Consider the following 49,235-nt stretch of genomic DNA (forward strand, 5'->3'; position numbering starts at 1 on the left):
GCGACGCGGAAATCGCGCGCCGTTGCCGCGCCCCGCAGTGCCCGCTTCCCCCGAGAACAATTATCAGTGCAGGTAGATGCCTTGCACTTTTTGCGAAAAGCCGGCGTGGTTGGAATTTCTCATTTCATCGTAGTAAACCGGCATAGTTTCGTATTTCCAGCAGTTCCAAATTCGTCAATACGTCGGCGTTTGCAAAAAGCCCGACCTCCGTGGGAGATCGGGCTTTCAAGGCTTAGTTAAACCAAGTCTGTACGGTCAAATGACTCGCAGATTACATCTGCTCGGGCGCGGAAACGCCAACAAGGGTGAGCACCAGGGCGAGCGTCACGCGGACGGCGTCGCAAGCGGCCAGACGGGCACGCGAAAGCTCGGGGTCGACGGGACGGCCCTCGCTCGGCAGAACCTGGCAGGCAGCGTAGAAGCTGTGGAAGTCGCCGGCGAGTTCCTCAGCAAAGTGCGTCAGACGGAACGGGGCGCGGTCGCGAGCGCAGCTGGCGATGAGGTCGGTGAGCTCGTTGAGCTTACGCGAAAGGGCGAGCTCGGTCGGGTCGGTCAGCAGCGAGTAATCGACGTTCTCACCGATGGCCTTGGCGGCGACGGCCTTCATGCCCATCTCGTCAGCCTGCTCGGGCGTAACGTCAGCGGCACGGCGCAGGATGGAGCACACACGGGCGTGAGCGTACTGCACGTAGTACACCGGGTTGGAGTTGTCGCGTTTCTTAACGGCCTCAATATCGAAGTCGACCATCTGGTTGGAGCTCTTGGAGATGAGCGTGTAGCGAGCGGCATCGGAGCCGACCTCGTCGACGAGCTCCTGCAGGGTCACCATGGTGCCCTTGCGCTTGGACATACGGACGGGCTTGCCGTTGCGCAGCAGGTTGACGAGCTGGCCCAGCAGAACCTCGAACTTGCCGGGATAGCCAAGAGCGTCGCAGACGCAGCGGACGCGCTCGATGTAGCCGTGGTGGTCGGCGCCCCAGATGTCGATGACGTGGTCGACGCGCTGGAACTTATCCCAGTGATAGGCAACGTCGGAGGCGAAGTAGGTGTACTCGCCGTCGGACTTGATCAGGACGCGGTCCTTGTCATCGCCCAGGTCGGTGGAGCGGAACCACAGGGCGCCGTCCTTGGTGTAGAGGTAGCCCATCTTGTCGAGCTTCTCAAAAGCGCGGTCGACGGCGGAGGTGCCGGCGGTCTCGCCCTCGGTGTCCTTCACATACAGCGAGCGCTCGGAGAACCAACGATCGAAGTCGCAGTTAACGGCATGGCAAAGGTCGCGCATGTTGTCGACCATCTTTACATAGCCGCGCTCGCGGAAGCCCTCCATGCGCTCCTGCGGATCGGCGTTGACCCACTTATCGCCGTCGGTGCGCCAGAACTCGGCGGCCTCGTCGATGATGTAGTCGCCGCCGTAGGAGTCCTTGCCCAGGGTCTCGGCAAAGTTATCCTGGTACGGATGGGTCTCGGGATGCTCGTCGTTCTCGTCGGCAACGAAAGCGTCGCGGTCGGCGATCAGCAGCTTGTGAGCCTCGTCGATATCCACGCCCTGCTTGGCGATGATGTCGGCAAGCTGCATATAGCGCGTGCTGATGGAGTTGCCGAAGGTGTTCATCTGAGAGCCGTGGTCGTTGATGTAGAACTCACGCTGGATGTCGTAACCGGCGTGGTCCATAACACGGCAGAGCGAGTCGCCCAGCGCGGCCCAGCGGCCGTGGCCGATGTGCATGGGGCCGACGGGGTTGGCGGAAACGAACTCGACCTGGGTCTTCAGGCCACCACCGACGTTGGACTTAGCGAAGTCCATACCCTTCTCGCGAGCCTCGCCAAAGATGGCATTCTTGACGGCAACGGAGAGGTAGAAGTTGATGAAGCCGGGGCCTGCGATCTCGACCTTCTCGATCGCGGGGTCCTCGGGCATATGGGCAACGATGGCCTCGGCGATCTTGCGCGGGGCGCAGTGGGCCAGCTTGGCGGACTTCAGGGCCATGGTAGAGGTCCACTCGCCATGAGAAGTGTCAGCCGGTCGCTCGATAGCGCAATCGTCAAGTTCAAATGCGGAAAGGTCGCCGGTCTCCTGGGCCGCAGCAAGCGCAGCGCGTACCAGCTCTTCAATCTTCTCGGGCATAGATCCTCCTTGTGTTAAAGCCCCCGAGCTCTTGGTCACTCGTAGGGCAAAAGCCAGAGTTTGTAGCACTCTATCACAAGCGACGGGCACTGTCGCAGGGTAAAGCCAATCGATATTGCATATGCACAAAATTGACTACAGCTTGTATGGAGTCACTCAAAGATGCCGGTCTGCCTGCAGATTATGCAGGCGTTGAAAATGCATAAAGGTGTGAATGAGCTGCGTCTGTTATCGAATACTCTTACCTATCAGAGTTGTGTGCTTTTCCTGCATAAAGTAAGGGTTTGCGCACGTCAGCGTGTTATTCTAGACATACGTAAATTCGTATAAGTTGGAGGTAGCATGTTCTCAATCGGTCAACACGTCATTCATCCGGGCCAGGGAGTCTGCACCGTCGTCGGTTTTAGGGACGACACACCGCAGCCCATGCTGCTGCTCGAGACCAAGCAGGGACATGCGCAGACGATCCTCATGTACCCCGTGGCGCAGGCCGACCGTTTGCACGCCGCCATCTCGCAGCAAGATGCCGAGCACCTGCTGAGCCACTATGACGAGCTGGAGTGCGACACCTTTACCGAGCGCAACAGCTCGCTTGAGGAGACGCACTTTAAGCAGCAGCTCAAGCTGGGCGCGCCCGAGACGGTCCGCGTGGCAAAGACCATGATGTACCGCATTCGCCAGGCCGAGGAAGCTGATAAAAAGCCCAGCTCCTACTACATGCGCGTACTCAAGGAAGCCAAGCGCCGCTCCATCGAGGAGTTCGCCGTGGCCTTGGGCGTCACCGAGGAGGCCGCCGAAGCCCGCCTAGCCCAAGCCGCCCTCAACTAACCCAACCGCGCCAAAACCACCACAAAGGGGACAGACACCTTTGTGGTGGTTTTCTTGTTCTAGTAGTATTCATTCTTATCGATACCCACGAGCACAAGGAGTCTCCTATGGCAGAGCCGCTTACCGCCGGAATCACCCGCGACCGCGCGTTCGAACTGCTCAACGAGCACAACAAGGACCCGTTCCATATCACCCATGGCGAGACGGTCGAGGGCACTATGCGCTACTTTGCGCGCGAGTTCGACCCCGAGAACGAGGAGTTTTGGGGCATCGTCGGTCTGCTGCACGACCTGGATTGGGAGGAGCATGAGGACGACCCCATGAACCACACCATCTATGCTGCCGAGATTCTTAAGGGCGAAGGTGCGTCTCCAGAGCTCATTCGCGCCATCCAGACGCACACGTCCGACTTCAACACCTCGCTGCCCAAGCCCGAGCTGCAGATGGAAAAGATCCTGTTTGCCTGCGATGAGCTCACCGGCCTGATCGGCGCTGCAGTCATCATGCGCCCGAGCAAGAGCGTTATGGACTTTACGACCAAGTCGCTCAAGAAGAAGTTCAAGGACAAGTGCTTTGCCGCCGGCTGCTCGCGCGACGTGATTTCGCAGGGCGCCGAGATGTTGGGCTGGGAGCTCCCCGAGCTCTTTGACCGCACCATCGCGGCCATGCAGTCCTTCGCCCCCGACCGCGATACCTTCCAGGCCTAACCGCCCACGCCACCTAAAACCACCACGAAGGGGACAGGCACCTTTGTGGTGGTTTTCGTTTACGAGGGGTTTAGGGGCGGACCTGGCCGGTGCCGCGGAGCTTGTATTTGTAGGTGGTGAGGGCCTCGGCGGCAAAGGGGCCACGGGCGTGGAGTTTTTGGGTCGAGATGCCGATCTCGGCGCCCAGGCCAAACTCGCCGCCGTCGGTGAAGCGCGTGCTGGCGTTGGCGTACACGGCCGAGGCATCGACCGCATCCAGGAAGCGCTCGCAAGCATCCGTGTCCTCGGCAACGATGGCCTCGGAGTGCATCGTGCCGTAGCGGTTGATGTGTGCGATGGCCTCGTCCTCGCTCGCCACGACCTTCACGCTCATCTCGAGCGCCAGATACTCGCGACCCCAGTCCTCCTCAGTCGCGGCAACGTAGTCATCACCCTCGGCAAGCCCGGCATCGGCGCATGCGGCGCAGGTTGCCTCGTCGCCGTGAATGAGCACGCTGTGGTCATGCAGCACGGTCACGACCGCGGGCAAAAACGCATCGGCCACAGCACGGTCGACCAGCAGCGACTCGGCGGCATTGCACACGCCTACGCGCTGGGTCTTGGCATTAACGATAATGTTGAGCGCCTTATCAAAGTCGGCGGATTCATGCACGTAGATGTGGCAGTTGCCCGTGCCCGTCTCGATCACCGGCACAAGCGACTCGCGCACGCAGCGCTGGATCAGGCCTGCACCTCCGCGCGGAATGAGTACGTCGACAATACCGCGGAGCTTCATGAGCTCGCCGGTGGCCTCGCGGTCGGTGGACTCGATCATCGACACGGCCTCGCGCGGGAAGCCCTTGGCCTCGAGCGCATCGGCCAGCAGCTCGGCGATCATGGCACACGAGTGATAGGCCAGCGAGCCGCCGCGTAGAATGCAGGCGTTGCCGGTACGGATGCAGATGCCTGCGGCGTCGGCCGTCACGTTGGGGCGCGCCTCGTAGACCATGGCGACCAGGCCCAACGGCACGCTCACGCGGGTCAGGTCCACACCGCTCGCAAGCACGCGGTGGTCGAGCACGCGGCCGACGGGATCGGGCAGCTCGGCGAGCTTTTCCAGGCCGGCGGCCATGCCCTCGACGCGCTCAGGCGTCAGCAGCAGACGGTCGAGCAGACCGGCCGAAGTGCCCGCATCGCGTGCGGCGGACATATCGAGCTCGTTAGCGGCGACGATGGAGTCAACACCGTTGCGCAGTGCTGCGGCCATGGCGCGCACGGCCTCCTGACGCTGCTCATCGCTCGCCGTGGCAAGCGAGGCCGACGCTGCCTTGGCGGCAACGGCAAGATCGTGGACATACGTGGCTATATCGACCGACATGGGCGGCCCTTTCTCCTAGAAGTTTGCAACCATGGTAGCCGATTTGCGCATGGCCTCGCCCGCGGCGGTAGAATTGGTCAACCCGAAACACCGCAACGAACGGAAGACTCACATGGCCCTCATCACTTCGTACCACGTCCCCGGCCTTTATGTCGAGGACCACAGCATCGACGTCCCCCTTGACTGGCGCGGCCTGGAGCCGATGCTCCTGGCCGTCGGCAGCACCATGCGCCGCGGCGCTATGCCGGCACCAATCGCCGGCGCGCCCGAGAGCATCAAGCTCTTCTACCGCGTGGTTTGCGCGCCTGACCGCATCAACGACGATCTGCCGCTGCTCCTGTTTTTGCAGGGCGGCCCCGGCGGCGAGAGCCCGCGTCCGCTGTCGCCTACAAGCGACGGCTGGATCGAGGAGGCCGTCAAGCACTTCCGCGTGGTCCTTCCCGACCAGCGCGGCACCGGACGCAGTAGCTGCGTGGACGGACGCACGATCAAGGCACTGGGCGATCGCGCAACGGCCGCCGGCGCCGATACAGCACGCTCGCAGGCCGACTTCCTCAAGCGCCACCTCGCCAGCTCCATCGTGCGCGATTTTGAGTACCTGCGTCTGGTGGGCTTTGGCGGCAAGCCCTGGGTCACGCTCGGCCAGAGCTACGGCGGCTTTTTGACGTTGAGTTATCTGTCGCTCTTCCCCGAGGGCGTGGCGGCGAGCTTTACCTGCGGCGGCATCCCCCACGTGCCGGCGAGCGCCAGCGAGGTCTACGCGCACACCTTCCCGCGCATGGCCGCCAAGACGCAGCAGTATTACGACCGCTACCCCGCCGACGTCGAGCGCGTGGCAGCCCTGGCCGATGCGCTCGAGGCACAGAAGCCCGTGCTGCCCGACGGCTCGCCGATGACGGTCGAGCGCCTACAGCTCATGGGCAGCGACTTTGGCATGAAGCCGAGCTTTGAGCGCATGCATTGGACTATCGATCACGCTTTTGTTACTGACGACGGTACGCTGAGCTGCGGCTCCTCGGTATCCGACAGCTTTTTGATGCGCGCCTTCGAGCGCACCAACACACGCACGAACCCGCTGTACTGGACACTGCAGGAGTTTATCTACGCCGACGGCGACACCATGCCCATTCGCTGGGCCGCAGCAGAGGAGAAGGCCCATCGTGCCGAGTTCGACACACTCGCGCGCCCGCTCATGTTTACCGGCGAGGCCATGTTCCCGTGGATGTTCGAGCAGATGCCCGAGCTCAAGCCCTTCAAGCCCGCCATGGACCTGCTGATGGAAGACACCAGCTGGGACAAGATCTACGACCCGCAGCGACTGGCGTGCAACGAGGTGCCCCTGCAGGCCGCGGTGTATTTCGACGACATGTACGTGGATTCGGGCCTGCAGCTTGATACGCTCAGCCGCGTGGGCAACTCGCATGCCTGGGTGACCAACGAGTTCGAGCACGACGGCCTGCACGGCAGCGTGGTATTCAAGCACCTCTTCGACGAGGCCCTCAACCGCGGAGACCTGCGCCGAATCTTCTAGCAAAGGAGTGTCCCCACCTGCCGGCACAAAAGAAACGTCCCCAGGTGCCGGCACGAGAAAGACAGCGCTGCGGGAAACGATCCGCAGCGCTGTCTTTCTTTATGCAAATACGATCAAGTTATCCCTGTGTATCGCCGGCTTCTCGGCCAGGTTAGCGAGCAGGCGGTTGCTGGCGATCTGGTCCTGGCGGCGACCGGCAGCAAGTTCCAGCACGTCCGAATCGGCCTCGGCGATACCGCGGGCGACAACCATACCGCTCGGGTCGCACACGTCGAGCACATCGCCCTCGGCAAACTGGCCATCGACCTCGCGAATACCCACCGCAAGCAGGGAAGAGCCACGGCTGACCAGCGCCTTCGCAGCACCATCATCGACCGTCACCGAGCCATGCGCCTTGTCGCCCAGTGCGATCCACAGCTTGCGGGGTGCGATGTCCAGACGCTCCGCCGGCGGATCGAACAGCGTGCCCACGCTCTCGCCGCGGGCGAGGCGCACGAGCGCATCGGGCTCCTCGCCCGAGCAAATCACGCTCTGAATGCCCGCCGTCATCAGGATGCGGCTCGCGCGAATCTTGGTAATCATGCCGCCCGTGCCCACCGATGTGGAAGAATCGCCCGCCGAGGCAATAATCTTGGCATCGATCTTATGCACGACAGGAACAAACTCGGCCGTGGGGTCCTCATGCGGATTGGCAGTATAGAGGCCATCGATGTCCGAGAGCGTCACGCACAGATCGGCAGAAACCAGGCAGCTCACAAGCGCCGCCAGTGTGTCGTTGTCGCCGAACTTGATCTCATCGACGGTAACGGTATCGTTCTCGTTGACGACCGGCACCACGCCAAGCTTCACCAGGCGCAGCAGGGCGTCGCGCGCGTGCAGGTAGGACGTACGGCGCGCCGTGTCGTGACGCGTGAGCAGCACGAGCGAGGTGAGCAGGTCGCGCGCATGAAACTCCTCGTCGTAGGCCGACGAGATAATGCACTGGCCGGCCGAAGCGCAGGCCTGCAGGCTCGGCAGGTCGCCGACCGGCTTACGGTCGAAGCCCAGCACGGGATAGCCACAGGCGATAGCGCCCGAGCTCACCACGACCAGACGCCAGCCGAGCTTGCGCAGCGCTGCGGCCTGATCGGCAAGCCCGCCGATAAAGGCGCGGTTGACCTTGCCGTCGGCGCCCACCACCGTGGACGAACCGATCTTTACCACCATCGTTTTATAAGAAGTCGTCATACGTCAAACCAATCGACTGTTCAGCGAACGGGCGAACGGGCGAGCGAGAAAATGATACGTTTTCCTCCGTCGCATGCGGATCATTTTGCCCAGGGGAAAGCCGAGGCCGCGGCCATGTTCTTGCGCACGAGCTCGTCGCGCACCTGAGCCAGGCCCTGCTCCATGCCCACCACATAGGTCTGCGGGTACAGAAAGCGCTTGAAAGCTGCGTCCAGATGATCGAGCGCCCAAGCACAGCGCTCGCGCGCGTCCTGGATGCTCTCACGCGGAGCCACCGCACTGCCATCGCGCACGATCGGCACCAGCAGCTCGCGATACTCAAGTTCGGACACGTCGGTCACCAGGGCGGCATCATTCACGGCCACGAGGGTATTGCCGCGCGCGGCGCCCTCCCCCGCCAGATGGCCCTCGTCGTAAATCATGTCGCAAACCGGGCCGCCAAAACCGTCGTAATAACGACGCACGCGTTGCACGCCCGGGATCGTGCGCTTGTAGGGCTGCTCGGAGAGCTTGACCACCGGCGTCCATGGATCTGCCTCGCTCGCACGGCGGGCGGAAAGCTTGTACACGCCGCCCAGCGCCGGCTGGTCATAGCAGGTCGCAAGCTTGGTACCCACGCCAAAGCTGTCGATGGGCGCGCCCTGGTCGAGCAGCGACTGAATCGTGTACTCATCCAGATCGTTGGAAACCGAGATCCCCACATAGGGCAGGCCCTCGGCATCAAAACGGCCGCGAACATACTTGGAGAGCTTGGCGAGGTCGCCGGAGTCGATGCGAATGGCCGACAGGCGCTCGCCCACCGCTTCCATCTCCTTGGCAACCGTAATGGCATGTTCGCAGCCCTCGCGCACGTCATAGGTGTCGATGAGCAGCGTGCAGTTCTTGGGGCTCGATTTGGCAAAGGCACGGAAGGCCTCGAGCTCGGAATCGAAGCTCATCACCCAGCTGTGCGCATGCGTGCCAAAGACGGGAATACCGTAGCGGCGGCCGGCGAGCACATTGGACGTAGAGGAGCAGCCGGCAACGTAGCTCGCGCGCGCAACGGCCAGGCCGCCATCGGGACCCTGGGCTCGGCGCAGGCCAAACTCCGCCACAGGGCGACCGTCGGCGGCGAGCACCACGCGCGCCGTCTTGGTGGCGACAAGCGTTTGGAACCCGACGATGTTGAGCAGCGCCGTCTCGAGCAGCTGGCACTCGAGCGCAGGACCGGTGACGCGCACCATGGGCTCGCGCGGAAAGACGAGCTCGCCCTCGGGCACGGCGTCGATATTTACATGCGCACGAAAATCGCGCAGGTAGTCGAGGAATGCGGACTTGAACATCGCGCCGCCGGCCGGGGCCTCAAGCGATGCGAGGTAGTCGATATCCTCGGGCGTAAAGCGCAGGTTCTCGACCAGCTCGGGCAACTCGGCGGTGCCGCACATGACGGCATAAGCGCTGCCAAAGGGATGGTCGCGGTAAAACGCGGTAAAACAACCCTGCTCATTGGCCTTGCCGCTCTCCCACAGGCCCTGGGCCATAGTGAGCTCGTACAGATCGGTGAGCATTGCAATGTCGGTGGGATGCGAGATGTCGGTCAAAGCCATGGGGCGACCTTTCGGATGTGTGGTGCAGAATTTGAGGGCTGGACGAGAGCAGAGCATGCGGACATGACGCCCGATGCAAATCGGTTAGAGCAGGCCCATGCTGGTCAGGATCGTGTAGCCCATAAAGATGACAAACGCGATGAGGGCAAGGACAATGATGATTTTTTGAGCCGGCGCCATGCCAGGGATCTCGTTCTCGCCCGTAGGTTCCTTGGAGGTAACCATGCACTGGGCAAAGGTCATCTCGTCACGGCTCGGCTTGGGCTCGACGGACTTAAGACGAGCGGCCTTTTTAGGCTGAGGTTTGGGCGCGGCAGGTGCAGGCTTCGCAGCAGCGGGCTTGGGTGCGGGCGCGGGCTTGCGCTCGGATGCGGCGTTCGAGGCGGCCTCCTCGGCCTTCGCACGCTCGGCACGCAGGGCAGTCAGCTCCTCACGCTCGCGACGGGCCTCTTCCCGAGCCTCGCGGCGGGCCTTCTCAGCGCGGAGCTCTTCCAACTCGGCGCGCTCCTCGTCGGACAATGGTTGGGACTCAAGCTCGGCCATGGTATAGCCCTTTCTTTTAAAAAAAGCCGCCGACACAATGTCAGCGGCTTATCAAATCCAAGGGTGGAGACGAAGGGAGTCGAACCCTCGGCCTCTGCCATGCGACGGCAGCGCTCTCCCAACTGAGCTACGTCCCCAGGACAAGTCGATATTTTACCTACGGCTCGCCAACTGTCAACGCCCAATAACCAGTCTTTTTGGGGCGCGGCTATTTTGACAACTTTTCGAACAGGCGATCCTCTCGATGATTTTTTAATCCCCGTCCCAGAAAAATCATCGGCGAACGTGCTACTTTGCGCTGGTAAGGACGCCGGTGGTGTCGAAGGCCGGGGTGAAGCTCTCATCTACAGCGCCGCCCTCTTGCCAGAACATCGTCGTAAAGCCCAAGTCATCGGCATGGTCGAGCACCTGCTCGTACTCCTCGCGCGTCACGGCACGCGCCAGATCGCCGCCCTGCTCGCGCATGAGGGCATTGGGCGTGTACTGGTTCATGACCGAGATCGGCACGTCGCCCACCGTCTGCCACACCAGGTCCAGAACGCGGCACGAATCGTCCGCATGCCCCGGCAGCACCAGGTGGCGCACGATGATGCCGCGCTTCATGAGCCCGTCCTCGTCCACCAGCTCTCCCCCGCGGCGCTCGATCTCGCACGCCATCTGTGCCAGGCCCGACACGGCCACGCGCGGGTAATCCTTAATATGAGAAAGCGACTGCGCAAGCCCAGCATCGGCATATTTAAAGTCGGTGAGCCACACATCGACCAGGTCGCCCAGCGCCGCCACGGCACTCGCGCGCTCGTAACCACTCGTGTTGTAGACAATCGGGATGTCCAGCCCGCGCTCCCGCGCTGCGACAATCGCGGCAGGCAATAGGTGCGCATAGTGCGTCGCCGTCACCAAATTGATGTTGTTGGCACCCTGGTCCTGCAGTTCCAGCATAATCTCGACCAGGCGCTCAGGCGAAATCTCAAGCCCAAAATTGCCGGTCGAGATCTCGTGATTCTGGCAGTAGATACATTTAAGCGAGCAGCCGCTAAAGAAGATCGTGCCCGAACCGGCTTCGCCCGAGATAGGCGGCTCCTCCCACATATGAAGCGCCGCGCGAGCGACCTTAAGCGTGTCGTCGGCACCGCATACGCCACGCGCACCCTCATCACGCGCCGCACCGCAACGGCGCGGACACAAATGGCAGGCGGGCGAAAAAAGTTCGGTCAACGACGTCGGCATAAAAACATGCTCCAAAACAACGATTCAGCAGCTCAAACATTAAGGCCCGGACCGCGCAGACGGCTCCAAGCCTAAGGCGCCGTAATCGTCCGACACGATTTTTGTAATGTCAAGACTGGAATCGATAAAGTGCCGCTTTATGATGTAGGTATTCCGCCCCCCGCGGAGCAACTGGGTGAACCGTCGCGTTTATTTAGGGAGCCCACACAGTCGTACCTAGTACAGGTATCCTTCGTTGTTAAGGACGCTGGAACAGTCGATGAGGGCACCCACCTGTTTTAGGTGGGTTCATTTTCGTAACGTGGGGGGTGGTTTTCTTTTGCCGAAAATCACCATTACAGTCCATATGAATCCCCGCCGGCATCCCGACAAGCTATCGACAACATCCCAATATCTGGTAAGCGCGTGATTATCGCTGCGTGCAATTCCATGCACCCCCCTTGGTCGAGTATTATGGTTCGGCTATGCCCTTTGCGCATGGCGTTCTTCTGACCTTTTCCTTCGACGCTTGGCGGTTTTTAGATTCATGGCTTCATCCCCGAGCTACATACCGTACCTATGCGTGGCAGCGGCGGCCTTTATCACGACCTTCCTCGCGGTGCCCCTGGTCAAGCGCTTGGCAATTAAGCTCGATGCCGTCGACTATCCTTCTAAGCGCCGCATCAACACCAAGCCCATCCCACGTTTGGGCGGAGCGGCGGTGTTTTTGGGCCTGGTCGTTGCCTGCATTGTGCAAATCCTAGGCACCTGGTACCTAGGCTGGCCACCCGTCCTGGTGCCGCACCCGCGCCTTCACATTAGCTATCCCATGCTGGCGCTCTCCTTTACCGTCATCTTTGCGACCGGCGCTATCGACGACGTCTTCCAGCTCACGCCCAAGCAAAAGCTGGCCGGACAAGTCCTCGCCGCGCTTATCGCCTGTATCGGCGGCCTAAAAATCGGCGTCATCGTCAACCCGTTTGCCCCCGGCGAGATCATGCTCGGATGGCTCGCCTACCCCATCACCGTGATCTATCTGGTGGCATTCACCAACATCATTAACCTCATCGACGGCCTCGACGGCTTGGCCACGGGCATCTGCGGCATCGCGTCATTCACCATGTTCTCAATGGCCGTGCTCTCGGGCCGCATCGACGCCGCCGCGCTCTCTATTGCGCTCTTTGGCGCCTGTCTAGCCTTTTTGCACTACAACTTCAACCCCGCAAGCATCTTCTTGGGCGACTCGGGGTCGCTGCTGCTGGGCTTTGCGCTGGGCTCCATCTCGCTGCTCAACGTGAGCCGCACCGCCGCACTCACCTCGCTTATCATCCCGCTCATCGTTGCCGGCGTGCCTATCATCGACACGTTTAGCGCCATCGTGCGCCGCAAGCGCGCCCACATTAGCATCGGGCAGGCCGACAAGGGCCACATCCACCACCGCCTGATCCAAGAAGGCTACAACCAAAAACAGGCTGTGCTGCTCATCTATGCCTGGTGCATTATGCTTTCGGCCGGCGCCGCCGCCATCAATCAGGTCGAGGTGCCCATGCGCGTGCTCATCTTTACCGTGCTTGCCATTGGCTCGGCGGCCTTTGCCAAGCACCTGCACCTGTTTGAACCCGTGCTGCGCCACCATTACAACAAGCGCACGCACGAGGACGAACTGGTCACCCCCGACGACCCCGCCTTTAAGCAGGAGGAGCAGGCAGCTGAGGAACGTAAGGAAGAGCGCCACCACAAGCTCTAGGGCAAGCTGCCGAGGATGTGCCAAGGCACCGTTGGCCAAGCGCGGCCGCGCCGTGCCCATCGCACAAGCCACCCCTCTCCCGCCCCTCGCCTACTTACGCCCCGCCCCTCCAATAAACGCGTTATCATCTTGACCCATGAACATACGTTAGGAGCAATCATGCCAAACGAGAACAGCTACGAAGTCGCGCTGCAAAAGAGCAACGCCATTCGCGAGGGCCTGGCCAAGACGCCCGAGAAGTTCACCATGCTTACCGGCGACCGCCCCACCGGCCGTCTGCACCTGGGTCACTACTTTGGCACCCTCAAGGGCCGCGTGGAGCTGCAGAACATGGGCGCCAGGACCAACGTACTCATCGCCGACTACCAGGTCATCACCGACCGCGACACCACCGAGCACATCCAGGACAACGTGTACAACATGGTCATGGACTACCTTGCCTGCGGTATCGACCCCGACAAGACCATGATCTACGCGCACTCCGCCGTGCCCGCCGCCAACCAGCTCATGCTGCCGTTCCTGTCGCTGGTGTCCGAGGCCGAGCTGGCGCGCAACCCCACGGTCAAGGCCGAGATGGAGGCCTCGGGCCACGAGCTCACCGGCCTTCTGCTCACCTACCCGGTGCACCAGGCCTGCGACATCCTGTTCTGCAAGGGCAATGTGGTGCCCGTCGGCCGCGACCAGCTGCCGCACATCGAGCTCACCCGTACCATCGCCCGCCGCTTTAACAACCGCTACGGCAAGGTATTTCCCGAGGTCGAGGCGCTGCTGTCCGAGACCCCGCTGCTGCCCGGCCTTGACGGTCGCAAGATGAGCAAGAGCTACGGCAACGCCATCAATATTTCGATGACCGCCGAGGAAACGGCCAAGCGCATCAAGAAGAGCCAGACCGACTCCGAGCGCATGATCACGTTCGACCCCGAGAACCGCCCCGGTGTGTCCGGCCTGCTTTCGACGGCTGCAATCTGCACCGGTCGCTCCGAGGTCGAGATTGCCGAGGAGATTGGCATGGGCGGCTCCGGCCAGCTCAAGAAGTACGTGACCGAGGCCGTCAACGAGTACTTCGCACCTATCCGCGAGCGTCGCCAGCGCTACGAGAACGATCTGGACTATGTGAAGGACGTCCTGCATGAGGGCAACCGTCGCGCCAACGAGATCGCCGAGCAGACCCTGGCCGAGGTTCAGGACGCCATGGGTATGGTGTACTAGGCCGATCTGCTGACTTGAGCTTTCGATTGCTATAGGGCGGGCGCTACGGCGTCCGCCTTTTTTGGAGCGGACCGCTTCGGCTCCGTCCATCGCACTCCCCCGACAAACAGGAACAGGCCCGCTGGCAGTTAGTTGCCAGCGGGCCTGTTCCCGAAGTACACCGTTGAATCGCACAGAGGGGAGGAATGCGAATCAAACTCAACAGGGCAGGCTTTTTCATCGCCTATTGCCTGCTCCGTTGCTGAAACCAATATAGTTCACCGTGGTTTACTTTGCAGCATCAATATCCGCCGCCATAGCTTCTCCATAAGTTAGCCCAAGTAAACTAAACCACCACAAAGGGGGCAGGCACCTTTGTGGTGGTTTTGGCCACGGCAGAGCGCTAGAGCCCTGCTGGCCAGCGACAGGCGGGCAAGTCGACGTGCATGTCGTCCTTAAACGCCACACCCTCCCCTAGCAAAAGCTCACGTTGAGCATCGGGACCGCCAAAAGCGAAGCCCTCGCATATGTGCCCGTCGGCAAACACCACGCGGTGACAGGGAATCTCGCCGGGACGCGGATTACTATGCAGGGCATACCCCACGTACCGCGCACTTCGTGGACGACCGGCAAGCAGCGCCACCTGACCATACGTGGCGACCATCCCCTCGGGGATCTGCTCGACCACCTCGTACACCCGTTCAAAAAAGCCCTCAGACGCCATTGCTCGCTCCCTTCCACCCGGAAAAGCATAAACCACCACAAAGGTGCCTGTCCCCTTTGTGGTGGTTTATGGCAGATCGGTTAGTTGGCGGGCTGGAAGAAGGCTACGGCGACGGCGCCGGGGCCTACGTGGGTGCCGATGGTGGCGCCGATGGTGTGAACGGGCAACTCGCCTTCGGTGTGGCCAGCCCAAAGTGCCGCGCTGTCCTCGATATACTTCTTGAGCACCGCATCCGAAAGGCCCGTATAGCCGAGCGCCAGCGGCATGGAAAAGTCGATGCCGCCCGCTTTTTCGACCTTCTGATTGAGCAGATTGCGGCCGTTCTTGGAACCGCGCGCCTTACCCAGCTGCACGATCAGACCGTCCTCGACAGCCACCACGGGCTTTACGTTGAGCAGCGTGCCCACGGCGCCGGCCGCAGCAGACAGACGACCGCCGCGCACCAGGTACTCCAGCGTCTCGAGCAGGCCGATAACCACCACACGGTCGCGCACGGCCTCGACGGCCGCCGCGATCTGAGCTGCACTACGACCCTCATCCACCAGGCGCAGGGCATACTCGACCATGACACGCTCGCCCAGAGTGACGTTATTGCTATCCACCACGTAAACGTCGCCGCCTGGCGCCTCGGCAAGTGCGGTACGGGCACTCTGATTGGTGCCTGATAGCTTAGCGCCCACGGTAATAATCACGGCCTCATCGCCGGCTTCACGAACCTTGGCAATCGCCTGCGAAAACGCGTACGGGTTGACCTGGCCGGTCTTGGGCAGCTCATCGCGCTCCACGAGCATCTCGTAAAAGCGCTGGTGATCGATGTCGATGCCATCCATGTACACATCGGTGCCAAAGGTGACGGACAGCGGCAAAACGGCCAGTGCTGGGTGCTCGACCGGCGACATATCGCTTGCGGAATCGGTAATAATGCGGACGGACATAGCGAATCCTTTCTTGCGCAGGTCCCGCGCAGGGAATTTTGACAGCAAGGCCCCGGCACGGTATACGCGCTCAAACAGGACTATGCAGTTGTTAATTGGAAGCAAAAGCCTTGGCGGCCCTACAGCTCGCGCAGGGTGTTGAGAATCGTGCGCAGCGACGCATACATCTGCTCGCGCTGCTCCACACCCATAGCCTTACCGGTGGTATCGAGCACGTCGCGAATGATGCGGTCCGCTTCGCTCATGCTCTCGCCGCCCAGAGCGGTCAGGCGCACCGGAGCACGATACTTAACGGCGGCATCGCCCGAATCGTCGACCTCGACGTAGCCGCCCTCCTCCAGATGCGCGAGCGTACGCGAGACGGCGGCGCGGGTCACGCCTGCCATGCGAGCCAGGTCAGCGCCAGTCAGGCCGTCCTTGCTGCGCTCAAGATAGTAAAGGCACATAACGTCGGAGCCCTTGAGGCCCAGCCTTGCGCCCTCGGATGTCTTAATGCGCTGAATCTCCTTGTAGAGCCCGCTGATCAGTCCGACAAAGTCCTCGAAACGTGTCTCGTCGTTCTGCTGCATGGGAGACGACCGCCTTTCGCTTGCATAATGCTTACGGGTAAACATCTTAGTCGCATAAGGCGACACCCGTACCCAAATACCCCATTTGTTAACCCATCAACATAAAAACCACCACAAAGGGGACAGGCACCTTTGTGGTGGTTTTGACCGGCGAACATGATCCGCAGGCGTCGCTACAGCTCCACGCAGGGATTGTCGCGGGTCACAAGCGTCTTAACGACAACCGTCGCTCCCAGATAGCGCTCGAGCAGCTCGGCTAAGCGATCAATCGCGGCCTGGCAATCCCCCATCCGCTCGGGCTCCACGCACTCAATCGCCAGGAACGCATCGGCCGAATCATCGGACAGCGCCGTGCGAACGCCGTCGCGCCAGTTCCAGCAGCGGCACACAGCGCCCGCATCGTCGATGTAGGCGAGCTCGCCGGGCAGCGTCGGATCGTCCGCCTCCTCGCCAAGCGGCAAGAACGTATCGCCACCGTCGGTCACCTTCAAGCGAAGGTCTCCCTCGATCGCATGCAGATCCTCGCCTCCCACGGGCAGCGCGTAGGTCAGCGACACCGTGTTGTAAATATCCACCGCGGGCGTAATGTGGCCCACCGGCTTGCCTTTGAGCACGCGTTTGAGCAAGTTCTCGATCGAGCAGCGCGCGCCTTTCTTGGTCTTGAACAGACGATAGGCCTCGCGCCATGCCTTGACCGGTGCGTTCTCGCTGATGGTATCGCTTGTCAGGTGACGCTCCGCATCGATATTGGCGCGATTGAGCAACGTGGCGATCGCATCCACGTCCTCCTGGGGAATCTGGGCCGCGGGCTTCATGCCCTTTACGACCACGACGCCGACCGCCGCCTGCGGAAACAGCTCCCAAAACGAATCCTCGGCAACGAAACTCTTCATATGCTCTCCCTTCATAGCGTACGCCCGAGCGAGGGCGCCTAAACAAAAAGCGCCCTCACGACGGCCACCTTCAAAGTCCTACGGTGCCGTCACAAGAACGCTTGCGCTGTCCCCATCCGGAGAAGGGGACGATATGTCAGGCGTATTGTAACCCGAGTCATCCACGCGAGCAAAACCACCATAAAGGTGCCCCCTTTATGGTGGTTTTGAGTCTGAGGCGACGCTAGTGGCGGAGCCCCAGCAGGCCGCGGCCGCGATGACGGGCCTCGGCGGACACCTGGGCGTGCGGGCCGGCGGCTTTGACGGACTCGGGCAGGTGCGAGTACTTCTTCTCGAAGTTCTCCTCGAACATCACCGCCAGGTTGTGCGCGGCCTCGTCGTAGCGCGCGGTGCTCTGCCAGTATTGGCGCGGCACCAGGATGCCATCGGGCACGCCGTGGCACGTCGTGGGAATGTCAACGTTAAAGATGTCGTCGTGCACGAACTCGCTGTCCTCGATGGTGCCGTCGAGGGCGCGCGCGACCAGCGAGCGCGTGTAGGCCAGCTCGATGCGATGACCCACGCCGTAGCCGCCGCCAATCCAGCCGGTGTTGACCAGGTACACGCGCGTGCGGCCGTCGGCAATGCGCTCGCCAAGCATCTTGGCGTAAACCATGGGGTCGAGCGGCATAAACGGCTCGCCGAACAGCGAAGAGAACGTGGGCGTGGGCTCGGTGACGCCGACCTCGGTGCCGGGAATCTTAGCCGTAAAGCCCGTCACAAAGTGGTACATAGCGGCATCGGCCGTCAGGCGTGAGATGGGCGGCAGCACGCCAAAAGCGTCGCAAGTCAGGAACAGCACGACACTCGGAGTGGTGCCCATGCCCTTAGTCCACGCGTTAGGAATGTGCTCCACGGGATAGGCCACGCGCGTGTTGTGCGTGATCGAGATGTCATCGTAGTTGGGCTTGCGGTTCTCGTCGAGCACCACGTTTTCGCAGATCGCGCCAAAGCGGACAGCGTTGAAGATCTCGGGCTCGTGGAAGGCGTCCAGGCCCTCGCATTTGGCGTAGCAGCCGCCCTCGATGTTGAAGATGCCCATGTCGGACCAACCGTGCTCGTCGTCGCCGATCAGCAGGCGCGTGGGATTGGCCGAAAGCGTGGTCTTGCCGGTGCCGGACAGGCCAAAGAACACGGCGGTCTCGTGCGTGACGGGATCCATGCTGGCCGAGCAGTGCATGGGCAGCACGTCGTCCTCGACGGGCAGCAGATAGTTCATGACGCTAAAGATCGACTTTTTAATCTCGCCGGAGTAGCCGGTGCCGGCGACCAGAATCACGCGTTCCTGGAAGTTGATGACCACCGCAGCGCTGGAGTTGAGGCCCTTGATGGCGGGGTCGCACTGGTAACCGGGCGCTGCGAGCACGCAGAAGTCGGGCTCGCCGGTGCGCGCGATTTCGCGGGCAAGCGGTCGGGCGAGCATCTGCTTGATAAAGAGTGCCTGGCTGGCACGCTCGCAGGCAACGAGCAGTCGACGTGTGTGGTTGCGGTCGGCGCCTGCCATGCCGCGGGTGACGAACACGTCGCGCTCGTTGAGATAGTCGACGATGCCGGCCTTGATGGCCTCATAGCTCTCGACGGACAGCGGGCAGTTGACCGCGCCCCAGGCAATCTTGTCGTGAACATCGGGGGTGTCAACGATAAAGCGATCGTTGGGTGAACGGCCGGTGCGCTCCCCCGTCTCAATCACCAGCGCGCCGTTGGATGCCATGCGGCCTTCTTCGCGGCGGATAGCGTGCTCGACGAGCTCCGCGGCGGGTAGATCGACCAGCAGACGGGGTTGATTCTCGGCGGGATCTTCGACCAGCGTAATACCAAAGTTGGACAAAACTTCTGCAGGGGTAACACCAGGCATGGGGCCTCCTTTAAAAACGCGACACATGGACGCGGCGCGCACTTTACTCACGTAAAGCACGTTGTACCCGATATGCAAAAACGTTTTTGCGGCAAGGGTGGCAAGCCCGCCCAACGGTCAAAAATCGCAGGCAAGCGGCCTAGTCATTGGGGACGTTTTTAAACGCCTAGTCATTGGGGACACTCTTGAACAGGCAACATTCAAGGAATGTCCCCGGATGCCGGCACTTAGGGACGTTCCCAAAGTGCCGGCACATAAGGAACGTCCCTAAGTGCCGACTACCGAATGGCGCCGCCGAAATTATCGAACAACCTGTTCAAAAACACGAGCGAGCACCGTCGCGTCTATACTAAAGCGCAGCAAAAGAAAGGACTCCGCTTTGAGCATCACGCCCCTCGATAGCATTCGCCGCGCCATCGCCCGCCGCAATGGCGTCGCCGACCCCGCCGTAGCGGGCAGCGGCACCGCAAGGGCCCAGGGCGGACGCATCGAGAACGGCCTGTTCCCCGCCTCCCACACGGCCGAAGAGCTCGCGCGCATCCAAGAGCTGAGCCAGCGCAACGCCGGCGGCCCCAACAGCAGCCAGGCCACGCGCCGTCGCCGGCGCGAACGCGATCGCGAGCCCGACCCCATCCACCGCATGGTCAACGCCTGGTGGAACCGCCTGCTCGGCGTTGTCTACGGCGGCGGCTTCTCCACGCAGGAAGCCGAATACGAGGAACACGCCACCCGTCGCGACTATCTCTGGAATACCCTGGGCACCGCCGTGTGGGGCTTCGCGTTTCCCCTGCTCACCATTGTGTCCACGCAGCTTGTGGGCGCCGAGGAAGCCGGTAAGTTCTCCATCGCCTTCGTCACCGGCACGCTCATCATGATCGCATGCAACTACGGCGTGCGCAATTTCCAGGTCTCAGACATCGACGAAAAGACGTCCTTTGCCTCCTACCAGCTCAACCGCTGGCTTTGTGGAGCGCTCGCCCTAGGCTGCGGCCTCATGTACAGCAGCGCCCGCGGCTATGACGCGCAGATGGCGACGATCGGCCTGGGCGTCTACCTCTACAAGGTGATCGACGGCGTCGCCGACGTGTACGAAGGCCGCCTGCAGCAGGCCGACAAGCTCTACCTGGCCGGCATGAGCCAAACGCTACGCTCCGTCGGCGTCATCGCGGTCTTTAGCGCGGCGCTGTTCCTCACGCGCAGCATGCCCATCGCGGCCATGGCCATGGGCATCGCCGCGATCGCCTCGCTCGTGCTGGTCACCGCGCCGCTTGCCCTGCTCGAGACCGAAAAATCGCGCCGCGTGAGCCTGCGCGAGGTCGGCCACCTGTTTGTCCAGTGCGCCCCGCTCTTTGGTGCACTGTTCCTGTTCAACCTTATTGAGAGCATGCCCAAGTTTGTGATGGAAGGCACGCTGGCATACAAATATCAGCTGTACTTTAATGCCCTGTTCTTTCCGGCGCAGGCTATTTTGTTGAGCGTCGGATTTGTCTACAAACCGCAGCTCCTGCGCTTGTCGAGCATTTGGGCTAATCCTCGCAAGCGTCGTCGCTTTGACCTGATTATTGTTGCCGTTATGGCGCTGATCGTGGCCATCACCGGCGTGTGCGCCGCATTTATGGCAGGTCCCGGTATTCCCCTCATGAGCTTTATGTACGGCCTCAGCTTTGAGCGCTACCGTACGCTGGCGTTGCTGATGGTCGTCGCCGGCGGCGTCACCGCGGCCATCGACTTTATCTACGCCATCATCACGGTGCTACGCCACGCTGGAGACGTCACCAAGATCTACCTGATCTGCTTCGCCGTAAGCGTGGTGCTGCCGGTGATCTTGATTAAGCTGCTGGGTCTGATGGGCGCTGTGGTGAGCTACCTAGCCATCATGGCCCTACTCCTGGTGCTACTGATTATCGAGTACGCCCACATCCGCCAACGCATAGAACGCGACCGCAACCCATACGGCGCCTAATTAGCTGCCCGGTCACCGGAATTTGCGATGGAATCACCCCGGCTGGGGTCTCGTTGCGGACAATATTCATCACGCAAAACTAAGTGAGTAGACTTTTACCGAATCCCCGACCACACCAACAGAGCACAAGTCTGTGACCTGCGGTTTTATTGAGGCAAATATGTTGGGTGCTCGGCATTTCCAAAAAAGTCTACTCACTTAGCCGGCGGGCAGCCAAATGATTATTTAATCCCCGTCCCAGAGAAATCAATTAGCGGGCAGAAGGGCAAAAGTAGTCAAATAAGCCCCGTCCCAAATTAGCTACCCCTTGCACCGATTATTCGCCCGGGTTGATGTTCGCGTAGAACTCCGCCCCGTCGTCCAGGCGCAGGATGCCCACGCGACCGAACTCGGAGCCGGTGGCGGCAGCGCAGTCGATGTCGATGCGATCGGGCACACCGGCGGCATCCTCGCCGCCCAGGCGCACAATCTGCCCGCGGCCCGACTCCTCATCGAGCCCCGCAAGACCACCGACCTCGCAATAACGCCCGAGCGACACCGTTGGCGTGTGACCGCTCACCACGACCGGACCCTTGCCCTCGGCAGAAAGCAGCCCAGTCGGCACATCCCAATAGCCGTGACGAATCCACAGCAGGTCATCGGACGACTGCACCGCGAGCATCTGCTGCAGCAGCTCGCGATCGGCACCCACCGCTCCGACGCCATCGGCACAATCGACACCATGCTCAAGCAAAAACGCGCGCGCCGCCTTCATCTCGATTCCAGCATGTACCAGCAGATACGGGCGCTCCTCGGTCTCGACCACCGCGTAGAGCGGCAGCGCGGCCATCCATCGCACGAGCTCCTCGTATGCCTCAAATTCCATGTCGTTGAGCTGCTCACGCGTCATCCAGCCACCGTTGATATCCCAGGTCTCGGCATCGAGCGGATCCTGGCCAATGATGGCATCGAGCATGATCTGCTCGTGATTACCCTTGAGCACGTGGGCGTTGGGCAGCGAGCGCACGAGCTTAATAACGCCGACCGGATCGGGCCCGCGATCGATCATGTCGCCCAGCACGTACAGCGTGTCGTCGGACGTCAAAGAGATCTTAGACAGGGCCTCGTCAAGCGCACGCACGTGCCCGTGAGCATCAGATGTCACATAGATCGCCATGGTACGCCTCTCCTTGCATTGCGGCCGAAGCCCGGTGCCGCAACTAAAACTTCAAGTTGAACTTAAACGTTACCCATTGTACTCCGTTGCAATAAAGCTGGAAAGGGTTTCCGAGCAGAGGCAAAGACGGCAGCCATCTATGACGATATCGCGCACGCCCGCAATCCAACCCCATAAACCCACCATCTTTGGGTACAAATAACCGCAGACAACTGACCGTGCCACGCCAACCACCCAGGAGCGGACACTATCCATGAACCAGATCCTTCTCTTTATCGGCCTCGTCATCATTTTGTGCCTGACCATCAAACCCGTCGGCAAAAAACTCCCCTTCCCCACCCTGCTCATCTTTATCGCGCTGGGCATGCTGTTGGGCGTCAACGGCCCGACGCATATCGACTTTAGCGACTACGCACTCACCGAAACCGTCTGCAGCACGGCGCTGCTGTTCATCATGTTCTACGGCGGCTTTAACACCAATATCGACCGCGCCAAGCCCGTCGCTGCGCCGGCGGTGCTGCTGAGCACGCTCGGCGTCGTCATCACTGCCGGCATCACCGGCGTGTTCGCCCACTTCGCGCTGGGGTTCGACTGGATCGGTGGCCTGCTGCTGGGATCGGTCGTGGCATCCACCGATGCGGCAAGCGTCTTTAGCGTACTGCGTGAGCACAGCCTGTCGCTGAGAGGTGGCACCGACTCGCTGCTCGAGGTCGAATCGGGCTCCAACGACCCCGTCGCCTACATGCTCACCGCCGTGCTCGCCACACTAGCGGCCGGCGGCGACATCAACATTCCCGCACTGCTGGCCAAGCAGATTATCCTGGGCGTGGGCCTGGGCCTTGCCATCGGCTGGGCGGCGGGCCGCCTGATTGAACGCGCGCACGCAACGGCCAAGGACGCGCAGACCATCTTTTTGTTCGCCGTGGCCATCGTCGCCTACGCGCTGCCGAGCTACCTGGGCGGCAACGGCTTTTTGGCTGTATACCTGGCCGGCATTGTGCTGGGTGCCAGCGACATCACCGGCAAAGTCGAGATGGCGCACTTCTTTGACACCCTCACCGAGATGGCAGAGATGACCATCTTCTTCTTGCTGGGCCTGCTCGTTACACCCGCACGCCTGCCGCAAATGCTGCTACCGGGCCTGGCACTCATGGCGTTTATGCTCTTTGCGAGCCGCCCCATCGCCGTAGGCATGCTGCTAGCGCCGTTTAGGACGAACCCTCGCCAGGTCGCGCTCGTAAGCTGGGCGGGCCTGCGCGGAGCAGCTTCGGTCGTCTTTAGTCTCTTTGCCGTGGTGGCCGGCGTTCCCAGCGGACACGACCTATTTGACCTGGTGTTTGTGATTGCCGTGTCGAGCATTGTGGTGCAGGGCTCGCTGCTGCCGGCGGTGGCGAAGAAGCTCGATATGATCGATGCGACCGGCGACGTGCGTCGCACCTTTAACGACTACCGCGACGAAGACGGCATGTCGTTCGTCAAGCTCAAGGTAGGCGCTGGACATCCGTTTGCCGGTCGCTCGCTCGCCGACATTGGCAGCGCCACAGACATGCTCGTGGTCCTGGTGCTGCGCGACGGGGCGCACCCGGTACTGCCCAATGGCGACACCGTGATCCAGGAAGGCGATCTGTTGGTGATGGCCGCCCCAACGTTCGAAGAGCGTGCCGAGGTTACGCTGCGCGAGGTCACCGTGACGCCCCACGGTCGCCTGGCCGGCCAGCGTCTGCGCGACGTGCCGCAGGGCAAGCACCCGTTTATTGTGGTGATGCTTAAGCGCGACGGCCAGACGATCATCCCCGACGGCAACACCCTCATATACGCCGGCGACGAAGCCGTCATCGCCACACTGGCGTCGTAGTGACCAGGAAGTGGCTAATTTGCGACGAAGAGATCAAGCGCCTAGGAACCTCATGCCTTCGCTCGCAGATTCGGATTTGCCTGAGGAGTAAAGCACCCCTCCCCCATGTAACCATCCTGTAAATCATAGCGACGCACTCGAGTTTTACCGTGATGCGGTCGCGCCTGGCGCTGCACTGTGCTAAAGTATCCCGAACGTTCAAACGACTACGAGGGGGAACTAGAAGATGGCACGTGTGCACAACTTCTCAGCTGGCCCGGCCGCACTGCCCACAAGCGTGCTCGCCGAGATCGCCGACGAGATGATGGACTACCGCGGTTGCGGCATGTCCGTGCTCGAGATGAGCCATCGATCTAGCATGTACCAGCAGATCATCGATGACGCTGAGGCAACTCTGCGCCGCCTGCTGAGCATCCCCGACAACTACCGCGTCCTGTTTTTGCAGGGCGGCGCCACGCTGCAGTTTGCGGGCATCCCCATGAACCTCATGCGCCGTGGCCGCGCCGGCTACGTCGTGACCGGCAACTTTGCCAACAAGGCATACAAAGAAGCCGCCAAGTACGGCGAGGCCGTGCTGCTCGCGAGCTCCGAGGACACCAACTTCGACCGCATCCCCGACATGGCCGACATCAACGCGCGCATTGCCGCCGAGGCCGCGAGCGACGGGCTCGACTACGTTTACATCTGCCAGAACAACACCATCTTTGGCACCATGTACCACGAGCTGCCCGCTTGCGGCGACGTACCGCTGGTCGCAGATGTCTCGAGCTGCTTTCTGTCGCAGCCGCTCGATGTTGAGCGCTACGGGCTCATCTACGCCGGCGCGCAGAAAAACGCCGGCGCCGCGGGCGTGACCGTGGTTATCGTGCGCGACGACCTCATCGCCGACGGCCCCGCCTTTGCGCGGGCGCCGCAGTACATGGACCTTAAGACCCAGGCCGCCAAGGGCTCCATGCTCAACACGCCCAACACCTTTGGCATCTACGTGTGCGGCAAGGTATTCCGCTGGGTGGAGCAAACCGGCGGACTTGGCGCCATGGCCGAGCGCAACTGGGCCAAGGCCAACCTGCTCTACAACCTGCTCGAGCAAAGCGAGCTGTTCCATGGCACCACGCAGACAGACAGCCGCTCCATCGCCAACGTCACCTTCCGTACCGGCGACGCCGAGCTCGATGCGGCCTTTGTCGCAGGCGCGGCCGAGCACCAGATTCAAAACGTCAAGGGCCATCGCCTGGTGGGCGGCATGCGCGCGAGCGTCTACAACGCCGTAACCATGGAAGATGTGCAGGCACTGGCCTCGTACATGAAGGACTTCGAAGCGCAGCTTAGTTTGAGCCCGCGATCTAACTAGCCCGCAACGCGCGGGCCGATCAGCCATCTCAGACCACCCTGTATAGATCAAAACCTGCTAAGGAGTTTTCCATGCGCAAGATTAAAACCATCGATGACATTACCAAGGACGGCAAGGTCGAGTTTGGTGAGGGCTACGAGTTTGTGAGCACCGCCGAAGAGGCCGACGCCATTCTGATGCGCTCGACCGACCTGCACGGCTACGAGCTGCCCGAGGGCATCCGCGCTATCGCCCGCTGCGGCGCCGGCGTCAACAACATCCCCGTCGAGGAGTACGCCAAGAAGGGCGTCGTCGTCTTTAACTCCCCCGGCGCTAACAGCAACGCCGTTAAGGAGCTCGTCCTAGGCATGCTGGTGCTCTCGAGCCGCGGCGTGGTGCAATCGATGAACTGGGTGCGCGACAACGCCGACGACCCCGAGATTCAGGCCGATGCCGAAAAGGCCAAGAAGGCCTTTGTGGGCCGCGAGCTCAAGGGCAAGCGCATCGGCGTCATCGGCCTGGGCAACGTGGGCTCCAAGGTCGCCAACGCCTGCGTCGACCTGGGCATGGACGTTTACGGCTACGACCCGTTCATTTCCGTTGAGCACGCGTGGGTGCTGAGCCGCGAGGTGCAGCGTGTGGGCACGCTCGAGGATCTCTGCCGCGGCTGCGACTACCTCACCGTACACGTGCCCAGCAAGGCCGACACCATCGGCATGATCAGCACCGAGCAGATTAACCTGTTGGCACCCGACGCCGTGCTCATCAACTACGCACGCGAAACCATCATTGACGAGGACGCCGTCGACGCTGCCCTGCGCGAGGGCAAGCTGAGCTGGTTTAGCTGCGACTTTGCCACGCCCAAAACCGTCAAGATGCCCAACACGTTTATCACCACGCACTCGGGCGCCGGCACCGGCGAGGCCGAGGCCAACTGCGCCGATATGGCCATCAGCGAGCTCAAGGATTACCTGGAGAACGGCAACATCGCGCACAGCGTCAACTACCCCGCCTGCAGCATGGGCAAGGCGCGCGCCGCGAGCCGCATCGCCTGCCTGCACGCCAACGTGCCCAACATGATCGGCCAGATCACAGCCATCTTGGCCAAGGACAACGCCAACGTGCAGCGTATGACCAACGAGTCCGCCGGCGAGAACGCCTACACCATGTTCGACACCGACGAGCACCTGGACAGCAGCACCATCGAGGCGCTCAAGCAGATTCCGTCGATGTATCGCGTGCGCGTGATCAAATAGCGCCGGCTGATCTGACGGGCAGTTCCCCATGTGGCCTGCCCGTCACTGACATTGAATGCCCGCGGGGGCGCCTTTCGCATGAGAGGCGCCCCCGTTTCTGTGAGCACTCCATTAAATGCACCGAGCCGCTTCTTGGCATACAATCTGTATGTTGACCTAACTATCTGTGAGGTGCCTATGGTTGATACAGATTTTGCTTGGCGGCTTACGCAAGGACTCGTGCGGATCGACAGTTCCGACCCAGGTGCGTATGAGGGCGAGATTGAACGCTATATCAAAGCGTTGGTTGAGGAACAGTTGGCGCAGCTGAGCCATCCGGTACTCGATGCCGTGCAGATTGCAGAGCTCGAAGTACTCCCCGGGCGCCGCAACCTTATGGTCACCGTGCCGGGCCAAAGCGACGAGCCGCGACTCGTCTATATCTGCCATATGGATACCGTTACGCTGGGCGATGGCTGGGACGCGGACATTCCGCCGCTCGGGACGGTTGTGCGTAACGACAAACTCTATGGCCGTGGCGCCTGCGACATGAAGGGTGGCCTGGCCTGCGCCATTGCCGCACTGGTCCATACGCTCGAGCGCGTGGCGGCGGATGGCGCGCTACCCCGCCGCGGCTTTTCGCTCATCTGCTCGGTCGACGAAGAGGACTTTATGCGAGGCTCCGAGGCAGCCATCGATGCCGGCTGGGTCGGTTCGCGCGAATGGGTGCTGGACACCGAGCCCACCGACGGACAGATCCAGGTGGCGCACAAGGGGCGTACGTGGTTCGAGATTGAAATGGCTGGCGTGACGGCACACGCGAGCCAGCCTTGGAAGGGCGCCGATGCCGTCGCCGCCATGGCCGAGGCCGTCTGCGCGCTGCGCCATGCGTTCGCAGCGCTGCCCGAGCATGATGAGCTGGGGTCTTCGACCATCACGTTTGGCCAAATTGAGGGCGGATATCGCCCCTATGTCGTGCCCGACCGCGCCAAGGTCTGGGTCGATATGCGCCTGACTCCGCCGACCGATACGGCAGCCGCGAAGCGCATGGTAGAGCAGGCCATCGCCGTCGCCAAAGCCGCCATTCCCGGTTGCCATGGCAGCTACACCGTGACGGGCGACCGCCCCGCCATCGAGCGCGACCCGAACTCTCCCCTTCTAGCAGCGCTCAAGCGTGCCGCCGATGACGTGACGGACGCGGACACAACCGTCGGCTTCTTTACCGGCTACACCGACACCGCCGTCATTGCCGGCAAGACAGGTAACCGCAATTGCATGAGCTACGGTCCCGGGTCGCTCGCGCTCGCGCACAAGCCCAACGAATATGTGCCCCACGCCGATATCGTTCGCTGTCAGAACGTGCTCATCGCGCTCGCCGATAACGTGCTCTGGGACGCGAATGGGCAAGTTGGGGCATAATAAGCCGCGAACAAACCAACTCGTGCGTTAGGACCGCCCATGAAAGCACTTCCGTTTCCCTGCATCCGCCCGGCTCAGGACCGCGTGCTCGAGGCGTTGCCCGCAATGGGCAGCATCCTGAGCGGCAACGATGCTCTGCGCGGAGCCATTGCCGATGGCCTGATGCTCAAGGACCCGGGTGCGGCGTATTACGTGTACGAATGCTCGGGGGAGCCGGGGCGCGTGACGGGCGTTGTGGCGATCTGCCCGGTTGGTGCGCTGGCGGGCGGCGACGCGGTTGCCGCCGATACGGCCGCCGCTGCGCGCGCATTCGCCGACCTCAAGGTACAGCCCCGTCCCGTAACGCTCGCCTACGAGGCCTCGCCCGTCATGGATATCATCCTGGGCGCCGCCAAAGAGGGCGCCTCGCTCTACGCCGTCACCGATCCTGCGGGCATTACACACCGCGTGTGGGAGGTTAAGCGCGAGGACGCCGTCGGCGCCATCCGTGCCATGCTCGACCAGGCGCCGGAGCCGGTACTGGCCGACGACCCTGCCTACGCTGGCGCACTAGTCGGGGTATCACAGCTCCTGGCCGATGAGGCCCGTTCCGCCGGAACGTACACCGGCAAGGAGCCGTTCAACTTTACCGTTGCCGCGCTCTTCCCCGCTGCGCAGGTCAGCGGCGGCGCACCGCAGGTTCCGACGGGTCTGCTCACGCACCAAGTCGCGCGGTTCTAGCAAGACCAGACCGCGCAGCACAAAAATCGGCAGCTCAACAAACAGGGGGCGGAGATGCAGCAGGTACATGCATCTCCGCCCCTTTTGCGTCGAGAAGTTATGCCGGCGACCCGAGCCGCCACGCTCGCGTTATCCGCGCTGCGGACCTGCAGTAGCCACAAGCGGTTCAAGGCCCAGCTCGCGTGCGTAATCCTCCTGCGTAAAAATCTCAATCAGCTCAAACGTGTCGGATTCGTCGTCAAACGCAAAGTGCAGCACCGAGCAGTTGCCCGGCACGCGTTCGCGCTCGTCTGCCGCCGCGCCCCGCACGTGGTCCAAAAACTCCTTGATAGCCGAGCCGTGGCTCACCGCGAGCACGCACTCGTGGTCCGGACGTCGCATAAGCTCGGTCAGCGTCGCCACCATGCGCTCACGCACCTGCATCTGGCCCTCGCCGCCAAACTGACGATAGAAATCGCGCCACGGGCGCTCGGGCATAAGCATCACGCGCTCGGCCTCAAAGTCGCCAAAGAACCACTCGCGCAGACCGTCCAGGCGCTCGTACGCCAAGCCCGGCCACAGGTTGGCGATAGTCTGCTCGGTGCGATGAAGCGTGGAGGTGTAGGCATGATCGGGCTCAATGCCGCGCGCACGTAAAAACATGCCGGCGCGCGCCGCCTGGTCGCAACCCAACTGCGTAAGCGGCGAGTCACTCCACCCCTGAATGATACGCTTAAGGTTGAATATCGTCTGTCCATGACGGACCAGATACAGATCTTTATTCATAGGGGTCCTTTCGTTCGTTACCAATCAAGGAGCGAAAACGCACCGTCGCAATAGCCAAAATGAAGCACGGCACCATTGTCGGGTAGCTCTCCCCTGCCAGTCACATACTCAAGAAACTCCTGGCAGGAAGAGCCGTGGGAGACTGCCAGCACACAGTCGTGCTGCGGCCTGGCCATGATGTGGGACAGCGCCGCGACCATGCGCGACTGGAGCTCGCCTTCAGACTCGCCACCAAAGGCCACCGGATAATCACCCCAGGGCTGCGGCGGCATCTCGCGATTTGATGTACCCTCCAGCGAGCCCAAATGCCACTCGCGCAGGTCATCGACCAGCTCTATCGAGCAGCCCTCACCAGCAATTAGCTCAGCCGTATGCCGCGCCCGGCCCAACGGCGAGGAATACACACGGTCAAAGGTCACGCCACGCGCCTCAAACGCCGCGCGCGTCGCCAGCGCCTGCTCGCGCCCGCGCGCCGTAAGCGGCGAATCGTGCCCACCCTGCAAAATGTTCTGCACATTGAGCTCAGTCTGCCCATGCCGCACCAAATACAAATCTGCCACACGTCCTCCCCTCGCACCACCGCAAAGGGGACAGGTACCTTTGTGGTGGTTTACCGCCGGATTGCGCCGCAACGACGCACAACTACAGCAGCACGTCGGCAAGCGGACGCTTGGGTACGTGGTGCACCCGCGCCTCGTCGCGCCAATAATTGATGGAGCCGTCGGGGTTGGAATCGATCGCATCGATCACCTGTGTCTCGGCCGGAACGCCAAACGCCATGATCAGCTTGAGCTCATATTTGTCGTTATCGAGCCCCATGGCATCGATCGCGTGGGGCGTAAAGGCCTTGAAAATGCAGGCTGCCACCTCGGGCGTGGCGCTGCGGGCGGCGAGCATCATCGTCTGCGCGGCAATGCCCGTGTCGACATCGGTAATGGGAGCGGCGGGCTTGCCCGGAACGGCGCGCTCAGCAAGAATCGCGATGTAGCCGGTCGGGCGCTCACCCTCGGCAGGACCCGGCCAGTCCTTAAGTGCGCCGGCCCATGCGAGCTCGTCAAATACACGCGCGCAGTCCTCTGCACCGCTTACCACATGAAAACGCAGACGCTGAGCATTGGCACCACAGGGAGCCAGGTGCGCAAGTTCCGCCAGCTCGAGCAAAAACTCGCGCGGCACGCGCATGGACTCGTCAAAGCGGCGGCACGTGCGGGCGCGGCGAACCAACGCATCAAACGCGTCCAAGCCGAGCTTTTCGCAACCCTGCTTTGCCATCGACTCAGCGCTTACCGGCGCCGCGGGAACTGTTTCGTTCATAGGGACCCCCAATTTCGGGCAATTGTTCTTAGGAAAATCTAACCTAAAACGTAGGCAATAACGAACAGGGCTGCAATGTTCTACACCTGTTGAATAGAAAATCGCGACGTGGGGAACAACGGAAACAATTCGGGGCCTTTGGGTTACGTTTCACCCTCCCCGACCCATACGTCAGCGCCTTTAGGCGATACTGGTCGTAACGATCAAGGCTTACGCCGCACGGAAAGGAGACATTATGGGCATCTTTAAGAACGATGACCAAAAATCGAGCCAGTTTGGATTTGACGAGAAAAGCATGGCGGGCAAAGCCGTCAAGGCCGTACGCTGGATCTACGCCATCACGGGCGTCTTAGCGCTCATTGCTGGTATCGCGCTGCTTTTTGCACCCGCCAAGTCCCTCGTCTTTTTGATGACTGTCCTGGGTTTTTACTTTGTAATCACTGCTGCCATCAGGCTGTTCACTGCCATTTTTGAGCCGCTGCTGCCCACCGGCTGGCGCGTGACGAGCATCATCTCCAACCTACTCATTATCTTGGGCGGCGTCATAATCCTGCGCAACCAGGCCTTCTCGACCGCGACGCTCACCACGATGGTGGTTATCGTGGCCGGCTTTGGCTGGATTGTCGAAGGTGTCATGTCCATTCTGGAGTCCGAGCTTTCGTCCAACCGCGCCCTCGCTATCCTGAGCGGTGCACTCTCCATCATCGCCGGCATGTTCGTGTTTATCTATCCGCTATGGTCGGCCAAGATGCTCGTCATCTTTAGCGGCGCCGCGCTGCTGGTGTTTGGCGTTACGCTGATTGTTCGCGCTATTCAATTTGGCAAACTGGTGCACTAGATGCCGCGAACGCTCTTTATTGATGCCGACGCCTGCCCGGTCACGCGCGAGTCGATTGACTGCGCGCGGCGGGCGGGCGTCGCCGTTGTTATCGCCGGCAACAGCACGCAAAACCTGGAACGGCACATTCGCCGCGACGACCCGCGCGATGCCGAGCACGCGCGACGCGGCTTTTGGGTCACGACGCTCGACGTGAGTGTGGGCGCCGACAGCGCCGACTTTGCCATTGTCGAACGCCTGCAGGCGGGCGACGTGGTCGTGACGCAGGACATTGGCTTGGCGAGCATGGTGCTCGGGCGCGATGCCGCCGCCATCGGTGTGCGCGGGCGCGTCTACGACAAAGCGACCATCGACATGCAGTTGTTTATTCGCCACGAGGAAAAGAAGGTGCGTCGCGCTGGCGGTCGCACCCGCGGGCCGGCAGCCTTCACCAGCGAAGATCGCGCTCGCTTTAAACGCAACCTCACCGAGCTGCTGCGCTAACCAAGGTAGATTTTTGGGACATGTCCGGAAATCTGCTTTTTGCTTTGGGCGGTGTGAGCGCTCAAAATCCATGGCTCAACAAAAAACGGGTTTCAAAATGCCATGCGTCGCCGCATTGTGCAGGCGCCGAGCATGGCTATTTTGAAACCCGTTTTGTTAGGCCCACTTAGAGGCCGAAGGCGGATAGGATGAGGCCCCAGCCGGCACCGATGACGTACATCATGATCAGGAACAGGACGTTTTCGCGGGCACTGCGGTTGGTGCGGAACAGCACCAGGTAGCCCACACCGGCGGAAATGAGCGTGCCGGCGAGCATCGGCGCCAGCTGTAGCGCGCCCTCCAGGTACAGCTGCGTGATAACGACGCTAGCCGAGCAGTTGGGGATCAGGCCGACGAGTGCCGAGCCCAGGACCGCAAGCGTCTCGTTACCGCGCAGGAACTGCTCGATTGCGGACTCGCCGAACGTCTCGAGTACGGCGACCAGAATCAGCGTCACCAGAAAAATGAATACCGAGACCTGCACGGTGTGCGAGATCGCGCTGCGGATGATCGACAGGACAGGCGTCCCTTCGTGGGAATGAGAGTGACCGTGACCATCATGGTGTTCATGTTCGCCCTCATGACCGTGATCGTGGCCATGTCCGTGTTCGTGCTCGTCCTCGTCTTCATCGCAACCGCAATGGTCGCGCTCGCACAACTCGTGGATGTGGTCGGCGCTCACGCCCGCCTCGGCCACTTCATCAATGATGTCGCCCCCGGTATGGTCGTCGTGCGCGCAGTTCACATGAGCCGGATTGGCAGCGGTCCCCAGCACGGTACGGCGAATCGCCGCATGCGCGCGGGCATTACGACGCAGGCCGCGAATGGCGGCGTCCACGATAAAGCCCGTGATCAGCGCGATCAGTGCCTTCGAAGCCAAAAGCATCGCCATGGTCTGCACGGGCACCTGCTCGGCGAGCAACAGCGGCAGCATCTCATCGGAGGTCGAAAGGAACACCGCCACCAACGTGCCCAAGGTCACGACACGACCGGCATACAGCGTGGCCGCCATTGCCGAAAAGCCGCACTGCGGCACCATGCCCAGCAACGAGCCAACCACGGGGCCCGCGGCACCGGCGCGCTTGATGGCCCCGTTAACGCGGTCGCCCGCAACGTGCTCAAGTGTCTCGAGAGCAAGATACGTCACCAACAAAAACGGCGCCAGCGAGAGCGTGTCCTTGCCGGCGTCGAGCAGAATATCAATCAGCAAATCCATGACGGATGGAACCTTTCATGTCTTTCGGCAGCATTGTAAAAGTCCTAGCGGTCAACTAGGGTATTGTAGTTGTCCTAGGCGCGATGCCAATAGTTGCCCATGGTAAACTATCATCTCGCCATAACTCAATGCCACCGAGCCGCGCGACACGGCCCGTCCAAGGAGCAGTTATATGAACGTTTCACAAGCACTCGAATACGAGCGCCAGCCGTTTATTCCCATGTTTATCTATGGCGATCACGGCGCCATGGAGTCCGAGCGCCAGAAGGGCGAGGAGGCCCTTAAGGTGCTCGAAACCGAGTACTTTACCGCCGAGGGCGACCCCAGCTTCGACTTTGCCACCGTGCGCGACCTGGCTGACCGCAACCGCGACCTGTGCGACCAGATTGGCGAGGCGCGCCTGCGCAACGTGACGCCCGCGACGCTTTCGCGCGGCCTGTCCGATGCCGACACCTGCGCCGCCATCGGCAAGATGCAAAAGCGCACCGCCGCGTCCGTTATGCGCGAAATCCGCGGCGACCGCGACGCGCTCGGCGTGGCCTACGCCCGCAAGCCCATCCAGGGCACCGTGCTCGGTATCGACATCGAGACCACCGGCCGTGCACCCGAGCGCGGCTATATCATCAACGTGGGCTGGGAGATCATGGAGCTCACCAGCGACGCCGTCCCGCATGACGCCGAGGCACACTACTGCGGCCTGCCCGACATCTACCGCGGCGAGGATGTGCCGCTATCGAACATCCATCACATTACCTGGGACGACATCGACGGCAAAAAACCATTCCGCGAGAACAAGGAACTGCAGAAGCAGCTGCTCAAACTTATGAAGAAGTACCCGTACATGGCGCATAACGCCGCGTTCGAAGACAGTTGGTTCAAGATCCACCTGGACGGTTACGCCGAGGCACGCCGCGCCGGCAAGGTTATCGTCATCGACTCGCGCCAGATCTGCCGCAGCCTGGATGCCGACGTCCGCTCGCTCCCCCGCGAGTCCGCGCCCGCCGCGCTCGAGAACTGGGCCCGCCGCCGCGGCACCCTCGCCGCCGACGCCAACGAGCAGCACCTGGGCCTCGACGACACCGACCTCATGCTCCGCACGGTTCAGGCCGAGTTCAACCTCAAGAACCTATTCGCCAAGTAGAAACGCCTGCGACAAACCCCGGCGTAGATCACGAGCGGTCTCGCAGCGGGAAACCCCGCAGCGGGGCCGCCCTACGTTCCACAGATAGATTTGCCATCACAAATTCTGAACACTCATTGCGAACGATTTCGGCCAATTCCCGACACGTAATTCGTTGTCGGATGGTGATGCATCACTATCAAATGTGCGGCAATTGAGTATTTATATGCTATAGCTAAGCTGCGAAAACTTTTATTTAGGGCATACCAACTCATAATTGCGTCAAGCTTTTGGACAGCATTTGGTTAGACCTCTAAAACGGCTTTTCCACTCAGCGCCGTCAACACGGCATTAGCTGACACGATATATATCATGAGTATCGTATTGTCACATACCACTGCAAAAGCGGTCTACCAGGCCGCGCATTCGGTGTCTGCGAAAGGCATCGAGTCCTGTAGTCCTGCCGCGATTTACGGATCATGTCCCACCGGAACGCTCCTTGACGCAGCCACAGAATGGCTCACCAAAAATGATGTTTCCCTCGACGCAAATGATTCCCTCGAGGTGATGGTGTTTGATCGCAGGAATGCGCGCTATACAATGAACTGTCAGTGCCACGTTTCTTCAAAACGATTCTCAAACTCACGCTTTATAGAGATCAAAGATGGCATCTTCATTGTTGGCGTTGAGCTTTGCGCACTTCAGGCCGCCACCTATCTTTCTTTTCGCGAACTAGTGGAGTACTACTTTGAACTGTGCGGCGCTTATTCCCTTGGAACCGACTCTTCCACCTCCTATACCGAGCGTTTCGCGCTCACCTCGACCGAGAGGTTAAAGCAGTTCTTTAATTCCATTACCAGATGCGACGGTTTGGCCCTTGCCCGAAAGGCGATCCAATGGGGGGGTGCGGACAGAAAGTTGGACCGCGGGGCGGTCCGGACTGGAGGTTCGCATGTACAGCAGGGAGAAGGTCGAGCTCTTCCTCCTGGCGACGGAGGACGGCATGGGGCCCACCGCCGCCGCGGAGTTCGCGGGGGTCACGGTGGGCGCGGCCAAGAAGTGGGCGACGGGGCACCTCCCGCGCAGCTACACCGGCGGGGGCTGTAGAATCGTGGCGAGGAAACCGCCACGGAAGGAGGCCAGCTTGGGCCCCGACAAGTCGACCTACGCCCCGCCCGCGACCGGCCCGCTCGCCGGGCTCAACGAGGACCAGATAGAGAACCTGCTGCTCAGGGCGGTGTTGGCCGACCTAAAAGCGGAAGGGTGGGACCCGGCTTCGATCTCGAACAGGAGCAAGTGCGAGCTCGGCGAGAGATTGAGGCGGGCGACCGCCCTGCCCCTCCGCTCGATCACAGGTTTCTTGAGGATATCGAAGAGCTCCTATGAGTACTGGAGGCCCCGCGTCGCCGTGCCGCGCGACCGCGACGCCGACATACGCGGCCGCGTGGTGCGCATCTTCCGCGAGGGCTCGGGGTGCTGGGGGTACCGCACCGTCTGGGCGCGCCTGCGCCGCGAGGGCGTCCGGGCCAGCGAGAAGCGCGTGGCCCGCGTGATGCGCGAGGAGGGCCTCGAGGTCGTCTACAACAAGAGGCGCGCCCGGGGCTACAGCTCCTACGTCGGCGAGGTCTCCAAGGCGCCGGAGAACCTCGTGAACAGGAATTTCCACGCCGACGAGCCCAACCGGCTGTGGCTCACCGACATCACCGAGTTCAGGCTCCCGGGCGGCGAGAAGGTCTACCTGAGCCCGGTCGTCGACTGCTTCGACGGGATGCCCGTCGCCTGGTCGATCGGGCTGCACCCCGACAAGCGCCTCGCGAACTCGAGCCTGCTCAAGGCCTGCGCGGCGAGGCCGGCGGGGGCGCGCACGACGATCCACTCGGACCGGGGCGGTCACTACCGCTGGCCGGAGTGGATCGGGATCTGCGAGGAGAACGGCCTGGTCAGGAGCATGTCCGCGAAGGGCTGCAGCCCGGACAACTCGGCCTGCGAGGGCTTCTTCGGGCGCCTCAAGAACGAGTTCTTCCGCTACAGGGACTGGGAGGGCGTGACGGCCGAGGAGTTCATGGGGAGGCTCGAGGCCTACCTCGTGTACTATCGGGATGGGCGCATCAAGAAGTCCCTCGGGTGGCTGAGCCCGATGGAATACCGCAGGAAGCTTGGATACGCCTAGGCGCGGTCCAAGAAATCGTCCGCACCCCCATGTGTACGCGACGGATGCCGGTCTCCTATGGAAACAGCCTTTGTCATGATTCTAACGCTGCCCAAAAGCGAAGGAGGGCTTGGTATTAAGGGAATTGAGACCGATTACGAGGTACAGGTCACCGCTGCCGCAAAGAATCTCACGAGACGCAAAAAGTTCTTTATGGATGCGTATCTAAAGAAATCTCGCACAGACATTGAATACAACGGTTTTTATCATGACGCGGAAGAAGACCGCGCCATCGATGAGGAGCGCAAGAATGCACTTGCGTCCATGGGGTACGGAATCATCACCGTCAGTCGTTATTCCTTTATGCATGCCAGCTCTTTCGTTAGGGTCATGGAAGCAATCCAGCGGAAAGAGGGCGTACGCCCCTCGCGTCTGCCAAAAGACTTTCAAATCATGCAAGAGGACCTGAGACAGTTTGTGCTCAGAAGGTTTATAGAAGAGAAAAAGCGAATTCAGAAGCAGCTTCGCCAGGATTCCGAAGATCGTCAACGAATCGACCTCGAAAAAGCAATGCTCGAAGGCACTACGTTGGATGATCCAACGATTAACGAAGCGCCGGCAATCGATGACATGCAAACAGTCAAAATCGACAGCCCATCATTTGCTCAAACAAGCAGCCTCGCGCCCGAGGGCAGGATCTTCGGGGCCGGAAGCTAGACCGGCTAACAAGGTGGGTACCCTAGCGATGTGCAAAATTGCGAGTATTCAGCAGGGTCGGGTGTCTATCACCCTCGAGTGGATCCAAATGTGAAGCGAAATCACTCTTGCGTGAGAGCGTTAGGCAACATTTGAGGAAGAACTCATCGGATTAACACCCTAAGATAACTCTTGAACTGCATTATATGACCTGCAATAAATTAACAGACCCCCTATAGTTGCAGAATACTCCATTTTTTGCACGGCTCAGGGGCACCCACCCCGGCATCGGCTATCAAAACCGCTCAGTCCGGGATCTCGTCCACTATTCCCCATCATTTTGTGCAACGAATTACCTGAACGTCATTGACACATGAACATACACTCATATAATCGAAAGTAAATTATATGAGCGCATGTTCATATGAAAGGATATTGCAATGAGCATCCGCGTTGATGAAACGAAACCCGACATCGAGGCCACCGAACCCGCGATCCCCACCACCTGCTCGCCCGAGGACCTTCCCGACGAGGAGCTGCTGTACGACCTTGCCGACCTGTTCAAGGTCTTCAGCGACACCACGCGCATCAAGATCCTCTACGCCCTCATGGGCCGCGAGCTCTGCGTGGCCGACATCGCCGAGGCGACCGCGACCTCGCAGTCCGCGGTGTCGCACCAGCTGCGCACACTCAAGCAGTCGCACCTGGTTAAATTCCGGCGCGACGGGCGCAATATCCTCTACTCGCTCGCCGACGACCACGTCTACACCATGCTCAACCAGGGCATGAGCCACATCTGCGAATAGCAGCCAACCACGGTACCAGCGCGGCCTGCACCCAAGCCGCAAATACAGGGAAAGGAACCCACCATGAAAAAGCAGTTTAAGCTCGATGAGATCGACTGCGCCAACTGTGCGCGCGAGCTTCAGGACGAGCTGGCCAAGCTCGAGGGCGTCAAATCCGTGTCCGTCAACTTTATGACCCAGAAGTTGACGCTCGAGGCCGATGACGCCGAGTTCGACGAGGTCCTCGACCGCGTTGTGGAGTTCACCGCCGACGCCGAGCCGGACTGCGAGATTATTCTCTAGCCCAGGTTTACGCCAACCTGCAAGGCCGCGCTTGCTGCGGCCTTTGCTCGCGAAATTATATGAGCGAATGTTCATACATTCAAATGGGAGGATACGAGTCATGGCCACCGCCGACCCCAAAAAGAAAAAGAAGAAGCGCAAGAAAAAAGAATCACTCGAGCATAAGCGCAACCGCATCCTGGTAGCGCTGGGCATTTTTGCCGTGGTGTACGCCCTCGATGAGTTCGGCACCCTTACCGCCGCATTCGGCACCCCGGGCGACATCTACGCCAGCTTTGTGCTGTTCCTCGTGCCGTTTTTGATTGCCGGCTACGACGTACTGCAAAAGGCATTCAATAACATCCGCCGCGGCAAGGCCTTCGACGAGAGCTTCCTCATGGCCGTCGCGACCATCGGCGCGTTTGCCATGGTGCTCTTCCCCGATACCGACCCGCACATGGCCGAAGGCGCCGCCGTCATGCTGTTCTACCAGGTCGGCGAGCTGTTTCAGGCGTACGCCGTGGGCAAGAGCCGCAAGTCGATCAGTGCCATGATGGACATCGCGCCCGACTACGCTAACGTCGAGCAGCCCGACGGCACACTCGAGCAGGTCTTCCCCGATGACATCGCCGTCGGCACCGTGATCGTGGTCAAGCCCGGTGAACGCGTGCCTATCGACGGCGTCATCGTCGAGGGCGAGACACAGCTCGATACCGCCGCCCTTACCGGAGAGTCGGTCCCCCGCCCGGCCAAAACTGGAGACGATATCATCAGCGGCTGCATCAACATGACGGGTCTCCTCCACGTGCGCACCACCAAGCCCTTTGGCGAGTCCACCGTCGCGCGCGTCCTGGAGCTCGTAGAAAACGCTAGTGAGAAGAAGGCACGCACCGAGAACTTCATCACGCGCTTCGCCCGCGTCTACACGCCCGCTGTCACCGGCGCGGCCGCGGTACTCGCGCTCGGCGGTGGCTTGGTCACCGGCGCCTGGTCCGACTGGATCCTGCGCGGCCTGACCTTCCTCGTCGTCAGTTGCCCATGCGCGCTCGTGATCAGCGTGCCGCTCAGCTTTTTTGGCGGCATCGGTGGCGCATCCAAGCTGGGCGTCCTCATCAAGGGCTCTAACTACCTCGAGACGCTCGCGGATGTGGACACCGTCGTCTTTGACAAGACCGGCACGCTCACCAACGGCACGTTTTCGGTCGTGGCGGTACACCCCGAGGCAGGCTATACCGAGCAGTCGCTGCTCGAAGTCGCGGCCCTTGCCGAGTCATTCTCCGACCATCCCATCGCGCAGTCGGTACGCACCGCCTTCCAGGGCGAGCTCGATCCCAAACGCGTAAGCGACTCCACCAATGACGCGGGCCATGGCGTGACGGCGATTATCGACGGCAAGCGCGTCATCGTCGGCAACGCAAAGATGCTTGCTGTGGCCGGTATCGAAGCGCCCAATTGCGAGATCGTCGGCACCATCCTCCACGTGCTGGTCGATGATACGTACGCCGGCCACATCGTAATTGCCGACACCATAAAGACCGATGCCGAGCAAACGATTCGCGACCTGCACGCCGCCGGCGTCAAGCGCACCGTCATGCTCACGGGCGACCGTGAGGAGGTTGCGGCGTCTGTAGCCAAGCAACTCGGTCTCGACGAGTTCCACGCGCAGCTGTTACCGGGTGATAAGGTCGAGCGTGTCGAGGCGCTGCTTGCAGCAGAATCGGGCAAGGGCAAGCTCGCCTTTGTAGGCGACGGTATCAACGACGCACCCGTGCTTACCCGCGCAGACGTTGGCATCGCCATGGGCGCTATGGGCTCGGACGCCGCAATTGAGGCGGCGGACGTCGTGCTCATGGATGACAAGCCGTCCAACATCTCCCGCGCGATCCGCGTGGCGCGCAAGACCATGTCGATTGTTTGGCAGAACATCATCTTTGCGCTGGGCATTAAGTTGCTGATTCTGGTGCTTGCGGCACTGGGCATCGCCAACATGTGGCTTGCTGTGTTCGGCGACGTGGGCGTGGCGATTATCGCCATCCTGAATGCCATGCGCGCGATGGGTGTCAAGAACCTGTAGCGTTCGTGGGCTGTCCGGCCGGGACCGGGCTTGGTTTTGAAAACGTCCTCGCGCATGAGGCCCGTCTTTCCTGCTCCTGCGGAGCAACGGAAAGGCGGGCCTCGCGCTGTGGAGTGTTTTCAAAACCAAACCCGGCCCCGGCCTGCGGTGACGTAGGTGGCAGTTCTTGGGCATCGCTTGCTGGCGGGGTTCCTTTGCTGAAATGGACTTGGCCGAAAGGACCGCTGGTCCCGGTCGCTGGTTCGCGCTTTGCGCGAACTCCGCGCTACTGGGGGTTCGTTAGGATTCCGCCGCTTGGCCCGTCGCCTCGCCCCGGTTCAGCATCGCCCTCAGTTTCTCGAAGCTTTCCTCGCTCAGGCAGTGCTCCATGTGGCAGCCCTCTTGCGACGCGACCTCAGCCGAAACACCCGCATCCTCCAGCAGCCCCACGAAAAAGCAGTGACGCTCCCACATTTGGCGAGCGACCTCCAGACCACGCTCCGTCAGATGAACGTCGCGCTTGCCCATTTCGACATAGCCGTTGCTTTCCAGCGTCGCCATGGCCTTGGAAACGCTCGCCTTGGTTACGCCGAGGTACTCCGCAACGTCGATCGAGCGCACGATGCCCTGGCGTTCCGACAGAACGTAGATCGATTCGAGATAGTCTTCTCCGGATTCACGTAGGGCCATGGGCCGCCTTTCGCGATGATTGCTAGTTAGCCTTTGGATACTTTCCACGGCTTACTTTACCGCAAAAGTTGCCCATGTCTTACTACTTTGCCTAAAAGTTAGCCGTGTTTCACAAAACGAGCGGGACGAAAACAAAATGGGAACACGCCCCGCAAGGAGTGTCCCCAAGTGCCGAGCCGCAACTATAGCAGTCCAAAGTACTTCGCGGCGTTGTAGATCCCATCGTCGTCCACGGCGGTCGTTACGTAGGTCGCTGCGGCCTTCACGGTCTCCTGCGCGTTGCCCATGGCCACACTTGTGCCCACGGCCGAGAACATCGACAGGTCGTTCTCGCCGTCGCCAAAGGCAATCGCCTCGCTCGCGTCGATGCCCAGGCGCTCCAGCGTCGCCGCCACGCCCAGGTCCTTGCCGCCGTTAGCCGGAATAATGTCACAGAACAGGTCGCACCAGCGCGTGGTGAGCGAATGCGACACGGCATCGGTCACGATATGCTCGTCGGCCGGGTCCACAAAGGCGCAAAACTGGTAGACCGGCGCGTCAAAGGCGTGCTCAAACGGCTCCTCGTGGTAGACGATTCCAGCGTTGCTGCCAGCCGTCACCACGCGCTCGGACAGGCGGTTCACAAACGAGTTCTCGCCCTGCATGCACAGCGAGTCATAGCGCCCCTGCGCCACCTGGTCCACAATCACCGCGACGTCGTCCGAATCGATCGGGCAGCTGCGGTAGACGCCCTTGGCATCAAAACAGTGCTGGCCCGAAAGCGTAATGTACGCATCCCAGCCCAGGTCGAACAGCCAGTCCGGCATCTGGTAGGTCGGACGGCCCGTGGCGATCACGCACGCAATCCCCTGCTCGCGAAAGCTGTCGAGCACCTGCTGCGCCGACGCCGGAATCCGGTGGGTCTTAAAGCTCAGCAGCGTACCGTCGATATCGAAAAACGCGGCTTTGATCATTCTCGCCTACTCCTCGCCCTCGAGCTTTTCGCTCGCCTCGAGCCACGCCATCTCCAGCTCGTCCATGGCGGCGTGAGCCTCGTCGATCTTTGCCTGCTGCTCGCCGAGCGCCGTGTAGTTGGTGGGATCGACCTGGGCCATGGCGGCCTCGGCCTCCTCCACGCGGGCGCGCTGCGTCTCCATCTTGCGCTCGAGCGAGCTCACCTCGCGGCGGAGCTTCTGACGCTCGGCGTTGGAAAGGCCGTTGGGCTGACCGCTCGACTTGGGCTTGTCGGCAGCAGCCGCCGCACCGGTGTCGAACGTGCCGGTCTTAGCGCTCGGCGCGCCCACGGGCTCGCCCTCGGCGGTAGCGTTGCACAGGCGCAGGTACTGGTCCACGCCGCCGGGCATATGCGTCAGATGGCCATCGAGCAGTGCCCACTGTTGGTCGGTCACGCGCTCCATCAAAAAGCGATCGTGTGTCACCAGGATCAGCGTGCCGGGCCAGCCGTCCAGCAGGTCCTCGACAATCGCGAGCATGTCGGTATCCAGGTCGTTGCCCGGCTCGTCCAGGATGAGCACGTTGGGCTCGTCCAGAATCGTCAGCAACAGCGACAGGCGACGGCGCTGGCCGCCCGAAAGATCGCCGATGCGGCTCCAGAGCTGCTGCGTCGTAAAGCCCAGACGTTCGCAGAGCTTCTCGGGCGAAGTCTCCTTGCCGTCGATGACGTAGTACTTCTTATAGTTGCCGAGCACCTCGCGGATCGTGTCGCCCATGTAGGGCTTGAGTTCCTCGAGCTGCTGCGACAGCACGCCAAAGCGCACTGTCTGGCCAATCTTCACGCGGCCGCGCGTGGGTTCAATCTTGCCCTGGATCACGTCGAGCAGCGTCGACTTACCGGCGCCGTTCTCGCCCAAAAGGCCATAGCGGTCGCCCGCACCAATGAGCCAGGTCACATCGGTGAGCACCTGCTTGGGCGCGCCGTCGGTATCGGCATAGCCGGCATCCACGTCGACCACATCGATAACCTGCTTGCCCAAGCGGCTCACGGCCAGGCGCTTGAGCTCCAGCTCGTCACGCACGGGCGGCACGTCGGCGATCAGCTCACGAGCGGCATCCACGCGAAACTTGGGCTTGGTGGAACGAGCCTGGGCACCGCGGCTCAGCCACGCGAGCTCCTTGCGCGCCATGTTGCGACGGCGCTCCTCGGTAACGGCGGCCATGCGGTCGCGCTCCACGCGCTGCAGGATATATGCGGAGTAGCCGCCCTCGAAGGGATCGACCTGGCCGTCGTGGACCTCCCACATGCTGGTGCAGACCTCGTCCAAGAACCAGCGATCGTGCGTGACCACGAGCATGGCGCCCTGACCGCGCTGCCAGCGAGCCTTAAGATGGCGTGCAAGCCAGTTGATGGTGCGCATGTCCAGATGGTTAGTGGGCTCGTCGAGCATGAGCACGTCGTAGTCGCCGATCAACAGGCGCGCGAGGTCCACGCGGCGGCGCTGGCCACCCGAAAGCTCGCCCACCGTGCCCTCCCAGGGCACATCGCTAATGAGACCGGCGAGGATCTGGCGCGTGCGGGGGCTCGACGCCCACTCATACTCGGGCGTGTCGCCCACGACGGCATGGTGCACGGTGTCGGTGTCGACAAGCTGGTCCTTTTGGCCGAGCAGGCCGATCGTGGTGCCGCGACGATGCGTCACGCGGCCGTCGTCGGGCTCCAGCGTGCCGGCGAGCACGCTCAGCAGCGTCGACTTGCCGTCGCCGTTTTTACCGACAATACCAATACGGTCGCCCTCGCCCACGCCGAGCGTCACGCTATCGAAAATATGCTTGGTGGGAAACTCTAGGCTGACGGAATCGCATCCCAAAAGAATCGCCATATGCCCTGCTCCTTCGTAGAAATTCAACGTTGTCCATAATAGCAGCGAAAAGGCGGGCCGCACACGACACAAAAAGGCGGGCCATCTCCCAAAAGAGATGACCCGCCTCTCCAATCAGTCCCGTGGCAACCGTGGCCGCCGCGGGCCTCAAGCATGTCCCGGACTAGGAGAACATGCCGGTGAGGTAATCATTCAGCCGCTTATCCTTGGGCCGTTGGAAAATCTCGTCAGTCTCGTCGTACTCGACCATATCGCCCATGTAGAAGAACGCCGTGCGGTTGGACACGCGCGACGCCTGCTCCATGTTGTGCGTCACGATAACGATGGCGCGGTCGGCCACGATCGATGACATGAGGTCCTCGATCGCCAGCGTCGAGATGGGGTCGAGCGCCGAGCAGGGCTCGTCGAACAGAATCACGTCGGGGTTGAGCGCCAGCGTGCGCGCGATGCACAGACGCTGCTGCTGGCCGCCCGAAAGCGCGTAGGCGCTCTTGTCGAGCTTGTCTTTGACCTCGTCCCAAAGCGCCGCGCCGCGCAGGCTTTCCTCGACCATGCGGTCGAGCTCGTCGCGGTCGGTGATGCCGTGGCGCCTAGGCGCAAACGTGATGTTGTCGCGAATGGACTTGCGGAACGGGTTGGGCTGCTGGAACACCATGCCAATGGAACGGCGCAGCTCGTAGGTGTTTTCGGTCTTGGTGTTCACGTTGCGCCCGCGATAGTTGATCTCGCCCTCCACGCGGCAGCCGCGAATCTCGCGATTCATGAGGTTGAGGCTACGCAAGAAGGTCGACTTACCGCAGCCCGAAGGCCCGATGAGCGCCGTGATCTCGCCCTTGTGAAAGTCGAGCGACGTATTGTGCAGTGCATGGTGGTCGCCATAGTACACGTTGACGTCCTTGGTGGAGAGCACGACCTCGTCGCTCACGGCCTTGCCGCTCGCGCGCACGCGCTTCTCGCTCTCCCCCACGCTCGACAAAAAGTCCTGGGTCTCGGACGATGCCGCCTCAGTTGCGGGCGTTGCATTTATCTCGCTCATTCGGCCGTCATCTTCCTTGCCAGTTGTTTGCCCACGATACGGGCGACTACGTTAAACAGCAGCACGCAAATCATCAGCAGCGCCGCGGTGCCCCAAACGATCTGCTGGGCCTCGGGGCTGCCCTCGCCATAGATCTTGTAGATGTGCACGGCGAGCGACTCACCGGGGCGGAACACGTTCCAGGCGCAGGTGGGGCTCGACAGGTTAAAGCTCAAGAAGTTCAGACGCACCGGCGAGCTCATGCCCGAGGTAAAGAGCAGCGCCGCGGCCTCGCCAAAGACGCGGCCGGCCGAAAGCACGATGCCGGTCACGATGGCGGGCATGGCCTCGGGAATCAGGATGTGCAGCGTGGCCTCCCAGCGGGTAAGGCCCATGGCCAGGCATGCATCGCGCTGGGCCTGTGGCACGTCCTCGAGCGCCTGCTGAATCACGCGCACCAGAATGGGGATATTGAACATGGTGAGCGCGACGGCGCCGGAGATGATGGAGTACTTCCAGCCCAGCTGCACCGAGAACACCAGGAAGCCAAACATGCCGACGACGATGGAAGGCAGCGAGGACAGCGTCTCGATGGCGGTAGAGGCGATGTCGCGGATAGGGCCGTTCGGCGCGTACTCAACCAGGAAGACCGCTCCGCCTAGGCTGATGGGCACCGAGATGATCAGAGTGATCAGCAGCAGGTAGAACGAGTCGAACAGCTGGTAGAGCACGCCGCCCTGCGTTCCGTTGGCACGCGACGGCTCTGTGAGAAAGCCCGGCTGGAACAGCGTCGAGATGTCCTCGAACAGGATATAGGCCACCATGGAGATGACGATGAGCATGACGATGGCGACAATCGCCGTCAGCACGCCCGTGGCGATGCGATCCTGCTTTTGGACACGCCCGAGCCTCGCCTCGTCGATGTGGATGCGCGTGCTAGCCACGAGCCTTCGCCCCCTTGCGGCCAATGAGATGGATGATCAGGATGAAGATGAGGCTCATGCCCATCAGCAGCAGACCGAGTGCCCACAGGACGTCGTCCTGGGCCGAGCCCTCGGCGTAGACCGCCATGGACGTGGTGAGCGTGGTGGTGATGGTCGAAGCCGGCGACAGCAGCGACGTCGGCATGGCCTCGATGCCGCCGATGACCATGCGCACGGCGAGCGTCTCGCCAAAGGCGCGGGTCATGCCCAAGATAACCGCGGTCATGAGCGACGGCATGGCGGACTTGAGCACCACGTGCCAGATGGTCTGCCAGCGGGTGTAGCCCAGCGCGAGCGAGCCCTGTCGGTAGCCGTCGGGCACGGCGCGCAGGCCATCGACCGAAAGCGTGGTCATCGTCGGCAGAATCATGACCGCCAGCACGATGGCGCCGGGCAAGATGCCCAGGCCCGTGCTCACGTGGAAAACGCTCTTCATAAGACCGACGACCACGTGAAAACCGATCAGGCCAAAGACGACCGAGGGGATGCCGGTCAAAAGCTCAATAAGCGGCTGAAAGACCTTGGAACCAAATTTGGGTTGGATCTCGACCGCAAAGATGGCGGAGCCGATGGCGATGGGCAGCGCGATGAGCGTGGAGAGCACCATGACCGCAAACGAGGTGACAATCAGGGGCAGGGCGCCGGTGTAAGGCAGACCGTTTTCGGCTGTGTTGGCCAGGTCCCACTTGGTGCCGGTGAAAAACTCGACGACCGAGACGCCGTCCTTGACAAAAGCCGAGAGGCCCTTTTGGGCGACCATAAAGATGAGCGCGGCCACGACAAGCGTCACGAGCGCTACGCACGCGCCCGTGACGCCCAGGCCCACGTTCTCAAGGTCGCGCTTTGGCAGCTGTTTTGCCATTGCAAACCTTTCCGGGGCGATTACTTATTTAGCAGAGACCTTGCCGCTGGCGTCCTTGACGACCTTCATGGCAGAGACGGGGATGAAGCCCTGCTCCTCGACGAGCTTGCCCTGGACGTCGTCGGAAAGCATGAACTCCAGGAAGGCCTTGGTGGCCTCGTCGGCGTCCTTGGAGCAGTACATGTGCTCGGTAGCCCAGATCTTGAAGGAGTCGTCGGTGACGTTTGCGCTCTTGGGCTCCACGCCCTCGACCTTGATGGCGTTGAACTTGGAGTCATCGAAGTGCGAGAAGTCGAGGTAGGAGATGGCATTGTCGGTGCTGCCCATCTGAGTCTGAACGTCGCCGGACTTGTCGAGCTCGGCGTCGCCCTTAAAGTCGACAGCCTCGTCGCCAAAGACGGCAGCCTCGAAGGTGGCGCGGGTACCGGAGCCGGCCTTGCGGTTGAGAACGACGATAGTAGCGTCGTCGCCGCCGACCTCCTTCCAGTTGGTGATCTGGCCAGAGAAGATGCCCTTGAGCTGCTCGAGGGACAGATCGTCGACCGTCACGTTCTTGGAAACGACGGGGCCCATGCCCACGACGGCGACCTCGTGGTCGACGAGGTTCTTGACCTGGTCGGCCTCGAGCTTGGTCTCGGCGAAGACGTCGGAGTTACCGATGGTGACGGTGCCGGCGGCGACAGCGGTCAGGCCCTTGCCCGAACCGTTACCCGAGCCGGAGACGGAGACATCGGGGTTGGCGTCCATGAACTTCTCGGCAGCGGCCTCGACGAGAGCCTGGAACGAAGAGGCACCGTCGTAGGTCACCTCGCCGGAGACGGACTCGGCAGCAGCGGCGCTACCCTTGTCGGCGGCATCGGATGCGCCGGAGCCGCCGCACCCAACGAGACCGAGACCGACGATGCTGGCAAGACCACCAGCGAGGCCGAGGAACTGACGACGAGAATAAGCCTGATCGAGCATGATCTTCCTTTCATACATGCGATTCGCGGGCACCCTGCCCGCTTTGCTGTTTGGAAAGATACGGCCTCGATCGGGCAGTGCCCGCGCCAACTGCGGTTTTTTACGGGCATCTGATAGACCCTTACCGCAAGCGCAGCACGGCCTTTACAAACGAATAACAATCCAGCGCCGAACATGGCGCACCTTTTACACCAGAGGAAGGTAGTTGTTGGGGACGTTCTTAAACGACTAGTCGTTGGGGACGTTCTTGTTTGACTAGTCATTTAAGAACGTCCCCAAGGACTACCTTGGAAACCCCACAGGTTGAGCATAAGTCAGACACTATGACCCAATCCAGGGGCACGGAAACGACAGGAGCCCCCGCTCGTGACCGCGGGTCGGGGCTGCGACAATGTTGTTGAAGTGCCAGAGGCGCAGCCGCGCCGCAACGAGGTTGGGAGGCTCCCGTGCCTAGATATTCTACCGCCTTCGGAATGGACGTACACCTCAGGTCCACCACCGTCTGCGCGCTCGACGCGGAGACGGGCGAGGCCGTGACGAGGAGGTTCCGCGGCAACCCCTGGGGCGAGGTCGCGGAGTGGATGTCGGGCTTCCCCGGCCCGTCGCTCGCCGCCTACGAGAGCGGCTACCTCGGCTTCGCCCCGCAGAGGGAGCTCTCCGGGCTCGGCGTCGACTGCGTCGTCGCGGCCGTCTCCAAGGTCCCGAGGTCGGCGGCAGACTTCTCGTCCAAGAACGACCGCAACGACGCGGCCAGGATGGCCAAGGCGATACTGTCGCACGATATCTCCCCGGTATGGGTGCCGTCCCCCGAGATCGAGGGGCTCAGGGACCTCGCCGGGGCCCACGACGCGGCGACCGCGAGGCTCGCGGCGGCGAAGCAGCGGCTCCTGGCGTTCCTGGCCCGCCGTGGCTACGCCTACGGCGGCACGACGCCGGCCGGAAACCCCCGGAGGTACTGGACGTACGACTTCCTCAGGTGGCTCGACAAGGTCCGGCCCGCCGACGACGGCGGCATCCGGGCGCTTGCGGCGCTGAGGAACGAGGTCGAGGCGGCCGCCGAGACGCGCGACGACCTCCTCGCCGAGTACAGGGCCGCCGTCGCGGCGGGCCGCCTCTCGGCGGAGGTCGAGGCGCTCCAGTCGATCAAGGGGTGCGGGTTCGCGCTCGCCGCCGCCTTCGCGTCCGAGGTCGGCGACTTCTCGAGGTTCCGCTCCGGCAGGCAGGTGACGTCCTACTTCGGCCTCGCCCCGAAGCAGAGGTCGAGCGCGGACTCCGTGCGCCTCGGCGGGATCAGCGGGGCCGGCAACGCGCTCGTCAGGAGGCTGGCCGTCGAGGGGTCCTGGAGCTACGTCCAAGCGAGCCACCAACCGAAGCTGATGCCCAAGGGCAGCGGCGTCCCGCTCGAGGTGAGGATGCACGGGAGGAAGG

43 protein-coding genes and 1 tRNA gene are annotated in these 49,235 nt (G+C 61.6%); 20 read left to right on the forward strand and 24 right to left on the reverse strand.

Annotated features, from left to right (window positions below; all coding sequences use genetic code 11):
• Positions 1 to 271: 271 nt before the first annotated feature.
• A complete protein-coding gene (gene argS, locus ABHR75_RS04310) occupies positions 272 to 2,125 on the reverse strand; it encodes an arginine--tRNA ligase (RefSeq protein ID WP_346963739.1) in 1,854 nt (617 codons plus the stop codon).
• Between the two features lie 342 nt (positions 2,126 to 2,467).
• On the opposite strand from argS, the gene ABHR75_RS04315 reads away from it, so the two are divergent.
• Entirely contained in the window at positions 2,468 to 2,953 is a 486-nt protein-coding gene (locus tag ABHR75_RS04315) for a CarD family transcriptional regulator (protein ID WP_138112805.1), read from the forward strand.
• A 107-nt stretch (positions 2,954 to 3,060) separates the two neighbouring features.
• Positions 3,061 to 3,660, forward strand: a complete 600-nt coding sequence (locus ABHR75_RS04320) for an HD domain-containing protein (protein ID WP_138112807.1) — start codon at positions 3,061 to 3,063, stop codon at positions 3,658 to 3,660.
• A gap of 70 nt (positions 3,661 to 3,730) precedes the next feature.
• Here the strand turns inward: ABHR75_RS04320 and ABHR75_RS04325 are convergent, their stop codons facing one another.
• On the reverse strand, positions 3,731 to 5,017 hold the full coding sequence (locus tag ABHR75_RS04325; RefSeq protein WP_138112809.1) for a glutamate-5-semialdehyde dehydrogenase: 1,287 nt from the start codon (positions 5,015 to 5,017) through the stop codon (positions 3,731 to 3,733).
• Between the two features lie 112 nt (positions 5,018 to 5,129).
• Here ABHR75_RS04325 and ABHR75_RS04330 point away from each other — a divergent pair, with 112 nt between their 5' ends.
• Positions 5,130 to 6,548, forward strand: coding sequence for an alpha/beta fold hydrolase (locus tag ABHR75_RS04330; RefSeq protein ID WP_138112811.1), 1,419 nt, complete (start codon positions 5,130 to 5,132; stop codon positions 6,546 to 6,548).
• Between the two features lie 99 nt (positions 6,549 to 6,647).
• Here the strand turns inward: ABHR75_RS04330 and proB are convergent, their stop codons facing one another.
• The 5 genes from proB to ABHR75_RS04355 all read right to left on the reverse strand — a co-directional run bounded on the left by proB (position 6,648) and on the right by ABHR75_RS04355 (position 11,131).
• Positions 6,648 to 7,775, reverse strand: coding sequence for a glutamate 5-kinase (proB, locus tag ABHR75_RS04335; RefSeq protein WP_138112813.1), 1,128 nt, complete (start codon positions 7,773 to 7,775; stop codon positions 6,648 to 6,650).
• Positions 7,776 to 7,855: 80 nt separating this feature from the next.
• Positions 7,856 to 9,361: a nicotinate phosphoribosyltransferase gene (locus ABHR75_RS04340; RefSeq protein ID WP_138112815.1), complete on the reverse strand. Its 1,506-nt coding sequence runs from the start codon at positions 9,359 to 9,361 to the stop codon at positions 7,856 to 7,858.
• Positions 9,362 to 9,445: 84 nt separating this feature from the next.
• Positions 9,446 to 9,904 carry a hypothetical protein gene (locus tag ABHR75_RS04345; protein ID WP_346963740.1) on the reverse strand — a complete coding sequence of 153 codons (459 nt, stop codon included), beginning with the start codon at positions 9,902 to 9,904 and terminating at the stop codon, positions 9,446 to 9,448.
• 64 nt (positions 9,905 to 9,968) lie between these two features.
• Positions 9,969 to 10,041, reverse strand: a tRNA-Ala gene (locus tag ABHR75_RS04350).
• A 151-nt stretch (positions 10,042 to 10,192) separates the two neighbouring features.
• Entirely contained in the window at positions 10,193 to 11,131 is a 939-nt protein-coding gene (locus tag ABHR75_RS04355; RefSeq protein ID WP_138112819.1) for a radical SAM protein, read from the reverse strand.
• Between the two features lie 526 nt (positions 11,132 to 11,657).
• Here ABHR75_RS04355 and ABHR75_RS04360 point away from each other — a divergent pair.
• A complete protein-coding gene (locus ABHR75_RS04360) occupies positions 11,658 to 12,857 on the forward strand; it encodes an MraY family glycosyltransferase (RefSeq protein ID WP_138112821.1) in 1,200 nt (399 codons plus the stop codon).
• A gap of 159 nt (positions 12,858 to 13,016) precedes the next feature.
• Entirely contained in the window at positions 13,017 to 14,066 is a 1,050-nt protein-coding gene (gene trpS, locus ABHR75_RS04365; protein ID WP_138112823.1) for a tryptophan--tRNA ligase, read from the forward strand.
• Between the two features lie 382 nt (positions 14,067 to 14,448).
• Here the strand turns inward: trpS and ABHR75_RS04370 are convergent, their stop codons facing one another.
• From ABHR75_RS04370 to pckA, 5 genes are all read right to left on the reverse strand, one after another.
• Positions 14,449 to 14,769: an MGMT family protein gene (locus ABHR75_RS04370; RefSeq protein ID WP_117770205.1), complete on the reverse strand. Its 321-nt coding sequence runs from the start codon at positions 14,767 to 14,769 to the stop codon at positions 14,449 to 14,451.
• 80 nt (positions 14,770 to 14,849) lie between these two features.
• Positions 14,850 to 15,704, reverse strand: coding sequence for a DegV family protein (locus ABHR75_RS04375; RefSeq protein WP_117848665.1), 855 nt, complete (start codon positions 15,702 to 15,704; stop codon positions 14,850 to 14,852).
• Between the two features lie 119 nt (positions 15,705 to 15,823).
• Positions 15,824 to 16,273, reverse strand: coding sequence for a MarR family winged helix-turn-helix transcriptional regulator (locus ABHR75_RS04380; RefSeq protein WP_138112825.1), 450 nt, complete (start codon positions 16,271 to 16,273; stop codon positions 15,824 to 15,826).
• A 173-nt stretch (positions 16,274 to 16,446) separates the two neighbouring features.
• The gene (locus tag ABHR75_RS04385; RefSeq protein WP_271761776.1) at positions 16,447 to 17,166 is read right to left on the reverse strand and encodes a B3/B4 domain-containing protein; all 720 of its coding nucleotides are present in this window, start codon (positions 17,164 to 17,166) and stop codon (positions 16,447 to 16,449) included.
• A gap of 223 nt (positions 17,167 to 17,389) precedes the next feature.
• Positions 17,390 to 19,060, reverse strand: a complete 1,671-nt coding sequence (pckA, locus tag ABHR75_RS04390; RefSeq protein WP_175406055.1) for a phosphoenolpyruvate carboxykinase (ATP) — start codon at positions 19,058 to 19,060, stop codon at positions 17,390 to 17,392.
• Positions 19,061 to 19,439: 379 nt separating this feature from the next.
• Here pckA and ABHR75_RS04395 point away from each other — a divergent pair, with 379 nt between their 5' ends.
• Positions 19,440 to 21,023, forward strand: coding sequence for a lipopolysaccharide biosynthesis protein (locus tag ABHR75_RS04395; protein ID WP_334203735.1), 1,584 nt, complete (start codon positions 19,440 to 19,442; stop codon positions 21,021 to 21,023).
• Between the two features lie 316 nt (positions 21,024 to 21,339).
• Here ABHR75_RS04395 and ABHR75_RS04400 read toward each other — a convergent pair whose 3' ends face one another.
• On the reverse strand, positions 21,340 to 22,179 hold the full coding sequence (locus ABHR75_RS04400; protein ID WP_346963741.1) for a metallophosphoesterase family protein: 840 nt from the start codon (positions 22,177 to 22,179) through the stop codon (positions 21,340 to 21,342).
• Positions 22,180 to 22,432: 253 nt separating this feature from the next.
• Between ABHR75_RS04400 and ABHR75_RS04405 the strand changes: the two genes are divergently transcribed.
• From ABHR75_RS04405 to ABHR75_RS04425, 5 genes are all read left to right on the forward strand, one after another.
• Entirely contained in the window at positions 22,433 to 24,034 is a 1,602-nt protein-coding gene (locus ABHR75_RS04405; RefSeq protein WP_346963742.1) for a potassium/proton antiporter, read from the forward strand.
• Between the two features lie 226 nt (positions 24,035 to 24,260).
• Complete coding sequence (gene serC, locus ABHR75_RS04410) at positions 24,261 to 25,385, forward strand: 3-phosphoserine/phosphohydroxythreonine transaminase (protein ID WP_271761675.1); 1,125 nt, start codon at positions 24,261 to 24,263, stop codon at positions 25,383 to 25,385.
• Between the two features lie 71 nt (positions 25,386 to 25,456).
• Entirely contained in the window at positions 25,457 to 26,620 is a 1,164-nt protein-coding gene (locus ABHR75_RS04415) for a phosphoglycerate dehydrogenase (protein WP_346963743.1), read from the forward strand.
• Between the two features lie 177 nt (positions 26,621 to 26,797).
• A complete protein-coding gene (locus ABHR75_RS04420) occupies positions 26,798 to 28,018 on the forward strand; it encodes a M20 family metallopeptidase (RefSeq protein ID WP_138112836.1) in 1,221 nt (406 codons plus the stop codon).
• A 39-nt stretch (positions 28,019 to 28,057) separates the two neighbouring features.
• Positions 28,058 to 28,738 (forward strand): DUF1015 family protein, encoded by a 681-nt coding sequence (locus ABHR75_RS04425; protein WP_138112838.1) that lies wholly within the window; start codon positions 28,058 to 28,060, stop codon positions 28,736 to 28,738.
• 129 nt (positions 28,739 to 28,867) lie between these two features.
• Here ABHR75_RS04425 and ABHR75_RS04430 read toward each other — a convergent pair whose 3' ends face one another.
• From ABHR75_RS04430 to ABHR75_RS04440, 3 genes are all read right to left on the reverse strand, one after another.
• Positions 28,868 to 29,503, reverse strand: coding sequence for a histidine phosphatase family protein (locus ABHR75_RS04430; protein WP_138112840.1), 636 nt, complete (start codon positions 29,501 to 29,503; stop codon positions 28,868 to 28,870).
• Between the two features lie 17 nt (positions 29,504 to 29,520).
• Positions 29,521 to 30,063 (reverse strand): histidine phosphatase family protein, encoded by a 543-nt coding sequence (locus tag ABHR75_RS04435; protein WP_161145164.1) that lies wholly within the window; start codon positions 30,061 to 30,063, stop codon positions 29,521 to 29,523.
• Between the two features lie 82 nt (positions 30,064 to 30,145).
• Positions 30,146 to 30,817 carry a nitroreductase family protein gene (locus ABHR75_RS04440; RefSeq protein WP_271761671.1) on the reverse strand — a complete coding sequence of 224 codons (672 nt, stop codon included), beginning with the start codon at positions 30,815 to 30,817 and terminating at the stop codon, positions 30,146 to 30,148.
• A 235-nt stretch (positions 30,818 to 31,052) separates the two neighbouring features.
• Here ABHR75_RS04440 and ABHR75_RS04445 point away from each other — a divergent pair, with 235 nt between their 5' ends.
• Positions 31,053 to 31,655, forward strand: coding sequence for an HdeD family acid-resistance protein (locus ABHR75_RS04445; RefSeq protein ID WP_006235440.1), 603 nt, complete (start codon positions 31,053 to 31,055; stop codon positions 31,653 to 31,655).
• The gene (locus tag ABHR75_RS04450) at positions 31,656 to 32,138 is read left to right on the forward strand and encodes a YaiI/YqxD family protein (protein ID WP_006235439.1); all 483 of its coding nucleotides are present in this window, start codon (positions 31,656 to 31,658) and stop codon (positions 32,136 to 32,138) included.
• A gap of 166 nt (positions 32,139 to 32,304) precedes the next feature.
• Here ABHR75_RS04450 and ABHR75_RS04455 read toward each other — a convergent pair whose 3' ends face one another.
• A complete protein-coding gene (locus tag ABHR75_RS04455; protein ID WP_138112846.1) occupies positions 32,305 to 33,393 on the reverse strand; it encodes a putative manganese transporter in 1,089 nt (362 codons plus the stop codon).
• A 172-nt stretch (positions 33,394 to 33,565) separates the two neighbouring features.
• Between ABHR75_RS04455 and ABHR75_RS04460 the strand changes: the two genes are divergently transcribed.
• From ABHR75_RS04460 to ABHR75_RS04485, 6 genes are all read left to right on the forward strand, one after another.
• Positions 33,566 to 34,534 (forward strand): 3'-5' exonuclease, encoded by a 969-nt coding sequence (locus ABHR75_RS04460; protein WP_346963744.1) that lies wholly within the window; start codon positions 33,566 to 33,568, stop codon positions 34,532 to 34,534.
• A 931-nt stretch (positions 34,535 to 35,465) separates the two neighbouring features.
• Complete coding sequence (locus ABHR75_RS04465; RefSeq protein ID WP_346963745.1) at positions 35,466 to 36,683, forward strand: IS3 family transposase; 1,218 nt, start codon at positions 35,466 to 35,468, stop codon at positions 36,681 to 36,683.
• 57 nt (positions 36,684 to 36,740) lie between these two features.
• On the forward strand, positions 36,741 to 37,379 hold the full coding sequence (locus ABHR75_RS04470) for a hypothetical protein (RefSeq protein ID WP_346963746.1): 639 nt from the start codon (positions 36,741 to 36,743) through the stop codon (positions 37,377 to 37,379).
• Positions 37,380 to 37,798: 419 nt separating this feature from the next.
• Complete coding sequence (locus ABHR75_RS04475; RefSeq protein WP_117639712.1) at positions 37,799 to 38,164, forward strand: ArsR/SmtB family transcription factor; 366 nt, start codon at positions 37,799 to 37,801, stop codon at positions 38,162 to 38,164.
• Between the two features lie 63 nt (positions 38,165 to 38,227).
• Positions 38,228 to 38,446, forward strand: coding sequence for a cation transporter (locus ABHR75_RS04480; protein ID WP_117583778.1), 219 nt, complete (start codon positions 38,228 to 38,230; stop codon positions 38,444 to 38,446).
• Between the two features lie 100 nt (positions 38,447 to 38,546).
• Positions 38,547 to 40,499 (forward strand): heavy metal translocating P-type ATPase, encoded by a 1,953-nt coding sequence (locus ABHR75_RS04485; protein WP_195568742.1) that lies wholly within the window; start codon positions 38,547 to 38,549, stop codon positions 40,497 to 40,499.
• Between the two features lie 279 nt (positions 40,500 to 40,778).
• Here ABHR75_RS04485 and ABHR75_RS04490 read toward each other — a convergent pair whose 3' ends face one another.
• From ABHR75_RS04490 to ABHR75_RS04520, 7 genes are all read right to left on the reverse strand, one after another.
• Positions 40,779 to 41,168 (reverse strand): metal-dependent transcriptional regulator, encoded by a 390-nt coding sequence (locus tag ABHR75_RS04490; RefSeq protein ID WP_006235431.1) that lies wholly within the window; start codon positions 41,166 to 41,168, stop codon positions 40,779 to 40,781.
• Between the two features lie 182 nt (positions 41,169 to 41,350).
• A complete protein-coding gene (locus ABHR75_RS04495) occupies positions 41,351 to 42,121 on the reverse strand; it encodes a Cof-type HAD-IIB family hydrolase (RefSeq protein WP_138112850.1) in 771 nt (256 codons plus the stop codon).
• Positions 42,122 to 42,127: 6 nt separating this feature from the next.
• A complete protein-coding gene (locus ABHR75_RS04500) occupies positions 42,128 to 43,984 on the reverse strand; it encodes an ABC-F family ATP-binding cassette domain-containing protein (protein WP_138112852.1) in 1,857 nt (618 codons plus the stop codon).
• A gap of 163 nt (positions 43,985 to 44,147) precedes the next feature.
• On the reverse strand, positions 44,148 to 45,020 hold the full coding sequence (gene pstB / locus ABHR75_RS04505) for a phosphate ABC transporter ATP-binding protein PstB (protein ID WP_217495625.1): 873 nt from the start codon (positions 45,018 to 45,020) through the stop codon (positions 44,148 to 44,150).
• Positions 45,017 to 45,943: a phosphate ABC transporter permease PstA gene (gene pstA / locus ABHR75_RS04510; protein ID WP_175406058.1), complete on the reverse strand. Its 927-nt coding sequence runs from the start codon at positions 45,941 to 45,943 to the stop codon at positions 45,017 to 45,019. Before pstA ends, pstB begins: the two co-directional genes overlap by 4 nt.
• Positions 45,936 to 46,844 carry a phosphate ABC transporter permease subunit PstC gene (gene pstC, locus ABHR75_RS04515; protein WP_138112856.1) on the reverse strand — a complete coding sequence of 303 codons (909 nt, stop codon included), beginning with the start codon at positions 46,842 to 46,844 and terminating at the stop codon, positions 45,936 to 45,938. The genes pstA and pstC overlap by 8 nt, the downstream gene beginning before the upstream one ends.
• A 24-nt stretch (positions 46,845 to 46,868) precedes the next feature.
• Positions 46,869 to 47,807 (reverse strand): phosphate ABC transporter substrate-binding protein, encoded by a 939-nt coding sequence (locus tag ABHR75_RS04520; RefSeq protein WP_138112858.1) that lies wholly within the window; start codon positions 47,805 to 47,807, stop codon positions 46,869 to 46,871.
• Between the two features lie 446 nt (positions 47,808 to 48,253).
• Here ABHR75_RS04520 and ABHR75_RS04525 point away from each other — a divergent pair.
• Positions 48,254 to 49,235, forward strand: a 982-nt coding sequence (locus ABHR75_RS04525) for an IS110 family RNA-guided transposase (protein ID WP_346963747.1), incomplete at its 3' end; no start/stop codon positions are given.

Origin of the sequence: Collinsella aerofaciens, from assembly GCF_039752955.1 — a bacterium.
Classification (GTDB): domain Bacteria; phylum Actinomycetota; class Coriobacteriia; order Coriobacteriales; family Coriobacteriaceae; genus Collinsella; species Collinsella aerofaciens_BI.

Bases quoted from the DNA above. Each gene is read 5' to 3' on its own strand.
- pstC (WP_138112856.1), bottom strand. From the start codon at position 46,844: ATGGCAAAACAGCTGCCAAAGCGCGACCTTGAGAACGTGGGCCTGGGC.
- ABHR75_RS04490 (WP_006235431.1), bottom strand. From the start codon at position 41,168: ATGGCCCTACGTGAATCCGGAGAAGACTATCTCGAATCGATCTACGTT.
- ABHR75_RS04445 (WP_006235440.1), top strand. From the start codon at position 31,053: ATGGGCATCTTTAAGAACGATGACCAAAAATCGAGCCAGTTTGGATTT.
- ABHR75_RS04360 (WP_138112821.1), top strand. From the start codon at position 11,658: ATGGCTTCATCCCCGAGCTACATACCGTACCTATGCGTGGCAGCGGCG.
- ABHR75_RS04440 (WP_271761671.1), bottom strand. From the start codon at position 30,817: ATGAACGAAACAGTTCCCGCGGCGCCGGTAAGCGCTGAGTCGATGGCA.
- ABHR75_RS04495 (WP_138112850.1), bottom strand. From the start codon at position 42,121: ATGATCAAAGCCGCGTTTTTCGATATCGACGGTACGCTGCTGAGCTTT.
- ABHR75_RS04320 (WP_138112807.1), top strand. From the start codon at position 3,061: ATGGCAGAGCCGCTTACCGCCGGAATCACCCGCGACCGCGCGTTCGAA.
- ABHR75_RS04405 (WP_346963742.1), top strand. From the start codon at position 22,433: ATGAACCAGATCCTTCTCTTTATCGGCCTCGTCATCATTTTGTGCCTG.
- ABHR75_RS04370 (WP_117770205.1), bottom strand. From the start codon at position 14,769: ATGGCGTCTGAGGGCTTTTTTGAACGGGTGTACGAGGTGGTCGAGCAG.
- ABHR75_RS04345 (WP_346963740.1), bottom strand. From the start codon at position 9,904: ATGGCCGAGCTTGAGTCCCAACCATTGTCCGACGAGGAGCGCGCCGAG.
- ABHR75_RS04470 (WP_346963746.1), top strand. From the start codon at position 36,741: ATGGAAACAGCCTTTGTCATGATTCTAACGCTGCCCAAAAGCGAAGGA.
- ABHR75_RS04520 (WP_138112858.1), bottom strand. From the start codon at position 47,807: ATGCTCGATCAGGCTTATTCTCGTCGTCAGTTCCTCGGCCTCGCTGGT.
- pstB (WP_217495625.1), bottom strand. From the start codon at position 45,020: ATGAGCGAGATAAATGCAACGCCCGCAACTGAGGCGGCATCGTCCGAG.
- ABHR75_RS04485 (WP_195568742.1), top strand. From the start codon at position 38,547: ATGGCCACCGCCGACCCCAAAAAGAAAAAGAAGAAGCGCAAGAAAAAA.
- ABHR75_RS04315 (WP_138112805.1), top strand. From the start codon at position 2,468: ATGTTCTCAATCGGTCAACACGTCATTCATCCGGGCCAGGGAGTCTGC.
- ABHR75_RS04430 (WP_138112840.1), bottom strand. From the start codon at position 29,503: ATGAATAAAGATCTGTATCTGGTCCGTCATGGACAGACGATATTCAAC.
- ABHR75_RS04340 (WP_138112815.1), bottom strand. From the start codon at position 9,361: ATGGCTTTGACCGACATCTCGCATCCCACCGACATTGCAATGCTCACC.
- ABHR75_RS04375 (WP_117848665.1), bottom strand. From the start codon at position 15,704: ATGTCCGTCCGCATTATTACCGATTCCGCAAGCGATATGTCGCCGGTC.
- pckA (WP_175406055.1), bottom strand. From the start codon at position 19,060: ATGCCTGGTGTTACCCCTGCAGAAGTTTTGTCCAACTTTGGTATTACG.
- ABHR75_RS04465 (WP_346963745.1), top strand. From the start codon at position 35,466: ATGTACAGCAGGGAGAAGGTCGAGCTCTTCCTCCTGGCGACGGAGGAC.
- ABHR75_RS04455 (WP_138112846.1), bottom strand. From the start codon at position 33,393: ATGGATTTGCTGATTGATATTCTGCTCGACGCCGGCAAGGACACGCTC.
- ABHR75_RS04480 (WP_117583778.1), top strand. From the start codon at position 38,228: ATGAAAAAGCAGTTTAAGCTCGATGAGATCGACTGCGCCAACTGTGCG.
- ABHR75_RS04475 (WP_117639712.1), top strand. From the start codon at position 37,799: ATGAGCATCCGCGTTGATGAAACGAAACCCGACATCGAGGCCACCGAA.
- ABHR75_RS04415 (WP_346963743.1), top strand. From the start codon at position 25,457: ATGCGCAAGATTAAAACCATCGATGACATTACCAAGGACGGCAAGGTC.
- ABHR75_RS04330 (WP_138112811.1), top strand. From the start codon at position 5,130: ATGGCCCTCATCACTTCGTACCACGTCCCCGGCCTTTATGTCGAGGAC.
- ABHR75_RS04420 (WP_138112836.1), top strand. From the start codon at position 26,798: ATGGTTGATACAGATTTTGCTTGGCGGCTTACGCAAGGACTCGTGCGG.
- ABHR75_RS04460 (WP_346963744.1), top strand. From the start codon at position 33,566: ATGAACGTTTCACAAGCACTCGAATACGAGCGCCAGCCGTTTATTCCC.
- serC (WP_271761675.1), top strand. From the start codon at position 24,261: ATGGCACGTGTGCACAACTTCTCAGCTGGCCCGGCCGCACTGCCCACA.
- trpS (WP_138112823.1), top strand. From the start codon at position 13,017: ATGCCAAACGAGAACAGCTACGAAGTCGCGCTGCAAAAGAGCAACGCC.
- ABHR75_RS04380 (WP_138112825.1), bottom strand. From the start codon at position 16,273: ATGCAGCAGAACGACGAGACACGTTTCGAGGACTTTGTCGGACTGATC.
- ABHR75_RS04325 (WP_138112809.1), bottom strand. From the start codon at position 5,017: ATGTCGGTCGATATAGCCACGTATGTCCACGATCTTGCCGTTGCCGCC.
- ABHR75_RS04500 (WP_138112852.1), bottom strand. From the start codon at position 43,984: ATGGCGATTCTTTTGGGATGCGATTCCGTCAGCCTAGAGTTTCCCACC.
- ABHR75_RS04385 (WP_271761776.1), bottom strand. From the start codon at position 17,166: ATGAAGAGTTTCGTTGCCGAGGATTCGTTTTGGGAGCTGTTTCCGCAG.
- proB (WP_138112813.1), bottom strand. From the start codon at position 7,775: ATGACGACTTCTTATAAAACGATGGTGGTAAAGATCGGTTCGTCCACG.
- ABHR75_RS04355 (WP_138112819.1), bottom strand. From the start codon at position 11,131: ATGCCGACGTCGTTGACCGAACTTTTTTCGCCCGCCTGCCATTTGTGT.
- ABHR75_RS04425 (WP_138112838.1), top strand. From the start codon at position 28,058: ATGAAAGCACTTCCGTTTCCCTGCATCCGCCCGGCTCAGGACCGCGTG.
- argS (WP_346963739.1), bottom strand. From the start codon at position 2,125: ATGCCCGAGAAGATTGAAGAGCTGGTACGCGCTGCGCTTGCTGCGGCC.
- ABHR75_RS04400 (WP_346963741.1), bottom strand. From the start codon at position 22,179: ATGGCGATCTATGTGACATCTGATGCTCACGGGCACGTGCGTGCGCTT.
- ABHR75_RS04450 (WP_006235439.1), top strand. From the start codon at position 31,656: ATGCCGCGAACGCTCTTTATTGATGCCGACGCCTGCCCGGTCACGCGC.